Raw genomic sequence first — 57247 nt, 5'->3', positions numbered from 1 at the left:
GTGAAATAGATGGGGGGCTATGGCGTGGGCGAAAATTTGGTTTCAGGGATGGTCTGAAATAGTGAGCCGACGCGGTAACTGCCACGACAACGCGGTAACGGAGAGCAGCGCTATGCAGCTATCGCCGATGGAGTATGAAAAGCGTTATTTCCAAAGTTTGGAGAGTGTCTAGGGAGGCCGGGCGATTCATATTCCTTTTGGACCATTAGCTCAAGCCGCACGCTTCTAGGAAAAATTGCAGCGAAATCACTTGCTCACTGCCAGCCCCTGAAGATAAGACATCTCCTAAAGTAGCCGTACCAAACTCAAAGTCCAAAGCAACATCAAAACAGTTAAACTCAAAATTTCTTATAGCAACCTGCGCCTCTGGATTTATAGACTCTCTCACAGCGGCTGCAAACACCTCTCTTACGGAGTCGCTAAGCTCCTGCTCCAAAAAAGCACTAAGCAAATCATTTTTCATGGTGCATTCTCATTTGGGGAAGGCCGTCAAATCACCCGCTCACTTCTGTGTTTTTAGCCGCCGTAGGCCGGGCAAGCCGCCTTCACCCTTTGGGTAGTACGGCTCGATCAAGGCAATCAATCCCTTCCATGGCACCACCTGACCCATCTCGATCAGGAACAGTTCCTTGCGGGTCTGTTTGCGCTTGCCGGCGTACTCGGCATCGGAAAAGCTCATCTGCTTCATCGTGAAACTCGGGCAACAGGATCGGCGCATTTCACCAGATTCGGGAAGTCTTCTTCAGAGTTTCCCTCAGTTACACCACTCGCTGGGACATGATCGGCGAGCATCGAGGTAGCCAAATGCACGGTTGAGCGGTTGATGCGCCGGGCTGGATTGCAGGGCATCAGGCGCGGCCAGGTCGTGCGAACAACGGTGGCCGGCGAAAAGTCGCTCTGCCCGCTGGATCGCGTCCAGCGCCAGTTCCATGCCGACCGCCCAAATCAGCTGTGGGTGTTGGACTTCACGTATGTGTCGACCTGGCAAGGCTGGCTGTACGTGGCCTTCGTGATCGACGAGTTTGCGCGGCGGATCGTTGGCTGGCGAGTCAGTATCAGCATGAAGATCGACTTCGTGCTGGATGCTCTGGAACAAGCCCTGTATGCCCGCCAGCCGCATTGCACGAGTGTTCTGATCCATCACAGCGACCGTGGCAGCCAGTACGTCTCTATTCGCTACACCGAGCGGCTGGCAGAGGCCGGCATTGAGCCCTCAGTTGGCAGCAAGGGCGATAACTACGACAACGCCTTGGCCGAGACCATCAACGGGTTGTACAAGGCCGAGCTGATCTATCATCAGTCATGGAAGAGCCGCGAAGCTGTTGAGATGGCGACCTTGAAGTGGGTGCACTGGTACAACCACCAGCGCCTGTTGAGCTCAATCGGCTATATCCCGCCTGCGGAGGCTGAGGCAAACTTCCACCAGCAACAAGCAGGTCAGGCCATGGCGGCCTGACTTAAACGAAACGGCCTCCACAAAACACGGGACGATTCAGGCGTGGTTTGCCGCGCACTTGATCAAGGCCTGTCAGTAGTCCTTCTGCAGCACCCCTCTGGGGGCTTTGCTCGTCCAGCGCTCAGCTAAATTGATCAGCAAGACGATGACAAGGCAGATCAACGAAAGCAGCATCCAGAAGAAGTGTTCCTGTTGCACTGCCCATTGGTCGTAAATCCACCCGAACAGCAGCAGACCTGATGACAGCCCGAGCATTGCGCTTAAAGAAGAACATCCCAGGGCCGTGCCGGTCGGAGCGTCTCCTATCGAAGCAACTAAACGTAATTCGATAATGAACATCAGATAGACCTCAGCAAGGCTGAACAGAATAACACCGAAGAAAAATAATGTAAGGGACCACGACGCTGGACAGATTGAGGACAGGAAAAACACCAGTAAAGAGCAAAGCAAGAGACTGAAGCCGTACCCAATCGCAAGATCATGCTTGGTGATCACACGGGAAACCGGAAGCTGAAAAGCCACCACCACGATGGCATTGAGGGCAAACAAAACCCCAACATAGAAGGCGGGATATGACGCTTTGATGTGCAGGGGCAGTACCAGTTCAAACAGGGAAAAAATCCCAAAAAAACAGAAGTTGGCAAATAGCAGGAATCTCGCGCGGTGGGACTTCAAAGGCAGGAAGAGATCACGGTAGCGCCCATTCGGCAATGCTAGCGCACGCACTTTCATGCGCCTCAAAGAAATAGCCTCGGTAACCATGACCGCCATGTACAGGCTGCTGGTAATCATGCAGGTGGTGAAAAAGTCGTAGCGCGTCAACAGCAGTCCGACCAGAGGGCCAAGGGCGATACCGGCATTGATGGCCATGTTTCGCAAGGATAACGACAGCGCCTTGTCAGGGTCGAGCTCCAACAGCACTGTTTTCCCCGCCGCCTGAAAGGCGGCCGTGCCGCTGCCAGCTAGCGCGGCGGAAATTGCCAACAATGAAAATGAGTCGGCCATCCCCAAGGCGAAAAATGACAGCGCCCTGAAACCAAGCCCGGCAAGCAGAAACCAGCGTGCATCGACTTTGTCGATCGCCATGCCAACTGGCAATGTAAGCCCACGCTGCGCAATGGCAGTGATGATCAGGAGCGTGCCAACATCTGCCGCACTCAAGCCAAGGGACCCGACCAGATGAACCACGTAGAGAGGGGCGACTAGGTAGGTGCCCAGTGAAACGATGAACAGCCCAGCGACTATATGGTTCCGTGGCGAGCGAATGATTCTGCTAAGCGTATGCACTAGATGCATCCCTCGCAAAGCGATTCAACAGCTGAAAGTACCCGCGCTTGCATAAACGAAATACCTCGATTGCTATGGGCTGCGCCCCCTTGACGGCAGCGCTTGCAATCACATCAGGAATGAGCTGAAGCTTCCTGAACGTCCATGCCTCGTTGACCTTTGCATTGCTCGGATCGTCACATGAAAACACGGACTGCTGGTGCGGCCAGGGCGCGAACCCGACATTTTCGATCCCATACGAGAGGCCTTTTCCCAGCGCCTTTACATAAGCCTCCTTCAACGTATGGAGCTCAAAAAACAACGTGCGCCGCTGAGGCTCTAATAATGGGTTCATCATGGACTGCTCTTCCATGGTGAAAAACCGCCGAGCAATCGAGGTATAATTAAAATGCGGGTCTAGCCATTCCACATCTACGCCGATATCATGTGCCCTGCTAAGCGCAAGCACAAAACAATTTCGTGTGTAGCTGAGACTAAAATGAATGTCATGGCCGACGACTTCCGGCTTACCATATTCATTATTGCTGTACTGGAAACGGCGCGGATCAACATCCAAGTGCAGGCCGATGAGCATGCGTAACAAGCCATGTGCAAGCCTGTATTGCGACTTCGCCTGCACACTTGATAGTCCACGCACGACAGACTGTTCTTCTTCGCTCAGGGTGAGCGTCTCGTTCATCTGGAGTTCAATAGGCGGGCCTTGGTAATACCAGACATGTACCTCGTCCTTCAGTGTTTTCATGTTAGCTCCTAGGGGGTGTTCTCAATCAGGCTAGCCATATGACGATGGATACAAGGCTGAGCATCGACTGATAATTTCTTGCCAGTCGTTCGAACCGGGTTGCGATCCGACGGAATTGTTTCAGCTTCTGGAAGAAGCGCTCGACCAAGTTACGTTCCTGGTAGAGATGCAGATCCAAGTCGCGAGGCTCCAAACGGTCTCTTCTTGAAGGGATGACCGTCTTGGCGCCCAGGTTCTGGATGGCTTCAACGAAGGCATCCGAGTCATAGCCCTTGTCTGCCAATACCGCCTCAGGGCTAAAGCCATCGAGCAGCGCTTGGGCTTGACCGTATTCCGAGGCCTGCCCTGGCGTCAGCAGGAGGCGTACCGGATTTCCCAGTGCGTCTACGGCCGCATGGATCTTGGTACTCAATCCGCCTCGGGATTTGCCCATGGCCTCGGCATCCTGATCGGTTTTTTTGCCGCACCATGCTGATGAACCCGCACGATGCTGCCATCTACCATCAGGTGTTCAACGTCTGCGTCAGCCGCAAGCGACTCCATCACCTGTAGCCACACCCCCTTACGGGACCAGCGGCTATACCGCACATACACACGATGCCAATGACCATAGGCTTCTGGGAGATCGCGCCAAGGCGAGCCGGTTCGAGCAATCCAAAGCACCGCCTCGACGAACCTCTGGTTATCTCTGGCCGTCACGCCACGGTCACTGGATTTGCCAGGCAATAATTCCTTGATTCGCTGCCACTGATCATCACGCAGCCAATAGCGGCACATCCCTACTCCAAAAAGCGACGGGACTACCGGTCAGCACCTTCAACATCAAATGAGAACGCCGCCTAGTCAGGACAGGTTTTATTTCTCCACGGTCATGGCGTAGCTGGAGATCATCAGCTTTTGCATCTGCGAACTCCCCTCGATTATTTCCAGTGCCTTGGCATCGCGAAACAACCTCTCGACACTAAAATCACCGCTCAAGCCGTTTGCTCCGTGAACCTGTAACGCCTGCTCCGCGACCTTTACCGCTGTGCTGGCGGCAAGATACTTGGCAATTGTTGTTTCATAGACCGCATCGCACGAACGCGCCATCCGGTGTGATGCCGCACGTTCACACATGGCTTGAGCAGCATGCACCGCAGTCGCCCCATCGCCGATGAGACCTTGTATCAACTGAAAGTCCGCCAATCGGCTGCCAAATTGTTCACGCGACTCGGCATAGTCAATCATTTGCACCAGAGCCTCCTTAGCGAGCCCCACGGCCCCCCAGGCAACGCTGAACCTGCCGTGATCAAGGGCAGACATGAGCAGCAAGTCTCCCCCGCCCTCTGTTCCCAGTAATTGGTTCTTGTTGACAGCCACCTCATTAAAGGTGATCTGCGCCAAGTGTGAGGCCCGCTGCGACAGCAGGTTATCAATCGGTTCCACATGCACCCCCGTGGCCGCACGATCAACCAGGAACGCCGACATCTTCCCTTCGCACCTTGCGAACAACAGATAACAATCGGCAATGGCGCCAAAAGAGATCCATTTCTTTGTGCCGGAGATCACATAGTCCGATCCACATTTTCTATAGTGGGTTGCAATACCCTTGATATCAGAACCGTGCGCGGGTTCGCTGATGGCAAACGCGCAGATTGTCTCTGCACTGAGCAGGCCGGGTAGCCATTCACGTCTTTGCCATTGCGTCCCCCATCGGGCAATCGACTCGGCAACCAGCGAGCAATGTACGGTCAACAGAGTCCGCACGGAGGAACATGCTCTACCGAGCAGTGCCGTAAACTCTCCGTACTCCAGTGCGTTGCGCCCTGAACCGCCGTCTTCTTTTGGAATGTTGAGACCAAAATATCCCTGTCGTGCCATCGACTTCAGAAGGCTCCGGGGCATTATCCGTTTCTTGTCAAATGTACCCGCGTGCGGCCGGATATGCTCATCAATGAACATGCCTGCCTCGACCAAAAACGACAGTCCTTCGTCACTAATCCTCATGCACATTTCCTTGTGTAACTATCTGGGCAGGTTCAGCTGAACAGCCAATGCCAAGGTTCATAGGAGTAACCGTGGACATTATTCCGTGGAAAGGACAGCGTAAAATTAAAGTCAGATGCATGCCTCGACAACCACTTGAATGCACCTGACAATTCAAATTCAACCTCAAGATCAGTGTATCCTGGTGTACCAATATCAATTGCTCTTCCTGAATGATGTTCGCTGTAACCGGGCGGGGCGCTGACTTTCAGGATGTCTTTCATCTCCTGGCCAAGTTTCAACTTTCTTTTTATTATATCCGCTTGATAGCTAATACTACGATAGGTTGAGATTGCATAAAGCTGCACACCAGCCTTATTGGCTGCCTCCTGCATATCGAGCCAGGCCTGTGCAGCATTTGAGTCCAGCAGATAACACCTGCCAGCCTCCTTCCCCTTTATTTCCATTAGTTCGTCGGGCGGCAACCACAACGAAAGCTTTTTTTCTTCGATGATCGATCGGCTGATCCCCAACTGCTGAAAGTACCGCTCAATCTCTCCCTTATCATCCTTCATGCTCACTGTCTCTTTACCGGTTATACACGCAGCGCAACGATTCAGCATCATCCTGCGGGCTTGAGATAACCATCGTCAGCAACTGCTCGACTGCATGATCAATCGACACGACATCCGTACGAACTACCGACGCAGCGTACTTTGGAGGCTCATAAGGCGCGCAGATACCCGTAAAGTCGGGAATCAAGCCCGACCTGGCTTTGGCGTACAGGCCCTTGGGATCCCGCGCCTCACAAACTTCCAGGCTGGCACAGATATACAATTCACGAAAATGTGCTGCACCGATGATGGACTTTGCCAACCGACGATCGTCCGCCATCGGCGAGATCAATGCAGTAATGACTGTGACCCCGACGTTGTTGAAGATCTTCGCCACTTCAGCCACGCGCCTGATATTTTCTCTGCGATCAACAGCCGAAAATCCCAAGTCGCTGTTGAGACCCTGCCGCAAGTGATCACCATCGAGTATCACGCAGGTTCTGCCCTGATCAAGCAGGCGCGTGTGAAGGGCCTGTGCCAAGGTGCTTTTGCCAGCTCCGGACAGGCCAGTGAACCACAGCGTCATTGCCGGGGTCGGCGAGACGTTGTTTTTGATTCCCGCCACTGGTGCTTCTGGTTGCATGGTCCTTCTCCGGATCAAGTTGCGGTCATCACCCATACCCGAAAGTTTGTTAACTAAAAACCACGAGCATAAATAAGACACGCACGCAGTGGATTCAAATGCCTGTGGGCGTGGTGATTTTCAAGTGGCCAGGATAGTCAGGGACGCTATCCAGGTCGTTGACGAGCAAGAACGTATCGCCACGCTCACCTGACGTTTTGAAATTGGCCATGCCGTAGGTCACCTGCATGATCCTGTTTCGCCCGGTTGGTCTGTACTCGGCTATTAACTTCAATTTTCTGCTCTTTGCGTACTTCATCGCGTAGGTCAAGAGTATCGAACCAATACCCCGGCTCATTACCCGACAAGAGACGAGCAGCATCTTTATGAAGAGCGTGTCGTTGACATGCTCGAACAACAACAAGCCGATATTTCCATAGGAACCATAAATGTCTGTCAACTCGCAAACCAATAGTCGATGGTCGGGCGAATCACAAAAGTCGTTCAGTTCATCGTAGCTGTACGTAACACCAGTGGCATTTAACTGGTTGGTCCTGACCGTCAACTCTTCCGCCCGACGCAGATCCTGCTCAGTAGCCACCGAAACGACCACTTCCATATTCAACGATGCCAGGAACGCCTCGCTCGGCCCTTTAAAGTTTTGCTCGTCTCGGTCACGTCGCTGCTGCTCTTGATACCGCCTGCGGCGCAACGCGCTGTCCTCGGTGATGAACTCAGGCATCATTGCCGGCAGTGTAGGCAGTGCCAGATACTCCGCTGCATCGATACAGCGGACCATGGGATGGGCGATCTTCACTTCGTCTCGTTCATAGGCCTGATCATCGACAAACAGGAAGGTGTCGAGACTCAGGTTCAGCTGCTGGCTTAGGCGCTCCAGTGAATGCGCTTTGGAGCCCCAGTTGATGTGTGGAAACAGGAAATAGTCTGCCAGCCCATGACGCTCAATTGCTGCCATGGCTAACTCGGAATCATTTTTACTGGCTACCGACTGCAGAATTCCTCGGCGATCTAGTTCCTGAATGATCTTGAGGATCTGATCCTTCAGATGAATACCCCCGCCTTCCACCAGAACACCGTGCCAGAGGGTTTCGTCGAGGTCCCAGATGACGCACTTGATTTTCTTGAGTCCTGACAAGTCAGTTATCTCCTAGGTAGCGTTTGGCAAATGCTTCGAGTTGGCTGAACCTGAAGATGTCGGCGATCGACAACTTGATCCCAAAGTTTTTTTTCAGGCGGTGCAGCAACTGTATGGCCAACAGCGAGTTGCCACCCTGCTCAAAGAAATTTTTATCATGATCAATCGTTGATTTATCGACTCCCAGCACCTCAGCCCAAAGTGCGGCGAGCACCTCTATTTTTGCCGTGCTGCGCCGAGCTGAACGATGTCTCTCAGACGGCACCACCACCGGCGGATCGGGCAGTTCACGCTTGTTCAGTTTGCCCGAGGCTGCAATTGGAAAATTCTCGCAACCAATGAAGTACTCGGGTATCAGTGAAATCGGCAAGCAGCCCAGGCAATACTGTCTGATGTCCTCGGGCACACCCGGGCGAATCCACGAACACAATGCGGGTTTGCCTTTCACAGGACGCACATCGACCACCACGTCGTCGATATCCGGATGTGCCAGCAGTTTTTCAGCTATTTCAGCTGGTTGAATGCGTAGCCCGCGAACTTTGACTTGATCGTCGTAGCGCCCTAGGAAATATAGGTCGTCCCCTTGCCACCTGACCTGGTCGCCCGTCCTGTAGATTTTTGGAGAATTTGAAAAGAGTCGATAGGGATTGGTAATAAATGCCGCTTGAGTGGCTGACTCATCGCCCCAGTACCCCAGACCGACGCAAGCTCCGCCTAAGTACAACTCACCTGCCGTCCCCTGGGGAGAAAGGCGTTGCCGACGATCCAGTACAAACGCACTGACGTTGGGAATAGGTTTTCCGATCGGGTACGGTGGATCGACGTCGCGCAGTGTGCTGAAGATGCAGCCGATGGAGGCTTCCGTTGGACCATACAGGTTGAGCAGGGTTACTTCGGGATAGCGCTCGGCGAAGAGTTTGAGCGCTGCCCCTTGCAATGACTCTCCTCCGAGTATCAAGTGCTTGAGAGTACTGAGTGCCTGCAGCGGCTGACCACGCGCTATGAGTTGTTGAACAACCACATCAAATACCGAAGGCACGAAGTCAATGATGCTCACCTTGAACGTCGCGATATGACTCAACAATCGCTCGATATCAAACGCCAGGTTTTCAGTTGGTATCACAACTTGTCCACCGACCGTCAGTGGCCACAGCAACTGCCAGACTGCGCTGTCGTACACATGTGTCGTGGTTTGCAGGGTGATTGGCGCTTGACCTGCGCTAAGCTCTGCTGTCATCCAGTCAAAACGGTTGCTAATGCCTCGTTGCGGGACAATCGCCAACTTCGGAGCCGCGGTGGACCCAGATGTGAAAACCCCGTAGATCGCCGCCTCCGGATCGTAGCTCACAGCATCGATGGCGGTTGACTCCATCACTTGTTCCGGCTGGAGTGGCAATTGAATGACCAAGTATTGTTCCTGCAGCCGAGACTTAAGCTTGGCCGCTACGACTACCACGTCCGCCGCGCACCTGGCAGTCGCTTCAAGCACTCTTGATTCCGGCCATGTGGCTTCAATCGGGACAAACACCGCACTGATGCTGTTTATCGCTATCCACGCGGTGACCACATGCCTGCTGTCCGAGGCTATGACCGGAACCAGCCGCCCAGGACCGACCCCTGCCTCCTTGAGTAGGTGGGCAAGCGAGACCACTTCCGAATGGAGCTCCTTGTAGGTAATATTCCCTTCGGGAGACCAGATGGCCATCGCGCGGGGCTGGTTTTGCACGAAATCCGTAAACCTGTCATACAGCGACTGGTTTCCATATCCCGCAGCGGTTGAATGATCAGCCCGCCCCAGTAGGCGTCTGATTTCTGCTTCGCTCAGCATGGGTAGGGCGTCCACTTGGAGACTTTGACCTGACACAATGCCGCTGAGCAGTCGTTGGAAGTAGTCGGTATAGCGCTCGATGGTTTCCTGTCTAAACAGGTCTTTCGCGTACTCGAACTCGCATTCAACCTCAGCGCTACCTTCGTACAGTGTCAGGCAAAGGTCACTGACAATCGTCTGCTGGTTCAAACACAGGTCGGTGGCGCTCAACTGATCCGAACTCAGTCCCCACTCCGGCCGCTTCTGAACGGCGAGCATCACATTGAACAGACTGCTGGAAAAAGTCTGGCGGCTGTCCGAGCACGTCGCGGTCAGATGAGAAACAGGAAATTGCTGATGGTCGAGCGACGCCAGGACGGCCTGCTTGATGTGGGAAATGAACACTGATGGCGCCAAGTCTTCATCTACTCTAATTCGCACGAGAATCGGATTGACGAACGTCCCCACCACATCCACGTGCTCCATGGACAGACGTCCCGAAGCTGGGCTGGCAACGGCAAAGTCTTCCTGCCCTGAGCACCTGGCAAGCATCAGTGCAAATGCCGCGAGATAAAGCATGTACGGAGTCACGGCACACTCGGCGGCGACCTGCTTCAACTCTGCCTGCAGGTGGGCAGGGAGCTTGAATCGGTGAAGCGCAACTGAAAACGTCGGGATGGACGGCCTGGGAAAATCGGTTGGTAGGGCCAATGCCGGTAAACCGTCCAGATGTTCGAGCCACCATTGCTGATGTCTCTTGTAATCTTGGCTGTTCATCCACCGGCGTTGCGACCGGCAATAATCGAGGTAGCTTGACGGCTGAACCAAAGGTTCGATCTCGGCGCCTGCCAGCAGGTCGCGGTAGATCGACCCCAGGTCCTTGAACAGCGTATTGGCGGCGAGGCCGTCTGCCGCCAGATGATGAAGTGCGATGATCAGATAGTGTTCGGATGAGTGGTTTGATATCAAGCAGGCCTTTATCAGTGGGCCGTCGAGCTCGTGCTGAGGGGCAAAGGAGATAAGCGCTATTTCCTCCTTCAACCGCTGTGGGTGCAGCTCAGGTTCTGTATCGATGACTTTGAGTTCGAACGTAAGATCAGCGGCATCCCGGACACTCTGGAAAAGCATGCCCTCACAGACTTCGACGCTGCCCCGCAAGCTCTCGTGTCGTTGGACCAGCAGTGCAAAGGCCTGGGTCAGAAGCGTGATTTCAAGAGGGCCGTCGAGCTTCAGTCCGTAAAGGAGTGTGTATAAGCTTTTTTCGGTAGAGAACTGTTGGGAGATCCAGATCTGCTCTTGGGAGAATGAGAGAGGTGCCTTGCCTTGAGCGAACACGGGCGCCGACATTGATGCATCTACGTTGCTGGTAGACTCTTCCATCAGTGACGTCCATTGACGTAACGTCGGGGCGTCAAAAAACGCCGAGAGAGAACAGCTGGCGTTAACGCGCTTCCTGATCACCGACAGCAGTCTGCTGGCAAGTAGTGAGTCCCCTCCCACCGCAAAGAAATTACTGTCGATACCCACCCCAGCCCCTAATTCCTTTTGGCAGAAGTCAAGTACTTCCTGCTGCAAGGGTGTCAGATTGGCGCTGGCCACCTCAATCGAAGGAAGCTCATCAAGGGTGAGCTCCTCCAGCACTTGTCTGCGGTCAATCTTGCCGCTGAGGGTCAACGGCAGCATGTCCACGACCACAATATTGTGAGGCACCATGTAAGTGGGTAACACCTGCTTGAGTCGACAAATGATGGAAGTGGTTGAAACAGGTGCGTGCTCACCAGAAGTGACCACTGCTACCAGTGACTCGAGGCCACTGGCGAATCGATATTTGACGACAGCAACCTCCGCGACACACTCAAGGCGGCGTATGGCAGCTTCCACCTCTCCGGCCTCGATACGGTGTCCCCGCAGCTTGATCTGATTATCTTTACGTCCCAGGTGAAGGAAGGTCCCATCATTCAGTTTTCTGGCCATATCACCGGTGAAATAAAGGCGTTTGCCATCAGGATCATGTGTACTGACAAAAGCTTTTTCACTGCTTTCGGGATCATTCCAATAGCCCAGCGCCAATGCGTCACTGCACAGGACAAGCTCCCCCTCATGGGCAACGACCTTTCTGTTCGCATCCATCAGCAGGACGCTCATACCCGGCACTGGCGTACCGACACATAGCGTTCCCTCAGGGACTCTGTCCTGAGTGTGATAGAAAGCCTGCAATGCAATAGTCGATTCGGTTGGGCCCAGTCCGTTGATCAACATAGCGTCAGCCGTAAAGCGTCTGCTGAAATGACGAAAATCAGTTTCATAGGCCATTTCGCCACCGAGAACCACCACTCGAATGGTCGGAAAAACCATATCGGCGGGTGCGACAGTGCAGAGTCCCCTGAACAGCGTCGGGGTCGAGTGATAGACAGTGACTTCTCGATGGTTCAACCACGCGGGCAATGCTTCTATGCCCTGGGCATGAACATCAAAGAGGTGAAGCGCAGCACCTGATGTCAATGCACCAAAGATGTCCATCAACCCGGCATCGACACTGGTCGAAGGTAATAACGACACCCGGTCGTCACGGGTGATGTGGATAGACTGCTTGTAAGCGTCTATGTGCCGTAGCAAATTTTGATGACTCTGGAACACCCCTTTTGGCACGCCGGTCGATCCCGAAGTGTAAATGATATAGGCAATGTCATTGGCTGGTCTCGGCACTACCGAGCCCACTGGCAACTGGTCATGCAGCATTATTTTCACGCTGTCACCTGCCAGTGCCGCTGCACTTGAGTAGAGCGATGTGTCGGTGATGATCAGCTTGATTTCGGCGTGCGCGACGACGCGTTGAAGATGAGCGGCAGGGGCTTTGGCATCCAACGCGACCCAAGTGCGTCCTGCAAAGATCGTGGCTAGAATCCCCAGAACAGCCTGAGAACGCTGTTCAATGAATATCGCTACGTTACCTGAGGCACTGATCCCGGCTTCGCAAATGCAGGAGCCCAGCGCCTCGACACGCCGAAACAGCTCTTTATAGCTCCAGGCACAAGTGTCGCAGACCAGTGCCGGACTATGAGGATGAGTAGCGACGTACTGCTGAAACCGATCGAAGACAGTAGAAACATCATTGTTGCACCCTGGTACTTCCATTGTACACTCCTTGAACAATCGGCGTGACTGCCTTTTGCCTCACGTGCGGCAGAACTTCATGGTCTTGGCGGACTCAACACTGTTCAATACAATCCATGTCGCTCAGCAAATCTGTATATATGTTCTGACAAGCGCTCGGCATGTTCCGCATTCATGATGGAGTAATGGTCGCCCGGGCAGTCCACTACCTCCATGCCGTCAACAAAGCAGCGCCCCCACCCGCGATCGTGCGTAGTTGATACGTCTTCTTGATTCACCGCGCGAACCAGCAAGGCATACTCACCATGCCGCTCAGGCACCTGGTAGTTCACCATGGCCATTGAGTTAGCCCTGTAGACCTCATACAGGTGGTGCAGCAGTTCGATCGAGTCGATCGAACTGCCCTCAGCTGCCCACTGCAGCAGTGCTGCCAGTCTCTGGTTCTCCGGCAAGGCGCCCAGTTTTTCTTCGATTTCCGTCACCAGCGGCCTGCGCTTGTTGGAAAGTGTTTCGACAAACCCCGCCATGATGTTGAGCGGAACGATTTGCTTTGGTGATGTATCGCTAAACTTCTGCGAGTCAATGATTACTAACAGGGCCTGAATATCCAGCGCTCTTAACCGTGTAACAACTTCGTGTGCGATCAATGCTCCGAACGACCAACCAATGATTACGCAGGGGCGCGCCGCGAACGTCTCAATTATGCCTTGCGCATACTCCAGCCCCATCGCCGTGACGCTGCGCTCGGGCAAGACTTCTCCATCAATACCCTTCGCTTCTATGCCCCAGCACTCGTCTGCATCGCCCATGAAATCGGGAAGATTTCGATAGGGCTCGACAAAGCCACTCAGGGCATGAATACAGATCCATACTGGGCCACGGTCACCTGGCTTGAGATTAACCAAGCGGTCAAATTTTGAATGATGCATCATGACAGGGCTCGCCCGATAAAGTTCCAAAGGCTATCTGGAAGTCTTAAGTTCAATGAAACGGGAAGCGGCTTCGACACTCCTCAGGTTGTCGGGCGAGATGTCATGTCCTTCGACTGCGATACTGAACGTAGATTCCATCCACTGGATCAACGACAACGCCTTCAGCGAGGTCAAACGTCCGGATGAAAACAGTTCATCTGTTTTTCCTATCCGTTCGACACCCGCCAACTCACACACATAACACATGATTTTTTGCTCTATAGTATTCCTATCCATTTCTGGGTTTCCTGTGCTTAATATTTATAAAACCCTTGCTTGCTCTTGACGCCCAGCTCGCCGCGAGCCACTTTCTCCTTCAGCAGGCTCTTCGGCTCATATATGCCATTGTCAAAACGATTCCTCAGCACAATCAGACTATCGGCAATTACATCAAGACCAATCAAGTCAGCAGTGGCCAGCGGGCCCGTTTTGTGACCCAGGCATTTCTCGAACAGGTTGTCGACCTGCCTGCAATCGGCTACTTGCTCTTCAACAACCCCGATTGCTTCGTTAATTGCCAGCATCAACACGCGATTGATTACAAACCCCGGCGAGTCGTTGACTATTTCATGGTCCTTGCCAAGCGCTGCTAGCACCTTGGTCGCGATATTCAATGTCTGCTCGGAGGTGCTGCGCCCTTTTGTTATTTCAACAAAGGGGCGCAACGAGGCAGGGTTCATGAAATGAACACCAAGCACTTTACTCGGGCGATGGGTGAACTGCGCCAGTACATTAATTTCTATGCAGGATGTGTTTGAGGCAAATAGAGTATCCCTTGCGCAAATGCGATCAAGTTCCTCATACAATTCCTGCTTTTCCTGCAAGCTCTCCGAGATACACTCGAACACGACCATGGCCTGCGCGAGCCTATCGAGGGAGGACTCAATGGATATTCGTCGAAGAGCATCCTGCTGACTGTCGAGATGCTCGACCTTGCTCCTGTCGAGCAAAGCAGTCAATTGCAGTGCCGTGCGCAGCCTGCCTGGCGCAGCCTCAAACGCTTGCGTATCCTTTTCCACAAGGACGACTTCAAATCCTGCGAGTGCTGCATTGATTGCCACCCCGGTGCCCATGGTGCCTGCACCTACAACGCCAATAAGATCCATTTAGATAGACTCCGTCAGACTGCATAGCCCATTGTTTTTGCCAATGCCCTGACCTTATCGCTTAAGCGATAGTCAAGTCCGCCATCCTTCCACCGATAGCTCAGCGATTTATCGATCTGATCGTGTTCATGGAAGTTGGGATCACCCGCCCCGTCGACCATCCGCCCTCCTGAGTAAGGTTGAAGCAGCGCCGGATGAAAATCGACATTGAGGAAGTCTGCAAGTCGATGCATCGTCATTTCGGCTTGTTCGACTAGGTCTTCATACCTGACGACTACATAATTCCCGGCGAGTGAACCGACGAAGTTCATGATATTGCTGTAATAGCGGAACCAATGATCTTCCGCCTGCGCCACGGGATCACGCCAGCGCTGCGTTGCAATCGCACCGATTCGATTGCGCACATAGGATTCGATCACGGCGGCCGGGTGCCTTGTCAGCACGATGTACTTGCAGGACTCGAACATGTCCTGAGTGCTTCTGAGAATTTCAGGGTCGCCGGCATAGTCTGGAGACTTGTCTACGACAAGCCGCGGTGCGGCCAGTCTTTGCAGCAGAGCAAAGGTTTCAGCAATCGAAACATTGTTTTCGACCAGGCAGCGCACCTTTGAATCGGCCTCAGATGGACCGATACCGTACAACTCCATGATCGCTCGTTGCAGCCCTTTGCCAAAATGTTCCGACTTCAAATGTTCGTTACGTACTTTGACCGTTGGGTAGCCCAGCAAGTGAAGTTCTGGTGGACAGAACAATTTGGGATGCCCTGCGAGCATGACGCGTAACAGGGTGGACCCAGAGCGCGCCGATGACAGTATGAAGGCTGCCTGGGGATTCTTTGCCCCTCCCCCCCCCAGATTGAGCCCTGCAGCCGTTGTGCCTTGCCGGAGCGTTTGTGTCGCCGTCGTGCCGGTGGTTTCGGCGCCGTGCTCGTCACCTTCGTCAACCCCGATAACTGACTGCACCAATTTGCAAAGCTCAGCAACGGTATTTCGCGCTACCAGCTCGTGGGCATACACCGGACGGCCTAGGTCGTGCTTGAACACCCGAGTCAGGTCCGGTATCAACACAACATGATTTTCTATTTTGGCACCATCTGAAATGGCGCAGTCGGCCGCAAGGCTCCGCAGCGTTTCGACCACATAGTTTCTGATCACTGCAGCTCGATCCTGCTCGGGCGCGGCCAGAACCTCTGCTGCAATGTGCCCTTTCGCAAGGTGTTCGTCACGTTGCCGCTGATGCCGCAGCTCGACGAACCGAATAAACTCACCCAGTGTCGGATTCGCGCGCAGATCACCCACGTTCAGGTCAACACTCAACGACTCCCGAATGTAGTAAAGAAGCTGTACGGCGAGCAGCGAGTGACCGCCGATTTCGTAAAAGTCGCTCTGGCTGGAAAGATCGTCACGTCCAAAGGCTCGCGCCCAGATAGTGCGGACATGCGAGGAAACACTCGCTTCACTGTCTTTTTCATCGCGCATCGCCCTGACCTGAGCCTCGGTGTTTTCCACTGGAGACCACGAAACCTGGGCAAGGCGTTGATGACTGACAGTCTGACCTGAGGTGACGTTACTTGCTTCGATCAAGTGCCGCTTGCGGCTGTAGGGGTAGGTCGGCAGCGAGACTCGTCGCGCATCCGCACAACGCTCCATGCCCTGCCAATCGACGCTCGCTCCACTCCCCCACAGAGCCCCCAATGTGGCAAGCCATTGTCCGTAGACACCGTCCTGAACCGACTTGTCGAAAGTCGTCATGATGTGGCTGGCATTTGCCGGCGTTACCAACTTGGCCAGATCGGCCAGATACCCCGACGAGCCAAGCTCGATGCAGGCAAGATCCTTTTCACCAGCCAGGGTTCTCAGTGAGTCCAAGTACCGCACCGGCGATGTCAGGTGCTTTGCCCAATAATGGACACTGCGGGCCTGCTCATCATCGATCCAGTCACCTGTAACATTCGAAACAAACGGTATCTGCACTTGGTGCCTGTTGACGCTGGCCACCAAGCGCTCCAGCTCAAAAGCGGCAGGTGACATCCAGGGCGTGTGAAATGCGTGCTCGGCCTGGATGACGCTGAAGAACACACGATGCTGTCTAAGCTGTTCCAACACTTCACCGACGGCCAATTCACTACCAGCGATAACGTTCAGGCTGCTCGCGTTCTCGGCGGCAATCGACACTCCTTCGATGCAGTAATCAAGCAACTGAGCGTAGGGCAACGCCACAGCCACCATCATGCCATTAGGTTGCTGATCGATCAGGCGAGCTCTTTTGCCTACCAGGGTCAGTGCATCCTCCCGCGAAAAGACCCCGGACAATGTGGCGGCCACGTATTCGCCCAGGCTGTAGCCAACAATGTAATCCGGCACAATGCCTACAGAAGCCCACAGGTCTGCCAGCCCAAGCTGAATGCAGAATATCAGCGGGTGAGCATAAGTGACATTCAGTACCTGACTAGGTTTCTGCTCATTGCCCCATGCCAGTGACTGCGCACCCTGCGTGGCAGCAACATCATTCAGCACATCCATTAGGTCTATACCCAATTGGACATCGAGGATTCTGAAACTACCTTCCAGGCTCTCGCGGAAGACACTGGATGTGTTCAGTAATGCCCGCGCGAGCGCAAAATCATTGACGCCAAGCCCCGGGCACAGGAACGCTATCTTGTCCCGTCGAGCGTTTTCATCGAAAGACTTCACTGCGGGGCTCTCCCGTTGGGTGAGTTTCATCAGTACGTCGTCCAGCGAGACAGCAACGATCCTGCGCCGATACCTGAAATCCTCACGGCCCATCTGTAAGGTTTTGGCGATATCGGCTACATTCAATGGTGCTGTGTTGCGCAGGTGCGTCGCCAGCGCCTCTGTGAGCCTTTCAAGCTCCACCGCAGACCTCGCCGATAAAACCAACAGCTCGGAGGGGAGCGGGGACGATACAACCTGGGGCTGCGGTAGCACGGCTTCCAAGATACAGTGGACATTGGTCCCCCCCATTCCTGTCGAGTGCACGGCAGCCTTGTGCTTTGCATGCCAGGTTCGCCGCTGGGTATTCACCGTAAATGGGATATCTGGCAAGTCGATCAACGGATTGGCATTGTGGTAATTGATAGTAGGAACGAGCGTCCTGTGATACAGGCAAAGCGCTGTCTTTACCAAACCCGCCAAGCCAGCGGACGTATCTGTGTGGCCGATATTCGACTTCAGCGAACCAATAGGTATTTTTTCGTCACTCGCCGTGACATAGGCTTCAGCCAATGCTGCCAGTTCGATAGGATCACCGACAAGCGTCGCCGAACCGTGTGTTTCGATGTAACCGACGTCATCAGGAGTGCATCCCGCCTTCCTCAATGCCTCGCAGGCCACATCCCTCTGCCCCTCAACGCTGGGTGCCGTGAAGCTGCTCTTTCGATTTCCATCGTTGTTGGCGGCCGTTGCACTAATGACCGCGTAGACTCTGTCGCCATCGCGCTGTGCCAGATCCAGGCGCTTGAGCAATATGGCAATAACGGCATCGCTACTGACCGTGCCGTTCGCTTCCGAGTCAAAAGGCCGGCATAGGCCATCCCGGGAAATGACACCTCCCGAGACAGCCATACGCCCTGACCGCGTTGGCCAGGAAATCGCCGAGGAGCAGACCAACGCCATCGGTGCCTCTGCGCCAAGAACTTCCTGGCAAGCCAGATGTACAGCCAGAAGCGAGCTTGAACAAGCAGACTTGACCAGCACGCTCTGCCCTTCCAGCCCCAACCGGTTGGCAATTCGCAAAGGGACGAAGTCAGGAAGGGTTCCGTCCAGCGTATAGGGTGCCGCTAGCATCTCGGCTGGCAGCGTCTTGAGCAGATGATGCTCATACTCGGAACGACTGACCGATACGTAGGTGGAGGTGACAGTTCGGTAAGCCGGATCAGCATACCCGGCATCCTCGAGAGCGCCATAAGCGCATTCAAGTGCATGCCGTGCCTGAGGATCCATCAAGTCCGCTTCCAACGCGGCAAAGCCGAAGAATGAGGAGTCGAAATATTCTTCGTTACCGATAACACCTCGGACAGGTACATAACGCTCATCACTCAAAAGTGCGCCGGCAACACCCTGCTGTTTCAACTCATCAGACGAGAAGCGGCGAGTACCGTTTCTTCCTTCCAATAACATGTGCCACAGCTCATGGATATTTTCAGCCCCAGGGAGTCGACCAAACATTCCTATGATTGCTACTTTTTCGTGCCCCACAAGCCACCCCGCATAACTACGCCACAATTAGTAGGCGATAGGGATTCACGCATTAAATGCGCACCAGAGTCTGCAAAAATAAAGTTGACTACGCCATGCCGGCGACTAGATCCACAATACCGATACCGGCGGCTCGCAGCATCTTTGGATATAGGCTATTTTTCATGAGGCCGGGGATGGAGTTGGCCTCAAGGAAGTAGATTTTGCCATCGGCTCTTACAATAAAATCGAAGCGGCACATACTGGAGAAACCCACAGTAGCAAAAAGAGTCCTAGCGATTACCTGCAACTCCTCAGCCAAGACATCATCATCATTAACCAACTCCTTGACTACCGAGCCCACCGTATTTTTTTCGAGGTATCCAAAAAATCCAGTTTCTGACGTGATGCGCACAACGGGCAGCGCCCGGATCTCACCGTTCGCGGTCTTTATGCAGCCGACACTATATTCAACACCTTCGATGTACTGCTGGATGAGGGCATCGTCGCCGTCGGCGCGCATCCGCTCCAACTGGATGTCCATCAGGGCCTCATGGCCAATGGCACTTGGATAGCGCTCGGTGTTGATAGAGCTTCCAGAGGCATTGGGCTTGATCACAATGCTTCGCTCAGGATCGATACCATCCCGCAAGGCTTGGGTCAACGATACCCCACCTTTCAGCAGGGCAGAGGGTGGAATCTGCAGGGAGGGGCAGACGCCTCTTGCATAGTGCCCCATGTGAAACTTACTCATCGACAGACTCGACGCCAGTACCGAACCAAAACTTCCCTGTAACCCCAGAAGCGACGCAGCACCCTGTAAGTTTCCATCTTCACCATGACGCCCATGGAGAAGATTCAATATGTATGTTTTTTCTTCCTTCCAGCAAGCCAACGCCTCGATATAAGTCATTGCCGCTTGTGGCCGCATGTAGTCCGAGGTCGATAGGTGCTTGTCGTAGGCGTGCCGATGCACGCGACCGTGCATATCGAAAAAATAAACGTTATTTATGGATACCCTACTTTCCCTCAGGCATTCATAAACATAGGAGAAGGAGTCGATTGAGGCATCGTGCTCTGGTGAGTGACCACCAAATGCAATAGACACAACGAAGACAGCATCCGAGTTATTATTCATCAGGCATTCCTTGCCATAAAACTGAGCACCCCGAACCTAGCAAATGATTTTTCCGCTGTAAAGCTTTCAAGCCTTTTTCTCAGGGGGGGGAAGCGGCCTTGATCTTCATGAAGAAGAATTCGCTGTCCTAGTAGCAATAGGCCATGCACTTGATCACCTTGGAAAATCCTGAAGAAGACTTCCCGAATCTGGTGAAATACGCCGATCCTGTTGCCCGAGTTTCACGATGAAGCAGATGAACTTTTCCGATGCCGAGTACGCCGGCAAGCGCAAACAGACCCGCAAGGAACTGTTCCTGATCGAGATGGATCAGGTGGTGCCATGGAAGGGATTGATTGCCTTGATCGAGCCGCACTACCCAAAGGGTGAAGGCGGCCGCCCGGCCTACCCGCTGATGGCGATGCTGCGTATGCACCTGATGCAGAACTGGTTCGGCTACAGCGATCCGGGGATGGAAGAGGCGCTGTACGAGACGACCATCCTGCGTCAGTTCGCCGGGCTAAGCCTGGAGCGCATTCCCGACGAAACCACCATCCTCAACTTCCGCCGTCTGCTGGAGAAACATGAGTTGGCGGCCGGCATCCTTGGCGTGATCAATGGCTACCTGGGAGATCGTGGCCCGTTGCTGCGCCAGGGCACCATCGTCGACGCCACGCTGATCCATGCTCCCAGTTCGACGAAGAACAAGGACAGCAAGCGCGACCCGGAAATGCACCAGACGAAGAAAGGAAACCAGTATTACTTTGGCATGAAGGCCCATATCGGCGTGGATGCCGAGTCCGGTTTGGTGCATAGCGTGGTAGGCACAGCGGCCAACGTGGCGGACGTCACTCAAGTCGACCGGCTGCTGCATGGCGAAGAGAAGGCGGTGCATGCCGATGCTGGCTATACCGGGGTGGAAAAACGGCCCGAGCACGAAGGAAGCCAAGTCATCTGGCAGATTGCGGCGCGCCGCAGCACCTACAAGCAGCACGGAAAATGCAGCCTGTTGTACCGAATGAAGCGCAAGATCGAGAGAGCCAAGGCGCAGACGCGCGCCAAAGTCGAGCATCCGTTTCGCGTGATCAAGCGCCAGTTCGGCTACACCAAGGTTCGCTTCCGTGGCCTAGCAAAAAACACTGCTCAGTTGGTCACGCTATTCGCTCTTTCAAATCTGTGGATGGCGCGCCGGCACTTGCTGACGAACACGGGAGAGATGTGCCTGTAATGCAGAGGATGGCCGCCGAGAGGTGTCCACGGCGGCTAAAAACACAGAAGTGAGCGGGTGATTTGGTCGTTTTTTGATCGAGCCCCTGCTTTCAAAAACAGCAGGTACTGAAGTCGGCCAAAAATATCGGACTACTTCAGACCATCCTTAAGAACTCAAGCCACATAGTCTGACTTGCATTTGGTGACCCGCAAAATCCCTCACCACTAAGCTCGAAAACTCACTCCCCAACAAAGTCCCGCCCAATGCGTACCCACAAAAAACTCAGCCAGCGCATAGCGCTGGCTGAGTCGAGGTTTTACCAGAACGTGCCGCCAAGCATCACTCGCGCTGCAGCACTTTGCGCTCCAGTGCCGGGTCAGCATCGATATCGCTGTCGCTGAAGGGCAGCGGCTGCCAGGGGTTATCGGCGAACAGGGTGATCTGGTCGGCGTAATGGGGCGAGCCGGGGTCGCTGGACTGGGAGAAGGCCAGCAGGCCTCGGGCGCGGGGGCCGTTGGCGTCGAAGGTGACCAGTTGCAGGTAGCTGGTGCCGCTGACCACTTCCAGGCGGTCGCCCTGGTGTTCGCTCTGCATGGCGTTGTAGACGCCCAGGTGGCCGTCGGCGCCGGGCATGGGGAAGGTTCGGGCGCCGCGGGTGACCTGGTGCAGGTCGCCCCAGCGGGCATCGGCGGGGGCGCCCGAGGCGGCCAGGGCCTCGTTGGCGGCCACCAGGGCCTGGCGCAGCGGTTCGCGGGCGGCCGGTGCGATGCCGGTGGGGGTGTCCAGCGGGCGCGCGGGGTCGAAGGGGTGCTGCCAGCCGTCGTCCAGTTCGAGAAAGGCCTGGGCCGCCTGCTGGAACACCAGCATGCCCAGGCCGCTGTCTACCCGCGCCTTGCCATCCCAGTCGGCCAGGGCGCCGCAGGCACGGCTCAGGTCCGCTTCGCCGGCGTGTGCCTTGCACAGCGCCAGCAGTTCCGGCAGCAGCTCGCCGGCCAGGCCCACCTGGTTGTCGGTGACCATTGCCGCCAGGTCGTCCGCCCGCAGCGGCTGCTGGCCTTGCAAGCGCCCCAGGGCGAAGCGGGCACGGGGAGAGATCGGCGTTTCCCGGCTCACCAGGGGCGAGTAGCCCACCAGGGGGCTCGCCGGGTTGGTCAGCCAGGCGCTGTCGTTGGAGTTCTGCACGAAGTCCTCGCGCAGCAGCACGGGCAACTGCACGGCCGGGGTGATGCCGGCCTGGGCGGCCCCGGCTTCCCGCTGCCATTCGCAGGCGCTGCGATTGCCCTGCAGGGCAGGCAGGCCCTGCTCCGCCAGTTGCGGGATGACGCACTCGGCGAGCTGCCGGGGCTGCAGGTGGGGCACCACGGATTGGTTCATGTACAGCGCGCGGCCCCGGTCATCCACCGCCAGGGTGTTGACCCAGGGAATGCCCTGCAGGCGCTCGACACTGGCGCGCAGGGCGTTCACGTCGCGGGCCTGGTTCATCGCGTACCACTGCTGCAACACGCGGGTGTTGCCGAGGTTGGCGTCACGCAGAGCCCAGGCTTCGCCGGCCGACCAGTCCAGCTTGCCGGGCCAGTTCAGCAGCGGGCCGAAACGGGATTCGTAGAGGTCGTGGGACTGGGTGACCAGCTCACCGGACGGCTGCCGCACCCGGATCTGCAGGCGCGTGCGGATCATGGGCTCGTAGCGGCCGTCGACGCGGTAACGGGTCGGGTTCTTCGGGTCCAGCTCCAGGCGGTACAGCGTGAAGTGCGCGGAGGTGTCCACGGTGTGGGTCCAGGCCAGGTGCTGGCCGAAGCCGATGTTGACCACCGGCAGGCCGGGCAGCGCGGCGCCCATCACGTCGAGCTTGCCGGGGATGGTCAGGTGCAGCTGCCAGAAACGCAGCGCCCCGCTCCAGGGAAAGTGCGGGTTGGCCAGCAGCATGGCCGGGCCATCGGCGCTGCGCTGGCGGCCCACGGCCACGGCGTTGCTGCCCCGGTCCAGGCGGAAGCCTTCCACCCGCGCGAGGGTGTGGCCGCTGTCCCGATCAGCCTGTTGCCGCCCGGGCGGTGCGGCGCCCACTACGGCTTCGGCGAACTGGCCGACACCGCCCTCCACCAGCAGGCGCCGGGTCAGGCGGACCAGATCATCCGCTTCGATGGGGCGCAGCCAGGCCTGGCCGAGGCAGTGGGTGCGGCCGGCGTCGGCTTCGCCCAGGTAGCGGTTGAAGCCCTCGGCATAGCCGACCAGCAGCTCAGTCACCTCGTCGGTCTGGGCACGACGGAAGCTGGAGACCCGCTCGGGGGCGTTCAGCCAGGTGAAGAAGAGGTCGGACGGGACGTTGGCCAGGCCGGCGGAGGACTGCCCGTCCGCGCCGAACCATCGGGCCCGCTCGCCTCGCGCCGTGATGATCTCTTCGGCTAGCAGGCAGGCATTGTCGCGGGCGTAGGCATAGCCGATGCCGCGCCCGAGGCCACGCTCGTCCGCCGCGCGGATATGCGGCACGCCGTGGGCGGTCCAGCGGATCAGGGTGTCGCCACCGGCATCGGCGGCATGGGACAGGCACGGCGCCAGCAGCAAGGCTGCGGCCCCGGCGACAAGGGTGCGCATGGGCATCGGGGGTTCTCGCGGAGAAAGGGAACGCGCCGGACGAAGCCGGCGCGGGGGTGGTCAGCCGGCGATGGCGTAGCTCGGCGCGGTACGCCCGGCAGCACCGGCGGGCTCCAGGTGCTGGTGCAGGGAGGCGGCGATCTCGTCGGCACGGATCGGCAGCACCGACAGCAGGGTATCGCTGAGGCCGTGGCTGGCCTGGCAGAAGCCCTGCATGTACAGCGCGGGGCGGAAGGTGTCGTCGGTGCGCAGGCGGTAGTCGCGGGCCACCTCGAAATCGCCCAGCCAGGGCGCCAGGGGTTCCAGCAGCTCGCGGTGGGCCTGGCGCTCGTACCCGGTGGCCAGCACCACCGCGTCGTAGCGGTGGCTGCTCTGCTCGCCGGTGGCGATGTGGCGCAGCACCAGTTCGATGCCATCGGTGGTGGCAGTAGCCCGCTCCACGGCGCTGAGGTTGCGGAAGGCATGGCGGCGCGAGCCGGAGACCTTCTGCCGGTAGAAGATGCCGTAGATGCGCTCGATCAGGTCCAGATCCACCACCGAGTAGTTGGTGTTGTGGTACTCGCGGATCAGCCGCTCACGCTCGGCGGTGGGCTGGCTGAAGATCAGGTCGGTGAACTCGGGGGAGAACACCTCGTTGACGAAGGGGCTGTCATCCGCCGGCTTGAGGGCGGAGCCCCGCAGGATCACGTCCACCTGCACGTTCGGGTAGCTGTCGTTGAGGTCGATGAAGGCCTCCGCAGCGCTCTGCCCGCCGCCGACGATGGCGATGCGCATCGGCTGGCCGCTGGCGCACGGCTGCTGCTGGATCCGCTCCAGGTACTGGGCGTGATGGAACACCCGCGCATCGCCCTTGAGGTGGCGGAAGGCCTGGGGCACGCGCGGGGTGCCGCCGGCACTGAGCACCACCGCGCGGGTGGTGCGTACCTGGGACTGGCCGTTGGCATCGCGGGAGACCACCCGCAGCGCCTGCACCTGGTTGCCCTCCAGCAGCGGCTCCACCGCCTGGACCTCCTCGCCATAGCGGCACTGGTCGGCGAACTGGCCGGCGACCCAGCGCAGGTAGTCGTTGTACTCCATGCGGCAGGGGTAGAAGGTGCCGAGGTTGATGAAGTCCACCAGGCGGTCGTGCTGGCGCAGGTAGTTGACGAAGGAGTACGGGCTGGTGGGGTTGCGCAGGGTCACCAGGTCCTTGAGGAAGGAAATCTGCAGCTCGCTCTGGTTCACCAGGGTGTTGCCGTGCCAGCGGTAGTCGGCCTGCTTGTCCAGGTACAGCGCGTCCAGGGCGCCCTGCCCGCTGGCGGCACGCTCCTGCAGGGCGATGGCCAGGGCCAGGTTGGAAGGGCCGAAGCCGATGCCGATCAGGTCGTGGATGGCGGTGTTGAGGGGCTGGGTCATGTCCTGTGTCCTCTGCTGGCGGGCCGTCGCGGACCGCGGCTGTCATGGGGGGACGGCCCGGTGGCCGCCTGCTGACAAGGAACGAGGACTGGGCGGGGAAATTTACCGGCGGCTCAACCGGCCTCCCACTCGCGCATGCGCAGCCGGCAGTGCTTCATCGCATTGACGATGTGCTTCTCCACCAGGCTGCGGGAAATCGCCAGGCGCTCGGCGATCTCCCCGTGGGACAGGCCTTCCAGCTTGCGCAGCAGGAAGGCATCGCGGCAGGCCTGGGGCAGTTCGTCCAGGGCCCGCGCGAGCATCGACAGGCGCTGATCACGGGCCAGCAGGCGCTGCGGCGACGGCGCGTGGAAGCGCTCCTCCTCGTCCAGCACCTCCAGCGGCTCGTTGCGGCGGATGACGCTGCGCCGGTGTTCATCCACCACCAGGTTGAGTGCCGTGCGGTAGAGAAAGGCCCGTGGCGACTCGATGCGCTCTTGACTCGCACGCTCCATCACCCGCAAATACGCGTCATGGGCGACATCCGCTGCTGCCTGGCGGTCTCCGAGCCTGGACTGGAGGAAACGCAGCAGCTCCCGATAGTAGTTTTCCAAGGCGTCCCCCGGCCGCGTTCCACGCGGCCACACCAGTTGAGCGAGATCAACGCCCATCGTCCTACGATGCTGGCAGTCTGAAATGAACTAAATTTATAATAATTCTCATCAAGATTTAAGCCTCAACGACGGATCGCCTTCAGATCACCATGGAACCCAGGTCAAACCGGTAAGCCCGATGAATAAAGCCACCTCCCCCGCCCCCAGCGATCCCCTGGTCGAAGTCGCCGCCCACTGGTGCATGCGACTGCACGCCGAGGATTGCACCGCCGAGGAGCGCGCCGGGTTCCAGGCCTGGATCGACAGCGACCCGGCCAACGCCCTGGAATACGCGGAAATGCTGGAGATCTGGGAGCTCAGCGCCCACCTGCCGCCCAGCACCGCACCTCTCGGCAAGGCTGCACGCCCGACGCCAGCCCGGCCCGCCCCGGCCCCGCAGCAGCGCCCAGCCACGCCCGTGCGGCGGCGCGGCTTCCTTGCCCGCCACGCCCGCGCCCTGGCCTTGGCGGTGGTCGGCCTGCCCCTGGCGGCCTACAGCGGCTGGCTGGCCGGCTGGGTGCCGGACAGCTACCACCGCTACAGCGCCGACGCGAGCATCCAGCGCTTCACCCTGGACGACGGCAGCGAAGTGGAGCTGAACCTCGGCAGCCGCCTGAGCTACGCCAGCTTCATCGACCAGCGCCGGGTGGACCTGTCCCGTGGCGAAGCCTACTTCCACGTCAGCCGCGACCCGCAGCACCCCTTCGTGGTAAATGCCGGGGCCGGCTCGATCACCGTCACCGGCACCCGCTTCAACGTCTGGACCTACCAGGACAACGTGGTGGTCACCGTCACCGAAGGCTCGGTCAAGGTGCGCAGCGCCCGCCACGGCAACGACAGCAACCTCTCCCCCGGCATGCAGGCCGCCTTCCGCCCCGGCGACCTGCAGCCCCGCGTCGGCGCGGCAGACCCCGGCAAGGCCCTGGCCTGGCGCGACGGCAAGCTGGTGCTGGACGACCTGCCCCTGGCCGACGCCCTGCCGCTGATCAACCGCTACCTCGACCACCCCCTGGTGCTCGGCGATGCCAGCGTCGGCGAGCAGCGCATCGGCGGCATCTACAGCACCCAGGACATCGGCAACCTGGTCAAGGCCCTGCCCAAGGTGCTGCCGATCCGCCTGGCCACCCAGGACGACGGCCGCGTGGTGATCCACGCCCGCTGAGCCGGCACTCCTGGCCATCCCTCCGGACTAAATCCCCCGGGCCTCCATCCGTTTCCCAGGCAGCCCTCCGTGGTCGTCGCACCGGCGGTCGCGGGTCGTCAGCCAGCCCGGAAGCCCCGCATGCCCACACCTCGACAGCTGCTCGCCGCGCCCCTGCTCGCCCTCCCCCTGCTGGCCCTGGTGGCCTGGACCCAAGCCCCACGGTCGGCCCACCCGGACAGCGTCGCCGTCACCCTGGCGGACCTGGAGAGCAGCGTCAGCGCCCTCGGCACCCTGCAGCCCCGGCACTACGTCGATGTCGGCGCCCAGGCCTCCGGGCAGATCCTCAAGCTCCACGTGGAGCCCGGCGACAGCGTGCGCCAGGGCGACCTGCTGGTGGAGATCGACCCGTCCACCCAGCAGGCCAAGGTGGATGCCGGGCGCTACTCCATCCAGACCCTCGAAGCCCAGCTCGCCGAGCAGCGCGCCCAGCACGACCTGGCCAACCAGCAGCACGCCCGCCAGCGCACCCTGCTCGCCGGCGGCGCCGGCCGTGAAGAAGACCTGCAGGTGGCCCAGGCCCAGGTCCGCGCCACCCGCGCCCGCATCGACATGATCCGCGCCCAGATCGACCAGGCCCGCGCCACCCTGCGCAGCGACGAAGCCGAGCTGGGCTACACGCGCATCTACGCGCCCCTCTCCGGCACCGTGGTGGCCCTGGACGCGCGGGTCGGCCAGACCCTCAACGCCCAGCAGCAGACCCCGCTCATCCTGCGAATCGCCCAGCTCTCGCCCATGACCCTCTGGGCCCAGGTGTCCGAAGCCGACATCGGCCGCATCCAGGCCGGCATGCCCGCCTGGTTCAGCACCCTGGGCGGCGGCGGACGGCGCTGGGACGCGAAGGTGCGGCAGATCCTGCCGCTGCCGCCACGGCCCCTGGAGCAGCTCAGCCAGGGCGGCGGCAGCCCCACCGCCGGTGGCGGCCGCGTGGTGCTCTACACCGTACTGCTGGACGTGGACAACCCCGACGGCGCCCTGATGACCGACATGACCGCCCAGGTGCAGTTCGTCGAAGGCCATGCCCGCAACGCCCTGACCATCCCCCTGGCGGCGCTGCGCGACGGCGACCGGGTGCGCGTGGTGAACGAGCGCGGCGCCGTCGAGGAACGCCAGCTGCGCATCGGCCTGCGGGACCGCATGCGCGTCCAGGTGCTCACCGGCCTGGCCGAAGGCGAGCGGCTGCTGGTAGGCGACGAGGCCCACGAAGGATGAACGGCGAACCGCCCCTGCTGGAGCTGCAGGACGTCCGCAAGCGCTACGGCGGCAACGGCGCCCCCGAGGTGGAGGTGCTGCGCGGCGTCTCCCTGCGCATCCAGGCCGGCGAATACGTCGCCATCGTCGGCGCCTCCGGCTCCGGCAAATCCACCCTGATGAACATCCTCGGCTGCCTGGACCGCCCCAGTGACGGGCACTACCGCTTCGCCGGGCGCGACGTGGCGCAGCTCGACGCCGACGCCCTGGCCTGGCTGCGCCGCGAAGCCTTCGGCTTCGTCTTCCAGGGCTACCACCTGATCCCCGCCGCCTCCGCCCGCGAAAACGTCGAAGTGCCCGCCCTCTACGCCGGCACCCCCGCCCCGCAACGCGCCGCCCGCGCCCGCGACCTGCTGCAGCGCCTGGGCCTGGGCAGCCGCAGCGACAACCGCCCGCACCAGCTCTCCGGGGGCCAGCAGCAGCGAGTCTCGATCGCCCGTGCGCTGATGAACGGCGGCCACGTGATCCTCGCCGACGAACCCACCGGAGCACTGGACAGCCAGAGCGGCGAAGACGTCATGCACCTGCTCGACGCCCTGTCCGCCGAAGGCCACACCCTGCTGCTGATCACCCACGACCGCCAGGTGGCGGCACGGGCCCGCCGGGTGATCGAGGTGCGCGACGGGCAGATCATCAGCGACAGCGGCACCGACCCCGCTATCAGCCCCCGGGCACGGCCCGCCAGCCAGCTGCGCGAACGCCTGGAGCAGCCCGGCCTCGCCCCCGCCGGCGCCTGGGCCGGCGAATTGCTCGATGCCCTGCGCGCCGCCTGGCGGATGATGGGCGTCAACCGCTTCCGCACCGCACTGACCCTGCTCGGCATCGTCATCGGCGTCGCCTCGGTGGTGGTCATGCTGGCCATCGGCGAGGGCAGCAAGCGCCAGGTCATGGCGCAGATGGGCGCCTTCGGCTCCAACATCATCTACCTCTCCGGCTACCCCCCAGCGCCTCGGCTGCCCGAGGGGGTCATCACCCTCGACGACATCGCCGCGCTGTCCACCCTGCCCCAGGTGCGGCGGATCATGCCGGTGATCGGCGGCGAACTGCTGGTGCGCTACGGCAACCGCGACATCACCCCCTACGTGCGCGGCAACGGCGTGGACTTCCCCGAGATCCTCAACTGGCCGGTGGCCAGCGGGCGCTACTTCGACGCCCGGGAAGAAGCCGAAGCGGCGCCGGTGGCGGTGATCGGGCAGAAGGTGCGCGACACCCTGTTCCCCGGCCTCGACCCGGTGGGCCGTGACCTGCTCATCGGCCAGGTGCCATTCCGCGTCATCGGCACCCTGGTGGCCAAGGGCGCCAGCTCCGGCGACGAAGATGCCGACAACCAGGTGGTGGTGCCCTACTCCGCCGCCAGCATCCGCCTGTTCGGCAAGCCCGACCCGGCATTCGTCGTGGTCGCCGCTGCCGATGCCAGCCGGGTGCAGGCCACCGAAGCGGCGCTGGACCGCCTGCTGCTGCGCCTGCACCGGGGCGTACGGGACTTCGAGCTGACCAACAACGCCGCCCTGATCCAGGCCGAGGCCAGCACCCGCAACAGCCTCTCGCTGATGCTCGCCGCCATCGCCGCCATCTCCCTGCTGGTGGGTGGCATCGGCGTGATGAACGTGATGCTCATGACCGTGCGCGAACGCACCCGCGAGATCGGCATCCGCATCGCCACCGGCGCCCGCCAGCGCGACATCCTCCGCCAGTTCCTCACCGAGGCCTCGCTGCTCTCCGTCACCGGCGGCGGGCTCGGCCTGCTGCTGGCCGGCCTGGTGGGCGGCCTGCTGCTGCTCACCGACGTGGCCCTGGGCTTCTCCCTGCTCGCCGCCCTCGGCGCCTTCGGCTGCGCCCTGGCCACCGGCGTCCTGTTCGGCTACATGCCGGCCCGCAAGGCCGCGCGCCTCGACCCGGTAACCGCACTCACCCAACCATGACCGACGCCAAGCCCCTCCTCGCCCTGCTGTGCCTGACCCTGGCCGCCTGCACCCCCCAGGCGCCGGTCGAACCCGCTGCCCTCACCCCGCCACCCCGGTGGCAGGCAGCCGCCCCGGATGCGGCCGTCAGCGTCCGCGACTGGTGGCGTCACTTCAACGACCCGGCCCTGGAGCGCCTGGTCCAGACGGCACGCGCCGGCAGCCACGACCTGGCCGCCGGCCGCGCCCGCCTGCGCCACGCCCGGGCCGCCGTCACCCAGGCCCGCGCACCGCTGTTGCCCGAACTCAAGGCCGACCTCAGCGCCAACCAGCAACGCCTGCTGCGCGGCCCGGGTTACAGCCAGCTGGATGCCAGCCGCGAGCAGCCGCGCTACCACAGCTTCGGCGGCCTGCTGAACGCCAGCTACGAACTCGACCTGTGGGGTGGCAAGGCCGCCGCCCTGGCCAGCGCCGAACAGGGCTACGCCGCCAGCCGCTTCGACCAGGCCGCCCTGGAGCTGACCCTGGAAAGCGCCGTGGCCAGCGCCTACCTCACGCTGCAGGCCCTGGCGGAGCAGCAGCGGATCGCCCGGCAGCACCGCGACAACGCCCGCCAGGTCCTGGATCTGGTGCAGACCCGGCATGCCGCCGGCGCTGCCGGCACCGTGGAGCTGGCCCAGCAGCAGGGCCTGCTGGCCGCCCGCGAACGCGAGCACGCACGCCTACGGCAACAGCAGCAGGAGGCCCGGGTCGCCCTCGCCGCCCTGCTCGGCCAGCCCGTGCAGCAGCTGCAGGTCAGCGACCAGGGCTTCGAACGCCTCGCCAACCCAACCCTCGACCCCGGCCTGCCCAGCGCGCTGCTGGCCCGGCGCCCCGACATCGCCGCCGCCGAAGCCCGCCTGGCCGCCGCCGAGGCCGATATCACCGTGGCCCGCGCCGCCCTGCTGCCGAGCCTCAGCCTCACCGCCGCCCTGGGCAGCGGCGCCGACCAGTTCCCCGACCTGCTGCGCAACCCCTACACCAACCTGGGCGTGGCCCTCAGCGCGCCGATCTTCAACGCCGGCCGCCTGGACGCCGTGCACCAGCAACGCCAGGCGCGCCAGGCGGAGCTGCTGGCCACCTACCAGGGCGCCATCGTCAACGCCTTCGCCGACGTCGAACGCGCCCTGCTGGCCCTGGAAGGCAGCGCCCACCAGCAACGCTGGCAAGCCGAAGAACGCGACCGCGCCCGGCAGGCGTTCGAACTGGCAGAACGCCGCTACCGGGCGGGAGCGGAGACCTGGCTGACGGTGCTGGAGACCCAGCGCAGCCTGTTCCAGGCCGAAGACGCCGCCGTGCAGGTGCGCCTCGCGCAACTGCAGGCCAGCGTCAGCCTCTACAAGGCCCTCGGCGGCGGCTGGCAGCCGCCCGAGGGCTGAGGCGGGATCAGGTGGCGTCGGCGTGGCTGACCAGGCCCTTCACCAGCACGGCGGCGGTGGCCAGGGCGGCCGGCAGTACCAGGGCGGTGAGCACCTGCTCGAAGTTCCAGCCCAGGCCCAGCAGGGTGGCGCCGATCCAGGCACCGAGGATGGCGCCGAAGCGGCCGATGCCGAGCATCCAGGACACGCCGGTGGCGCGGCCCTGGGTCGGGTAGAAGCGTGCCGCGAGGGACGGCATGGCCGACTGCGCGCCGTTGATGCACATGCCCGCCACCAGCACCAGGGTGGCCAGCAGGGTCATCTGGCCCAGGCTCTGGCCGACGAGCCAGGCGAAGACCCCGGCCAGCAGGTAGAACACGCCGATCACCCGGTGCGGGTCGAAACGGTCCATCGCCCAGCCCACGCCCACCGCACTGAGCACCCCGCCCAGCTGGAACAGCGCCCCGATGGAGGCGGCCTGCTCCAGGCTGGCGCCACTGTCGCGCAGCAGGGTCGGCAGCCAGCTGGTGAGCAGGTAGACGATCACCAGCCCCATGAAATAGGTCAGCCACAGCAGCAGGGTGCCGGCGCTGTAGGTGCCGGAGAAGATCACCCGGAACACGTTGCGGCTCTGCACCGTCTGCTGCTCCGGCACGCTGAAGCCGCTGGCCACGGCCACTTCGCTCGGGGCGATGGGCGCCAGCACGCGGCGAACGCGCTCATCGCCCTTGTTGCGCACCACCAGGTAGCGCGCCGACTCGGGCAGCCACAGCAGCAGCACCAGGGTCAGCAGCAGCGGCAGCAGGCCGCCGATCAGCAGCAGGCTATGCCAGCCGAACGCCGGGATCAGCTTGGCGGAGACGAAACCGCCGCCCGCCATGCCCAGGTTGAAGCCGCAGAACATGCTGGTCACCAGCAGCGACTTGAGGCGCTCGGGGGTGTACTCGGAGAGCAGCGTGGTGGCGTTGGGCATCGCCGCCCCCAGCCCCAGGCCGGTGAGAAAGCGCAGCACCAGCAACTGGTCGACGTTGGCGCTGAAGGCGGAGAACAGGCTGAACAGCCCGAACAGGAACACCGCCCCCACCAGCACCAGCTTGCGCCCGAAGCGGTCGGCCAGCGGGCCGGAACCGAGGGCGCCGAAGACCATGCCGATCAGCGCGGCGCTCATCACCGGGCCGAGGCTGGCGCGGTCGATGCCCCATTCCTGGGTCAGGGCCGGGGCGATGAAGCCCATGGCGGCGGTGTCGAGGCCGTCGAGGAAGACGATGAGGAAGCACAGCAGGACGACGCGCCACTGGTAGGCGGACAACGGCTGGGCATTGATGAAGTGCTGGACATCGAGGGTGCCCGCAACGGGCACGTGGGCTTGGCTGGTCATGCAAGGATTCCTGCTGGGGCCTGGCACCCGCGACCTCTTGCAAGGTGACGACCGGGACCGGCTCGGACTGGACAGGAATGAGGGCGTGCACGGCCGCTCGGTGGCGGCAGGAACGGTCTCTCATTGTTCTTATGGGCCCGATCGCCAGGCGGCGGGCTGTGCAGACGTTACGGAGAGCGCCCCAGGGGTTCAATTCGATAATCGGCAAAGCGTTCGATAGTCGAACAGGTTCAGCCGGGTGGGCGCGGTCTCCCCGGCCGCGCCCCTTCACCTCAGTGGAACAGGCGGGTACTGAGTTCCTTGCTGGCTTCCAGCAGCACCGGCAGGAAGCGGTTCTCCAGCTCCTGGCGGGACACCCGGCCGGCGTGGGTGCCCACGTTCAGCGCGGCCAGCACCTGGCCGGCGGAGTCCTTCAGCGGCACCGCGACGGAGCGCAGGCCCATTTCCAGCTCCTGGTCGATGATCACCCAGCCCTGGCGGCGGATCTCCTCGACGCTGGCGCGCAGGCCGTCGGGGGTGCAGACGGTGCGGCTGGTCTTCACCTGCAGGTCGGCGTGCTCCAGGTAGTCATCCAGGGCCGCGTCGTCCAGGGCGGCCAGCAGGATGCGGCCCATGGAGGTGCAGTAGGCCGGCAGGCGGCTGCCGACGCTGAGGTCCACCGAGATGAGCCGCTGGGGCGTGGCCGAACGGGCGATGTAGAGGATCTCGTCGCCCTCCAGGGTGGCCATGGAGCAGGCCTCGTGCAGCTGCTCGCTGAGGCGGTCGAGGATCGGCTGGGCCGTCACCGCCAAGGGCGTCGAGGACAGGTAGGCGTGGCCCAGGGTCAGCACCTTGGGCAGCAGCGAATAGGTGCGCCCGTCAGTGGTGACGTAGCCCAGCTTCATCAGCGTGTGCAGGCACCGGCGCACGGCGGCGCGGGGAATCTCGGTGCGGTGGCTGATCTGGGCGATGGTCAGGTGGCGCTTGCGCTCCTGGAAGGCGTGGATCACCGCCAGGCCACGCGCCAGGGAGGTCATGAAGTTGGGGTCCCCGGTGAAGGCCTCGATGCGCTTGGCCGGCGAGGCGACGATGGGCGGCGCCAGGGGGGTCAGGGGTGCACGCGTTTCTTCGGTCATTGTTGTTGTCCTGTGTGGAGTCGCAGCAGGCGGTCGATTATCGAACCGAAGTTCGATAATCGCAATTGACCCCCGGCGCGGCCGTCCGTACGTTCTGCGCCGCCGGGGAGCGCGCGGTTCGGTCAGGTGCCGCGCCCTTCCGGGCAGGGCCCTGCCCACAAGGCAGTGCCCACCTCCCCCCGCAGACGCCACCACCCCGGCGCGCCACCCGCGCGCCCGGGGCTGGCACTGCGCAGCGCTCAGTGCATCAGGCCGATGAACAGGCTGATGCTGCCGAAGGCCAGCACGGTGCAGGCCACCAGCGCCGCTGCGCAGCGCCCTTCCTGGCCGAAGCGCTGGCCGAGGATGGGGTAGATGCTCATCATCGGCGCGCTGGCGAAGAGCACCCCGGCCACCTTCAGCATCGGGTCCGTCGGCGGCAGCAGCTGGAAGCACAGCAGCACCACCAGCGGGTGCAGCACCAGCTTGCCGAGGCTCAGTTGCGCCACGTCCGCCAGCAGGCCGCCGGCACGCAGGCCGAGCAGGCTGGCGCCGATGACGAACAGCGCCACCGGGGCGGAAGCCGAGGCCAGCATGTCCACCACCCGCGCCGGCACCGCGGGCAGCCGCACCTCCAGCAGCGCCAGCAGCAGGCCGACGCTGATGCCGATGATCACCGGGTTGCGCAACAGCCGCAGGAAGGTGTCACGCAGCGCATCACGCAGGCGGCTGCCGCCCTGCTGGCCCATCTCGGCCAGGCCCAGGGCCAGGGGGATCATCAGCAGGTTCTCCACCAGCATGTTCAGCGCCAGGGCCACCCCCGCCGTGGGGCCGACCACCAGGGCGACGATGGGGTAGCCGATGAAACCGCTGTTGGACACCGACATCCCCAGCGCGGTGATGGCCGATGCGCTCAGCGGCTCGCCCCGCACCAGCCGGGTGAACAGCAGGCCGCCCCAGAACACCAGTTGCGAGCCCAGCCCGTAGGCCAGCAGGTAGCCCAGGTCGAGGACCTCGCCCAGGGGCCGCTGCAGCAGCGCGTGGACCACCAGCGCCGGCAGCGCGAAAGTGATGACGAAGCGGCCCATGCCCTGGGCCTGGACCTGGGTCACCAGGCCGAAGCGTGCGGAGAGAAAGCCCAGGCCGATGAGGATGAAGATCGGCGCGGTGATGGCAAGTATCTGCAGCATGTTCAATCCGGAAAGTCGGGGTGCAGCGGGCGCAGCTGCCCGAGCCGGCTGCGGGTTCGTGAGAAGTCCATGTGCGGCTTGCCCCGGCAGAGGGCGTCGAGGTCCGCCTCGCTGGTCAGCAGCAGGCGCGTGCCGGCGTCGTAGGCGATGTCCACCAGGTTGACGAAGCGCTGCTGGACGTCGATGGCCTCCTCGCCCAGGCACGGCACCTCGCTGATGGCGAGGTGGCGGAACTGCCGGCACAGCCAGAGGAAGTCAGCACTGGAGCGCGGGTCCCGGCAGAGCCTGTCGAAGGCGATCCAGGCCCGGTCAGCGCCTGCAGCCCGGACCGGCAGCGGGCGGTGGTTGACCGTCAGCACCTGGCCATCCGCCGCCTCCAGCCCCAGGCGGGCGGTGATCCAGCCCTCGCCAAAGGCCGACTGCGGCCAGGCGTACTCGCCCCAGGCCTCCCGCTCGCCGCCACGCTGGCGGTAGTCCTCGCCGCCGTCCAGGTGGATCACCTCGAAGCGTTTCTCGATCAGGGCGATGGCGGGTTTGAAGCGCTCCCGGTACAGCGGGTTCGGGCACAGGCCGTCCGGGTGGTAGTTGGAGGTGCACACCAGGCCGACGCCCTCCTCCACCAGCATCTTGAGCAGGCGCCCGAGCAGCACCGCATCGCCGATGTCATGGACGTGGAACTCGTCGAAGCACAGCAGCGGCGCCTCCCCGGCCAGCGCACGGGCCGCCAGGGCCAGCGGGTCCGGCTGGCCGGCGAAGGCGGCGATGCGCCCCTGCAGCTCCTGCAGGAAGGCGTGGAAATGCACCCGCCGCTTGCCCGGCACCGGGGCCGCGTCGAAGAAGGCGTCCATCACGAAGCTCTTGCCGCGCCCCACGCCGCCCCAGAGGTAGAGGCCGGCCGGCAGCCGCCGCAGCCAGCCGCTGCGCCCCGCCACAAACGCCTCCAGCCATTGGCCGAGACGGGCAATGGCGGTGCGTTGCGCGGGGTCGGCCCGGTAGCCCCGGGCCTCCAGCGCCGACTCGAAGTGCCGCTGGATGCGCTGGCCGATGGGTTCGGTCAGCGCATCGGGCACGGGGGCCGGTTCCCTAGAAGTCAAAGAACACCGTTTCCCCTTCACCCTGGATGCGGATGTCGAAGCGGTAGGCCAGGCGCCCCTCCACCTCGCAGCGGCGCGCCACCAGCGTCTCGCGGCGTTGCGGCTGCTCGATCAGGTTGAGCACCGGGTCCGCCGCGTTGGCCTGGGCCTCGTCCTCGAAGTACAGGCGGGTCTGCAGGTGGATGTTGATGCCCCGGGCGAACAGCGACACGTTGATGTGCGGCGCCATGGGCACCCCGGCGGCGTTCTTCACCACGCCGGGCTTGATGGTGTGCAGGGTCCACTCGCCGGCGTCGAAGGTGGTGGCGGTGCGGCCGAAGCTGTTGAACGGCTTCTCCAGGTCGAAGGCGGTGTCGTACACGCCCTCGTGGTTGGCCTGCCAGAACTCCAGGAAGGAGTCGCGCACCAGGTGGCCGTTGCCGTCGTAGACGCGGCCGATCAGCACGATGTGTTCACCCGGCGCGCCGGGCTTGGCCATGCGGTTCCAGATTTCCTGGTCGCGGGTCGGGTTGCCGGCGGCTTCGAGGGCCAGGCCGATGTGCACGTAGGGGCCAGCGGTCTGGGAAGGGGTTTCCGGCAGCAGTTCGATGGGCATGCGGGTGTCTCCTCAGCGGTTCTCGAAGTGGGTCTTGCGCTGGCCGCGCAGCACGATGTCGAAGCGGTAGGCCAGGCAGTCCATGGGGTTGGCGTTGCCCATGTCCAGCTTGGCGATCAGCGTCTGCACGGCATCGGGGTTGGCGATGCTCTTGACGATGGGGCACAGCGGGATGAGCGGGTCGCCTTCGAAATACAGCTGGGTGATCAGCCGTGTGGAGATGGACGGGCCGCTGATGGAGAAGTGGATGTGCGCGGGGCGCCAGTCGTTCGGGCCGTTGCGCCAGGGGTACGGGCCCGGCTTGACGGTGCGGAAGATGTAGCGGCCCTCGCTGTCGGTCAGGGCACGGCCGACACCGCCGAAGTTGGGGTCCAGGGGCGCCAGGTAGCGGTCGTTCTTGTGGCGGTAGCGGCCGCCGGCGTTGGCCTGCCACATCTCCACCAGGGTGTGGGGGATCGGCTTGCCGTACTGGTCCATGACCCGGCCGGAGACGACGATGCGCTCACCGATGGGCAGGCCGCCGTGGTTGAAGTTCAGCAGCAGGTCGTTGTCGTGCTCGCCCATCTTCAGGTGGGAGAAGTCCGGGCCGGTGGTTTCCGACAGCGATTGCGGGATGCTCACCAGCGCCTGGCGCGGAGAGCGCGGCACGGAGGTCTTGTAGTCGGGGGTAAGGGCCTTGGGGTGCCAATTACGGTCGCGGATGACAAAGCGGCTTTCCGAGGGAAGATCGGCCATGTCGGTCTCCTGTTGTTCGAGTTGTGGAGGCTGCCAGGCAGCGGGCGGTTGGCAGTCTCGCCGCTGGGACACGGCCCGTGAACTGAAAAGAACACCGCCAGGCATAACCGCTGGGTTATGGGTGAATCAGGCACCGCCCGACTCCGGGTACTGGCCGTCCCGGTAGTCCTGCCCCAGCTCCCGCAGCACCTCCACGCACCAGTGGGCGGCCAGGGGCAGCGGCAGCGCGGCGTTGCTGCAGATGCCCACCGAGCCGCCGGGCTCGCGGATGCCCAGGTCCAGCTCCACCAGCTCGCCGCGCCGCAGGTCCAGCTGCACCGCGTCGTAGGGGGCGATCCAGATCGCCTCGCCGGTCTGCACGTAGCGCCGGCTCAGGGCCACCGACAGGGTCTCCAGGCGCTGGCGCGGCTGCGCCACACCGCACTGCACGAAGAAGGCATCGGCGTACTTGCGGATGGTGGTCCCGGCCAGCGGCAGCACCAGCGGGAAGCCCTGCAGGGCCTCGCGCACCCCGGGCGCCGCCAGCAGCGGGTGGCCGGGGCGCACCACCAGGGTCATCGACTCGCTGTACAGGTGCTCGAACACCAGCCCCTGGATCTGCGGGCTGTCGGTCATGCGCCCCACCACCAGGTCCAGCTCGCCCAGGTGCAGCTGCGACAGCAGCCAGGCACTGGGGCCGGTGATCACGCTGGCCACCAGGGACGGGTGGCGCGCATGCAGGCGGCGCACCGCTTCGGGCACCAGCAGGCTCTCCACGGTGGACAGCACCCCCAGGCGCAGCGTGGCCGACTCGTGCTCGCCGCTGCGCAGGCTGTTCACCCCGTCCCGCAGGGCCTGCACGCAGGGCCCGGCATAACGCATGAAGGCCACCCCCGCCTCGCTCAGGGTGACCCCGCCATGGCCACGCACGAACAGGCTGGCGCCCAGCAGGTCCTCCAGCTCGCGCAGGGTCTTGGAGATGGCCGGCTGGCTGACCGCCAGCTTGTCCGCCGCGCGCGCCAGGGTGCCCTGGCGTGCCACTTCGAGGAAGCACACCAGGTGACGGAACTTGATGCGGGTGTCGATGTTCACGGGCAGGTCCAGGCAGGGCAATGCGCGCAAGCCTAGCGCCAGATGGGTCTCAGGCCAACCAATTGGTTATGGCCAAGCCGTTCAACACCAGACAGGCCAGCACCCCATGTCACGACCTGCTATCAGCCTCAGTTCGCGGCCTGGGCGTGCCAGGCGCGGATCTGTTCCAGGCTGGCGGTCACCCCGCCGCAGACCACCACCAGCACGTCGTCGAGATCTTCCAGCGCCGGGCATTCCCCGTAGAGCGCGGCCAGCGCTGCGCCGCAGGCCGGTTCCACCAGCAGGCGGTGATCGTCGAGGAAGCGCTCGCAGGCCTGCAGTGCCTCGCGGTCGCTGACCTGATGGCTGCGCACCGGGTGCAGCCGGGCCAGTTCGACGGCACGGTCGCACACGCGGCGCGCCGCCAGGGAGCCGGCGCAGGTGGCCAGCGTGTCCAGGGTCACCGCCGTGCCGGCCTCCCGCGCGGCGGCGAAGGACGCGGCGCCCCGGGTTTCCACCGCCACCACCGGCACATCGTCCCAGCCGTTGCGGCGCAGGCCCTCCACCACGCCGCTGAACAGGCCGCCACCGCCCACCGAGAGCACCACGGCGCCGGGCCGGGGGCCCTGGCGCACGGCCTCGTCCACCAGGCTGGCGTGGCCGCTCCAGAGCAGCGGGTCATCGAAGGGGTGGATGAAGGCGTCTTCCGGGCCCACCAGGGACAGCGCCAGTTCATTGGCCTCGTGCCAGGCGGCGCCGTGCACCCGCAGGTCCGCGCATTCGCGGCGCAGGGCTTCGCGGGCGCGCTCCGGCGTGTTCTCCGGCACCACCACCGTCACCGGGACGCCCAGCTGGCGCCCGGCAAAGGCCATCGCCAGCCCGGCATTGCCGCCGGAGGAGCAGATGAAACGCCGCTTGCCCGCCCGCGCGTGCACCTCGCAGGCGGCACCGACGCCGCGGATCTTGAACGAACCGGGCGGCTGCAGCGCCTCCAGCTTGAGCCGGACGCGCCGTCCGGCGGCTGCGGAGAGCGGGTGGGAGTGGATCAACGGGGTTTCGATGTGCAAGGCCATGGCAACGCTCGGGCAGGAGGGACTCGCCGAAGGTGCCGCCCGCCAGCGGGCCGGTCTTGTACGTTATTGCGCTCAGGCCCGGCGACGCAGGTTGCCGAAGCACAGGCGCGCGCCCACGGCGCCTTCGAACTCCTCCGCCAGGGCCCGGCTGAGGGCCCGCACCGCCGGGGCGCCATCCAGCTCGCGGGCCGGTACGCAGAGGGTGAACACGTCGCCCAGGGCGCGGTGGGTGAATTGCAGGGCCAGCTCCGCCACGCCGTGGCGGGAGACCTCGCAGCGGTAGTCCGGCAAATGGAGGGTGAACAAGCGGGCTATGTCGTCCTTGGCCAGTTTCATCGGTTCGCTCCCTGCGATCGTTTCAAGAGCCGACCCGGCGGGTCGGGATACAGAAGCCTAGGCCAGCCGGTAGCGGAATGTTGTCGGCTGGTTCAAGGAAATCCGCTGGCACTGGTCCGCCAGTCAGACGGGGGTCACCCGGGGCCGGCCCACCAGGACGAAGGCCAGCAGCGCCAGCGCCGGCAGCCCCGCGCCAAGCCCGGCGACCAGCAACCAGCCGCCCTGTTCGTAGGCCAGGCTGGCCACCGCCGAGCCCAGGGCGCCGCCGATGAAGATGCTGGTCATGTACAGCGCGTTGAGGCGTCCGCGGCTGCTGGCGTCCAGGGCGTAGACCTCGCGCTGGCCGAGCACCATGTTCATCTGCACGGCGAAGTCCAGCAGCACCCCGGTCAACGCCAGCCCCACCACGCCCAGGGGCAGGCCCGGCAAGCCGGGGATGAAGCTCAGCACCGCCAGCCCCATCGCCAGGAACGACAGGCGCTGGGTGTGCCCGGCGTCCGCCAGGCGCCCGGCGATGGGGGCCGCGATGGCGCCGATGGCCCCCACCAGGGCGAACAGGGCGATCTGCGACTGCGACAGGCCGTGGACCCGCGCCAGTTCCACGGGCGCCGTGGTCCAGAACAGGCTGAACGCGGCGAACAGCAACGCCTGGTACAACGCCCGGCGGCGCAGCACCGGCTCGCGCTGGAGCAGGTGCCAGAGGGAGGCCAGCAACTGACCGTAGCTGGCCTTGTGGGCCGGGCGATGGTCGGGCAGCGCCACGCGCACCACTCCGGCGATCAGCAGCATCAGGCCCGCCGCGGCGAAAAACACCGTGCGCCAGCCGAAGTGGTCCGCCACCAGGCTGGACAGCGGCCGCGCCAGCAGGATGCCCAGCAGCAGGCCGCCCATGATGCCGCCCACCACCCGGCCACGACTGGCCTCGGGTGCCAGGTGCGCCGCCAGGGGGATCAGCATCTGCACCGACACCGAGCTGAAGCCGATCAGCGCCGAGGCCAGCAGCAGCCCGCCCGGCCGCTCGGTGAAGCCCACCGCCAGCAGGCTGAAGAAGGTCACCGCCAGGGTCGCCAGCACCAGCCGGCGGTTCTCCAGCAGGTCCGCCAGGGGCACCAGGAAGAACAGCCCCAGGGCATAGCCGACCTGGGTGAGGGAAACGATCAGGCTGGCGCCGTGGCTGGACAGCCCCACATCCGGGGCGATCAGCTCGATGATCGGCTGGGCGTAGTAGATGTTCGCCACGATGGCGCCGCAGCACAGCGCGAAGAGCATCACCAATCCGCGCCCCAGGGCATGGGCAACGGGTGGGTGGGCAAGGGTCTGGGTGTTCATCGCAATCCTCGGGTTGGCAGGGAACCTGGCGCCAAGGTTATGCGCCCTGCCCCAGCGACTGAATCCGCCCCCGCCGCAACATGGCGTTGCGTGCGGCGCAACGGAGTTTCACACCTGCTCCGCCACGAACGCCATGAACGCGGCGATGCGCCGCGAGCCCCGGTGATTGGGCAGGTACAGGGCGGTCACCTGGGGCTGCGAGTCGTCCGGGTTGACCGACCAGCCGGGCAGCAGTTCGCACAGGCGCCCGTCCGCCAGCTCCGCCTCGGCGAGCCAGTCGGGCAGCAGCGCCAGGCCGGCGCCGGCCAGGGCCGCGTCACGCAACACGTCGATGTTGTTGCTGCGCAGACGGCCGTGCACCGGCACCTGCAGGCGCGTCCCGGCGGCGTCGTGGAAGGTCCAGCACTGCCGGGCGCGGCCGAAGTCGAAGCGCAGGCAGTCATGCCCGGCCAGCTCCCGGGGGTGCTCCGGCGTGCCGCGCTGGGCCAGGTAGCCGGGGCTGGCCACCACGCGGCGACGGAACTGCCCGAGGGGCCGCGCCACCACGCCGTCCATGGGCGCCGGCGCGCCGAGGCGGATGGACACGTCGACACGCTCCCCCAGCAGGTCGACGATCTCGTCGGTCAGTGCCAGGTCCAGCTCCAGGCGCGGGTACTGCTGCAGCCAGGCGCCCAGGCGCGGCGACAGCCGGTGGCGGCCGAAGGACACCGGCGCGGAGACCCGCAGCGGCCCGCTGGGCTCGTCCCCGCCATCGCTCACGGCGGCATCGGCCTCGGCCAGCTGTTCGAGGATCTGCCGCGCGCTGAGGTAATAGCTGGTGCCCGCCTCGGTCACCGTGACCTGGCGCGGCGAACGGTTCAGCAGCACCGCGCCCAGCTCGCGCTCCAGCCCGTCCACCGCGCGGGTCACCGAGGAGGTGGCCAGCCCCAGCTGGCGGGCGGCGGCGGAAAAGCCCCGGCAATCGACGGTGGCGACGAACAGCTTGAGGGCCAGCAACTTGTCCATCTCAGGCTCCTTGGGACGGGGTCAGGGGGAAGCAGGCCTCGATGGCCTCGCGGACCAGCGCCACGGCGCGGTCCTCCAGGGCGCGGGGTCGCCAGCCCAGCTCGATGGGGTAGCGCCGCAGCGCCAGCGGGCAGGCCAGCACCCGCAGGCCGCTGACGCGGGCCACCGCTTCGGCGGCATGGGCCGGCACCGTGGCCAGGGCCGGCGTGCCCTTGAGCAGATAGGGCAAGGCGGCGAAGTGGGTGGTGGAGGCCAGCACCCGGCGGCTGCGCCCGAGGGCGGCCAGGGCCTCGTCGACGATGCCGATGAAGCCGCCGGAGGAAATCAGCAGGTGCGGGCTGGCGACGAAGCGTTCCAGGTCCAGCGCCCCGGCATCGCCGAACCCCTCGGGGTCGACCACGCAGGCGTAGCCGCCCTCCCCCAGCAAGGCGCGGCTCAGGCCCTGGCTGGTGATGCCGCCGGAGGTGATCGCCAGGTCCACCTGGCGCTCCATCAGCGCGGCGTTGACGATCTGGCTGTGGGTCTGGCGGAAGATCAGCCGCAGCTGCGGCGCCCGCCGCGCCACCTGGGCCAGCAGCCGGGGTGCGAGGGCGATCTCGAAGTCGTCGGAGAGCCCCACCGTCACCGAGCGTCCGCTGAAGTCGCCGCCCTCCGGGGCCACCAGGTCCAGGCTCTGGCGCACCCGGTCCAGGGCCTCGCTGATCACCGGCTTGAGCTGATCCGCCAGCAGGGTCGGCGCCAGGCCGCGCCCGGTGCGCTGGAACAGCGCATCGCCGTAGAGCAGGCGCAGGCGCCCGAGGGCCGCGCTGACCGCCGACTGGGTCAGCCCCAGGCGCACCGAGGCGCGGCTGGCGCTGCCTTCTTCGTGGAGGGCCTCGAAGACCTTGAGCAGGTTCAGGTCGGCCTGTTCGATATTCATGCGCTTCATATCGATTAGCAGCGAATCGCCATTCATTGCGGGAAGCGGGGCTTATAGCATCCCCGTCATCCCTCACCAAGCAAGGACCCACGCCATGCCCCGCCGCACCGTCGCCGCCCTGCAGATCGGCTCCCTGCCGGAAGGCAAGCAGGCCACCCTGGACCTCATCCTCTCCTACGAACAAGCCATCCGCGACGCCGGCGCCGCCCTGGTGGTGATGCCCGAGGCGCTGCTGGGCGGCTACCCCAAGGGCGAGATCTTCGGCACCCGCCTGGGCTATCGCCTGCCGGAGGGGCGCGAGGCCTTCGCCCGCTACCACGCCAACGCCATCGACGTGCCGGGGGCCGAGACCGAGGCCCTGGCCGGCCTCTCCGCCCGCACCGGCGCCAGCCTGGTGCTGGGGGTGATCGAGCGCGCGGGCAGCTCGCTGTACTGCACGGCGCTGTTCTTCGAGCCCGGCGAAGGCCTGGTGGCACGGCACCGCAAGCTGATGCCCACGGGCACCGAGCGGCTGATCTGGGCCAAGGGCGACGGCTCCACCCTGCCGGTGGTGGACAGCGCCGCCGGCCGCCTGGGCGCCGCCATCTGCTGGGAGAACCACATGCCGCTGCTGCGCACCGCCATGTACGCCAAGGGCGTGGAACTGTGGTGCGCACCGACGGTGGACGAGCGCGAGGTGTGGCAATGCTCCATGCGCCACATCGCCCATGAGGGCCGCTGCTTCGTGATCAGCGCCTGCCAGGTGCAGCCCTCGCCCCGCGAGCTGGGCATCGAGGTGCCGGGCTGGGATGACGACCGCCCGCTGATCCAGGGCGGCAGCGTGATCGTCGACCCGCTGGGCGAGGTGCTCGCCGGCCCGCTGCGCAACGCCACCGGCCTGCTCTGCGCCGAGGTGGACACCGACCAGCTGACCCGCGCCCGCTACGACTTCGACGTGGTCGGCCACTACGCCCGCCCCGACGTCTTCGAGCTGCGGGTGGACGAACGCGCCAAGCCCGGCGTGCGTTTCGAACGGGACCAGTGAGACGCAGGAGGCGTGCTTGACTCTGTAGCCACTCCAGGCTTGATGATGCCGCCTCCCCCACCTCGCAAGGACAGCCCCATGACCCAGACCCCCACCGCGCTCCCCCGTGCCCGCTGGCTGGAACGACGCATCCCGCCGCCGCTGGTGGGGCTGACCTGTGCCGCGCTGATGTACGGCCTGGCCCAGGTCACGCCGGGCCTGCCCTTCGCCCTGCCCCCGGCGCTGCGGCTGCTGCTCGCGCTGCTGGTGCTGGCCGCCGGCGTGGCGGTCTGCCTGGCCGGTGCCCTGGCCTTCCGCCAGGCCCGCACCACGGTCAACCCGATCCACCCCGAGCGCACCTCGGCCCTGGTCATCCGCGGCATCTACCACCGCACCCGCAACCCCATGTACCTGGGCTTCGCCCTGATGCTGCTGGGCTGGGGCCTGTGGCTCGCCGCGCCCTTCGCCCTGGCGGGCGTGGTGCTGTTCATGCTGTACATCGAGCGCTACCAGATCCCGCCGGAGGAACGCATGCTCGAACAGCTCTTCGGCGCCGACTACCTGGCCTACCGCGAGCAGGTCCGACGCTGGCTGTAGCCCCTTGAAAGGCGCTCGCGAGGCGATGGACGGCATCGCGGGCGCCCCCTAAACTGGCCGCTCGCCATCACTCCCCGCGCGGCCCATGACCCGACTCGAACCCTTCGAATCCCCTGCCCGGCCGCGTACGCGCCACATCCCGCCCGGCCAGATGCCGGCCTTCCGCCGCTACGTGCTCGAACGCCACGGGCGCTTCCTGCTGGCGATCAATTTCATCGCGATGATCGCCTACGACTCCTACGTCCTGGCCGACGCGCTGCTGATCCCGGACATGGCCTGGAACTCGCTGCTGCTGCGCGGCGGCCTGAGCCTGATCGGGCTGCTCAACATCTTCCTGGTGTTCCGCTACTGCCGGAGCGTGCTGGTGCGGGACATGCTGATGCCGTTCCACGACATCGTCTCCACCGTCGCCTGGTTCGAGCTGCTCAAGGCCAGCAGCTCGCCGGACGTGCCCACCTTCCTCTACGCCTCGGTGGTGTTCATCGTCCTCGGCAACCTGGGGGTGCGCTATTCGTTCCGGGGCATCCTCACCTGCTCGATGATCATCACCGGGGTGATCTTCTGGAACGTGTGGCTGCTCCACCCGGGGAACCCCAAGGCGGTGATGATCTTCGCCCTGGTGTTCGTGCCGGTGCTGATCTTCAGCCTGGCCATCAGCTGGACCAACATCGCCGGAGTGCGCCAGGCCTTCCTGTCCGAGCAGGAGGAGCGCCGCCAGCGCGAGGAGCTGGCGCTGCTCAACCAGCGCCTGCAGGAGATGGCCAGCACCGACGCCCTCACCCGGGTCGGCAACCGCCGCGCCTTCGACCAGCACCTGGACGAGCACTGGCAGCAGATGGGCCGCAACGGCCGCCCCTTCGCCCTGCTGATGGCGGACATCGACTACTTCAAGCCCTACAACGACCACTACGGCCACCCGGCCGGGGACCAGTGCCTGCGCCAGGTGGCGGAGGCCATGGGCAGTGCGCTGCGCAGTGGTCAGGCGGAGATCTTCCGCTACGGCGGCGAGGAGTTCGTGGTGCTGCTGCAGGTCAGCGACGCGCAGGAGCTGCTGGCCATCGCCGAGCGCCTGCGCCGCGAGGTGGCGGACCTGGGGATCGACCATGCCCACCGTCCGGACGGTCTGGACCACCTCACCATCAGCCTCGGCGGCGGCCTCTCCAGCGCGCCAGGGCTGGCCCATCGCCAGGACCTGCTGGCGCGCTGCGACCAGCTGCTCTACCAGGCCAAGCAGGCCGGTCGAAACCAGGCCCGCCTCGCCTCCCACGCATGAAGCATCCAGCGCCTCAGGTGTGCGACCAGCGCTGGTAGAGCCCCCGCGCGGCGGCATCCAGGGCAAAGCCCAGCACGCCGATCAGCAGCACCATGGCCATCAGCTCCGAGTAGGCCAGGCGGTCGCGGGTATCGAGGATGTAGTAGCCGAGCCCGGCACTGACCCCGAGCATTTCGCAGGGCACCAGCACGATCCAGAGGATGCCGATGGCCAGGCGCACGCCGGTCAGCACGTGGCCGAGCACGCCGGGCACGATCACCTTCAGCAGCATTTCCCGGCGGGTGGCGCTCAGGCTGCGGGCCAGCTGCAGCCAGCGCGGGTCCAGCTGGCGCACCCCGGCTGCGGTGTTGAGCAGGATCGGCCAGACGGCGGCGAAGGCCAGCAGGAAGTAGATGGGCTGGTCGCCCACCCCCATCAGCATCACCGCGATGGGCATCCAGGACAGCGGCGAGATCATCCGCAGGAACTGGAAAGCCGGCGTGGTGGCGGCCTCCAGGTTGCGCGAGCTGCCCACCAGCAGCCCCAGGGGCACGCCCACCAGCAGCGCCAGGGACAGCCCGACGAGGATGCGCTTGAGGCTCACCCACACGTGCTCGTACAGCTCGCCACGGTGCAGCAGCTCCTGCAGGCTGGCCAGGGTCTGCTGGGGCGAGAAGCGTGCGGCCAGGCCGTCGTCCCCGCCCCCGGCCGCCACGCCGAGCCACCACAGCAGGCCCAGGGCGGCCAGGCCGCCGAGGCCGAGGAACAGGCGGTTCAGGTTCAAACGGCGATCTCCTCGGTGCGCTCGAAGCCGCCGCCCAGGCCGAACGCCTCCAGCCCGCCGACGCCGGCCAGGGCCGCCCGCACGAAGCGGTCGTCCACCAGGTCGGCGGCGGTGGCCTTGGGGTCGAGCCCGGCGAGGAAGGACTTGTCGCCCTGGATCAGGGTGTCCTTCAGGCGGCTGACCAGCTCCTCGGTGTAGCTGGGGAAGGGATAGGGCTGGAAGTCGATGCGCTGCTCGTCCCACGCGGCATGGCGGATGGCACCGCTCTTCACGTAGCCGTCGCGCTCGCCGGCCGCCGGGGCCAGCACCTTGCCCAGCACCTCGGGGGCGTGGGGGGTGTAGCGGTTGGCGCCGTCCTTGGACAGCAGCTTCGCCGCCTCGGCACGGTTCTCGCGGGTCCAGAGCTGCGCCTTGACGATGGCGTTGACCACCTTCTGCGACCACTCGGGGCGGTTGTTCAGGTCGTGCTCGTGCATGAACACCACGCAGCAGGCGTGGTTGCGCCAGACGTCCCCGGTGAAGCGCTGCACCCGGCCGACCTTGAGGTTCTCCGCCAGGGCGTTGAACGGCTCGGCGACGATGTAGCCGTCGATGCGCTTGCTGGCCAGGGCCGGCGGCATGTCCGAGGGCGGCAGCACCACCAGGTTGACCTCGTTGGCGGCCAGGGCCGCGCCCACCGGCTTGCTCACCGGCACCAGGCCGCTGTCGCGCAGCAGCTGCTGCACCACCACGTTGTGGATGGAGTACCAGAAGGGAATCGCCACGGTGCGCCCGCCCAGTTGGGCCACCTGCTCGATGCCCGGCGCCACGGTGAGGCCGGAGCCGCCGACGTGGTTCCAGGCCACCACCTTGGCCGGCACCTTGCTGCCGTAGCGGGCCCAGACGGTCATCGGCGACAGCAGGTGGATGACGTTCACCTGGCCGGAGATGAAGGCCTCGATCACCTGCGCCCAGCTGCGCAGCAGCACCGGGCGCTCGGCCTTGATGCCCTCGGCCTCGAACAGGCCGTTGGCGTGGGCCACCAGCAGCGGCGTGGCGTCGGTGATCGGCAGGTAGCCGATGCGCACCGGCGCGTCGGGCTCGGCGGCCGCGCGGGCCTGCAGGCTGGTGAGCAGCGGCAGCGCGCCGGCGGCGGTCAGCAGCGCGCCGAGCTTGAGGATGTCACGTCGGGAATGAGAGGGATCGTCCAGGCACATCGTGGGCCTCCGTATCAGGGGTTGGGGTTCCGTTTCCGCGGCTGGCCCGCCGTAGGGTCTTGAGGATGTCGACGCGCAAGGCCCCCAGTTCCTCCACCCGCTCCGCCCGTGGCTGGGGCAGGTCCGGGGTCCACTCGCCGAGGATCCGCGCCGGGGTGTCGCCCAGTAGCAGGATGCGGTCGGAGAGCAGCAGGGCCTCGTCGATGTCATGGGTGATCAGCACGGCGGCGGTGCGCTGCTCGTGGATCAGTCGCAGCAGCAGTTGCTGCATGTCGGCGCGGGTCACCTCGTCCAGCGCGCCGAAGGGTTCGTCCAGCAGCAGTACCTCGGGGCGCCGTGCCAGGCAGCGGGCCAGCGCAGTGCGCTGGGCCATGCCGCCGGAGAGCTGCGCGGGGAAGTGGCCACGGGCGTGGGCCAGGCCCACGGCGGCGATGGCCTGCTCCACCCGCGCCTCGCGTTCGGCGGCAGCCAGCTTGGGCTGGCGGGCGAAATCCAGGCCGAAGGCCACGTTCTTCTCCAGGTTCAGCCAGGGCAGCAGGCTCGGGTCCTGGAAGGCCACCGCCACGCGCGGGTGGGGGCCGTCCAGCGGCTCGCCGTGGAGCCGCACCTGCCCACCGCAGGGCTGCTGCAGGCCCGCCAGCACCCGCAGCAGGCTGGATTTGCCGACGCCGCTGGGGCCGAGGATGGACACCACCTCCCCCGGCGCCAGCTGCAGGTCGAAGCGCGCCAGCACCTCCTGGCGCTGGTTGCCGCGCAGGTAGCCGAGGCGGATGCCCTCGGCCGTCAGCAACCCGTCGCTCACGCCACCACCTCGCGGGCCTGGCGGTTCAGTTCGGTACGCAGCTGCACCAGGCTGGGGGTGACGATGGGCACGAAGGCCGACTCCCGCCAGCGCCGCGCGAAGCCCGCACCGTGCTCACTCAGGTAGGCCTTGCCGCCGCTGGCCTGCAGCTCCAGCTGGATGGCGTCGGCGACGCTCTCCGCCAGGCCGATGCGCAGGCGGAACTGCGCAGCCGGCTGGGCGAGGAAGCGGCCTTCGTCCAGCCCCTGGTGCAGTTCGCGGGCCAGGGCCTCCAGGCGGGTGCGCTGCGCGCCCAGCTCGGCCTCCAGCAGGGCCCGGCCACCGCCGTCGCCGAGGTGCGCCTGCACCTCGTCCAGGCAGCGCCGCGCCAGCCCGAGGGCCATGCCGCACTGCAGGCCGAGGAAGGCCGGGCGCACCCCCGGGAGGAAACGCCGGGCGTCTTCGTGCAGCAGCCAGGCGCGGTCGAGCTCCACCCCGGCCAGGTCGAGGGCGGCGGTGTTGCTGCCCTGCAGGCCGAGCAGGTCGAGGTCGGCGGAGCGCGCCAGGCCCGCCAGCCCGTCGGGGATCGCCAGCACCAGCGGCGGCTGGCCCTCCCCGGCTTCCACGGCGGCGGCCACCAGGAAGCCCTGGCGGCGCAGGTTGGTCACCCAGGGCAGGCGCCCGTCCAGGCGCCAGCCGCTCTCGGTGGCCTGGCTGCGCACCTGCAGCGCCTCGACGCCGCTGAGGAACTTCATGGCGTTGGACAGGCCCGTGGCACCGGCCACGCGGCCGGCCAGCAGGTCGCCCAGCAGGCGCTCGCGCAGGGCCTCGTTGGGGGTGTGCAGCACGTACTCGATGAAGGCGCGCTGCCCCCACAGCACGAAGGCGGCGGTGAGCGAGTGGCCAGCCACGGCGGCGACCGTCTCGATGGCGTCGTGCAGGGTGCCGCCATCGCCGCCCAGGGCGCGATCCACGCCGACCTTGGGTAGGCCGGCCTGGCTGAGCGCGTGCAGCAGGGTGTCGGGGTCGCAGGCGCCGGTGTCGAGCGCCTCGGCCTGGCTGTCGAGCCAGTGGCTCAGGTTGGGGTCCAGCATGTCGATCTCCTGATCATCGGCGTCCGGGGCTCAGGCCCCCGGACGTTGCCAGCGGTACCTGGCCAGCTCGTCATTGAGCGGCGTACGGGCGAAGACGTTGGCGAAGTTGCAAAGCGTAGCCAGGCTCACGCCAAGGATCACCTCCAGGGCGTTGCCGTCGGTGAAGCCGGCTGCGCGGAAGGCGGCGAAGTCAGCGTCGCTGACATCGCCGCGAGTGGCGATCACGGCCTGGGTGAAGGCCGCCAGGGCCTCCAGGCGCGCCTCGGGCAGGGGCGCCATTTCCCGCAGGGCACTGACCACCTCGGCCGGCAGTTTGGCCTTGTTGGTAGCGACGGCAGTGTGCCCGGCTACGCAGAAATCGCAGCCGTGGCGAGTTGCCGCAACCAGTTGCACCACTTCCCTTTCGGCCAGGTTCAGCTCAGCCTTGCCGTTCAGCGCCGAGACGGTGACGTAGGTTTCCAGGGCCGCCGGCGCATTGGCCAGCACCCCCAGCAGGTTGGGGATGAAACCGGAGTTCTTCAGGGCGTTTTCGAGGAGCGGGCGCGCCGCTTCGGGGGCGCTGTCGAGGGTCTGTACGGGCACACGGGACATGGAGTCTTCTCCTGGGTCGGTTCGGGTGCCGAAAAGTCTGTTGGTAATAAGAAACCCGTTCAATATTCTAAAGTCGCTATCACTTGCTCCTGAGTCTTTCCCTTAGATGAATTCATCCAGCCCCCTGGTCGATTGGTTATTAGAGAACCTCGAACTCGACACCAGCCTCTTCCACGTCGGCCGTTACTGCGGCGGCTGGCACGCCAGCACCCAGGGCCTGGCCCGCGCCAGCTTCCACCTGGTGGTGCAGGGGCATTGCTGGCTGCATCTGGACGACGGCAGCGAGGCCCTGCGCCTGGAGAGCGGCGACGCGGTGTTCCTGCTGCGCGACCTGGCCTACCGGCTTTCCGGCGAGGCGACGGCGGAGGCCGCCCGCGCCCAGCCGAAGGGCACCATGCAGGCCCTGGAGCCGGCCGCCGGGGATGGCGTGGGGCTGGTGTGCGGGTTCTTCCACTTCCGCCAGGGCTTGTCGGCGCTGATCGTCGAGTCGCTGCCACCGTGGATCGTGCTGCGCAGGGGCGACCCCTCCCTGGCCGCTGCGCGCAGCCTGTTCGAGCTGATCCTGCAGGAGTGCGCGCGCCTTCCGGCGCCCTCGCCGGCCCTGCTGGAGCGCCTCAGCCACCTGCTGTTCCTCTACGTGCTGCGCCAGCAGGTGACGGACAACACCCGCCTCGGCGGGCTCGCCGCGCTGGCGCGCCAGCCGGCCTTCGCCGGGCTGCTGGAACAGCTGATCGCCCAGCCCGGCCGGGCCTGGAGCCTGGAGGAGATGGCGGCCTGCACCGGGCTGTCGCGCTCGGCGTTCTTCAAGCGCTTCCAGGAGCTGGCGGGGGAGTCACCAGGCCACGTGCTGCTGGCATTGCGCATGCGCCAGGCGTGTCGCCTGCTGGACAACGGGCGGATGGTGGCCGAGGTGGCGGATGCCGTCGGCTACCAGTCGGTGGCGGCCTTCACCCGCGCCTTTCACAAGGTCACCGGGGTGCAGCCGGGGGCGTACCGCAAGTCGTCGGGGCAGCGCGGCTAGGCGACCACCCGGCGGCCGGCTGAAACCCCGCGCCGGCCCGGCGGCTCTACCGTTCGGACCCGCCACGCCGAGAGGAGCCGCCCCATGGATCAGCCCCCGCACGACCTGCATGCCCTCCTGCAACAGATCGCCCGCCCGCTGTTCGAAGACGCCGCACGCCACGCCCGCCAGGCAGGGCTGGAAGCGGTGGTGCGCTACGAAGCCAACAGCGTGGGGCCCGCCCTGTGCCTGGAGGTGGCACGCCCCGGCGAGCGGCCCAGCCGCTACCGCCTGCTGGGCGACACGGCAGCTGCACGGGTACGCCATGAGTGCTTCTTCGCCGACGCGGGGGAAACCCGGCGCCTGGAAGCGGCGCCGGCCTCGGTCAACGAGACGGTGCTGGATACCCGCCTGGCGGCCTTCTTCCGCGAAGCCTTCGGGCTGTCCCTGGACTACACGGCCGAGCGGCGCCAGGCGGGCTTCTGGTAACACCCGCAGGAATCAATCCCGCCGGGTCGGCACCTGCCAGATGTCCGCTGCGTACTCACCGATGGTGCGATCGGAGGAGAACCACCCGGCCCGCGCGGTGTTCAGCACCGCCGAGCGCCACCAGCGGTCCGGGTCCTGCCAGGCGGCGTCGACCCGGCGCTGGGCGTGCCAGTAGGCGCTGAAGTCTGCGCAGAGCATGAAGCGGTCGTGGTGCACCAGGCCGTCCACCAGGCCCTGGTAGCGGCTCGGGTCGTCCGGTGAGAAGACCCCGCTGCGGATCGCCTCCAGGGCGGCGGCGAGGCGGTCGTCGGCGGCGACCACGGCCTGCATTTCCAGGTCGCCCGCGCGCACCCGCTGCTCCACCTGGCTGGCGGTCAGGCCGAAGATGAACATGTGCTCGGCGCCGATCAGCTGGCTCATCTCCACGTTGGCGCCGTCCAGGGTGCCGATGGTGAGCGCGCCGTTGAGGGCGAACTTCATGTTGCTGGTGCCGGAGGCTTCCAGCCCGGCGGTGGAGATCTGCTCCGACAGGTCGGCGGCGGGGATGATGGTCTCCGCCAGGCTGACGTTGTAGTTGGGCAGGAACACCACCTTCAGCAGGCCACGCACCGTGGGGTCGGCGTTGACCGTGCGGGCGATGTCGTTGGCCAGCTTGATGATCAGCTTGGCCTGCTGGTAGCTGGCGGCGGCCTTGCCGGCGAACACCTTGACCCGGGGCACCCAGTCGGTGGCCGGCTCGTTGCGGATGGCCTGGTACAGGGCCACGGTGTGCAGCAGGTTGAGCAGCTGGCGCTTGTACTCGTGGATGCGCTTGACCTGCACGTCGAACAGCGCGGTGGTGTCCAGGGTGATGCCCAGGCGCTCCTGCACCAGGGCCGCCAGCGCGGCCTTGCTCTGCTGCCGCTGGGCGGCGAAGCGCTTGCGCAGGCCCGGCTTGGCGGCCCAGGGCTCGAGGTTGCGCAGCTGGTGCTCGGGCTGGTCCAGCAGGGATTCGCCGAGGGTTTCCACCAGCAGCGCGGTGAGCCCGGGGTTCACCTGGTAGAGCCAGCGGCGGAAGGTGATGCCGTTGGTCTTGTTGCTGATGCGCTCGGGGTAGAGCCGGTGCAGGTCGCGGAACACCGTCTCGCGCATGAGGTCGGTGTGCAGCGCCGAAACGCCGTTGACGCTGTGGGAGCCGAGGAACGCCAGGTTGCCCATGCGCACCCGCCGACCGTGCTCCTCGTCGATCAGCGACACCGCGCGCAGCAGCGCGAAGTCATGCTCGCCGGCGGCGCGCAGGGCGTCGATGTGGAAGGCGTTGACCAGGTAGATGATCTGCATGTGGCGCGGCAGCAGCCGCTCCATCAGCGACACGGGCCAGGTTTCCAGCGCTTCGGGCAGCAAGGTGTGGTTGGTGTAGGACAACGTCGCCACCGTCATGCCCCAGGCCTCGTTCCAGGGCAGGCGGTGCTCGTCCACCAGTTGGCGCATCAGCTCGGCCACGGCGATGGCCGGGTGGGTGTCGTTGAGCTGGATCGCCGCCTTCTGCGGCAGGCTGCGGATCTCACCGTGGGCCTGCATGTGGCGGTGCAGCAGGTCCTGCAGGGAGGCGGAGACGAAGAAGAACTCCTGGCGCAGGCGCAGCTCCTGGCCGGCCTCGGTGCTGTCGGCCGGGTACAGCACCCGCGAGATGCTCTCGGCGCGCACCACGTCGGCCACGGCGCCGAAGTGGTCGCCGGCATTGAACCGCTCCAGTTGCAGGTCCTCCATGGCCCGGGCCCGCCACAGGCGCAGGGTGTTGACGCTGGCGCCGCGCCAGCCCACCACGGGGGTGTCGTAGGCGATGGCACGCAGGGTCTCGGCGGGCTGCCAGACCTGGCGGGTGGTGCCGCCCTCCTCTTCGAGGGTCGTCACGCTGCCGCCGAAGCCGATGCCGTAGCTCACCTCGGGCCGTTCGAACTCCCAGGGGTTGCCGAAGTCCAGCCAGGTCTCGGTCTGCTCCTGCTGCCAGCCGTCGGTGATGACCTGGCGGAACAGCCCGTGCTCGTAGCGGATGCCGTAGCCGTGGGCGGCCAGGCCGAGGGTGGCCATGCTCTCCATGAAGCACGCGGCCAGCCGGCCGAGGCCGCCGTTGCCCAGCGCGGCGTCGGGCTCCACCTGGCGCACTTCGTCAAAAGACACGCCGAGCCCGTCGAGGGCTTCGCGGGCGGTCTGCAGCAGGCCGAGGTTGCTCAGGCAGTCCACCAGCAGGCGGCCGATGAGGAACTCCAGGGAGAGGTAGTAGACGCGCTTGTGATCCCGGCGCGCCTGCCCGGTGCCGGCTTCCTCCCAGTTGTCCACCAGGTGGTCGCGGGCGGCCAGGGCCAGGGCCTCGAACCAGTCGTGGCGGTAGGCGCTGCCGGGGTCCTTACCCACGGCGTAGCGCAGCTTGTCGAGGATGCGCTGGCGAAAGGCGTCCACCTCCGGGCGGGTGGCCGGGGCGTCCTGTTCTGCACTCATGGGGGCTCTCCCGGGTCAGTCGATGCGGGCGTCGGCGTGGGCCACGCGCAGGCGGCGGGCCTCGGGGATACGGGGCGGCAAGCCCTGGGCCAGCAGGCCGTCGAGGGTGATGGCGCCTTCGCGGGCCAGCAGGTCGGCCTTGCGCGCCGCCCAGGTGGCGTCGTCACCCAGGCGGTCGAGCAGGTCGTGCCCGGCCAGGGTCAGGCCGGTGGCGATCATCACCGGCTCGCCATTCCAGGGGTGGTGCGTGGCGCATACCACCAGCCCGCCCTGGGCCAGCAGGTGCAGGTGATGGGCCACCTGCGCGGCCGAGTGCCCGTCCCAGGCGCGCGGCGCGAAGTGCCGCCCGCCCTCCAGTGTCTCGACGGCCATCAGCAGGCTGCGGATGAGGTCCCAGTCTCGTTTCATGGTGAAGTTCCTTCTGCCGAATCACGGGGTTTCGCGGCTCCCTTGGGTGAGTCCCCCTGCAGCGCCGGAAGGTTCAACCTGCTTTCAGGGCGGCGGGACCATCGGTCGAGCGGCGCCGCAGATCACCGGAACTCGCCCGCAGCGCCACCGCTCCCACCCTGTAGCGGGCCTCGCCCCGGAGGCCCGGAAACAGGAGGAGACCGCCATGCCACGCGGCAGCAAAGACGCCTACACCGACAAGCAGAAGCGCAAGGCCGAGCACATCGAGCAGAGCTACGAGGACAAGGGCGTGGCGCCCAGGGAAGCCGAGGCCCGCGCCTGGGCCACGGTGAACAAGCAGTCCGGCGGCGGCGAGAAGTCCGGCTCCGGCACCCGCAAGCCGGCCACGGCCAAGCGCGCTGCGCGGCAATCCTCGGCCCGCCAGGCGGCCGCCACCCGCCAGGGCGCGCCGCGTCCGGGCCAGTCCCTGGAAGACAGCACCCGCGCGGACCTGATGATGCGCGCCCGGGACCTGGGCATCGCCGGGCGCTCGCGCATGCGCAAGGCTGAGCTGATCCAGGCGATCCGCCATGCGGCCTGAGCCGCGCCGTCCATCACCGGCTGGCCGCCTGGCGCTGTGCGGCGCCGGTGGCTGGCTGCTGGTGCGCGGCGCCCTGCGTGGCGGCCCGCTGGGGCTGCTGCAGGCCGTGCTGGGCGCCGCCGCGCTCTACCGGGCGGCCACCCCGCCAACCCGGCCGGCCCGGCCAGCGGGCGACCACCCCGTGCTGGACCCGCGCCAGGGCATCCGTACCCCGTTCCAGAGCCGCCCACAGCCGGTGCGGCTCCCAGGCCTGCTGAAGGAGGCTCACATGAGCATCAGCTACGACGTCGACGCCGGTACCTGTTCCATCGAACTCAACGGCAACCATTGCGAACTGCCGATCCGCGACGTGGTGGTCACCACCGACGAGGGGCTGCGCGCCTCGGTGATCCACTGCACGGCGGGCACCGCCCTGCTCACCGAAGACCAGGCCCAGGCGCTGATCGGCGCCGGGGCCCGGGACGAACGCTTCAACCTGCTGGCGGACTGACCCACCCTGCCCCCGCCGGCACGCCGCCCGGGCGACGTGCCGGCAGGCTCAGGCCGGCTTGAGCACCAGGCTGCCCAGGGGTGGCAGGTCCAGCACCAGCGCATGGGCCTGGCCGTGGCTGCCGCCCTCCACGGTGGCGGCTTCGGCCAGGGTGCCGGCATGGGAGCCGGCGAAGGCATCCGCATCGCTGTTGAGCAGCACCCGCCAGCGCCCGCCCACGGGCACGCCGACCCGGTAGCCCGGGCGCGGCACCGGGGTGAAGTTGTGCACCACCAGCAGCGGGCCACCCTCGCGGTCGCGGCGCAGCCAGGCGTACACGCTGTTGACCGAGTCGTCGCCGATCAGCCACTGGAAGCCTTCGGCCTGGCCGTCCAACTGGTGCAGGGCCGGTTCCTCGCGGTGCAGGCGGTTGAGTGCGGCCACAAGGTCGCGCACGCCCTGGTGCTCGGCATAGCGCAGCAGGTACCAGTCCAGCTCGCCGTCATGGCTCCATTCCCGCCACTGGCCGAACTCGCAGCCCATGAACAGCAGCTTCTTGCCCGGGTGGGTCCACATGAAGCTGAGGTACAGCCGCAGGTTGGCGAACTTCTGCCAGCGGTCGCCGGGCATCTTGTCCAGCAGCGAGCGTTTGCCGTGGACCACCTCGTCGTGGGAGATGGGCAGGATGAACTGCTCGGAGAAGGCGTAGAGCAGGCCGAAGGTGAGCTGGTGGTGATGGTGGCTGCGGTGCAGCGGGTCTTCGGCGATGTAGCGCAGGCTGTCGTGCATCCAGCCCATGTTCCACTTGTAGGTGAACCCCAGGCCGCCTTCGCGCACCGGGCGGCTCACGCCCGGCCAGGCGGTGGACTCCTCGGCGATGACCAGCGCACCGGGCGCCTCGGAGGCGACCACGTCGTTGAGGTGGCGGAGGAAGTCGATGGCCTCCAGGTTCTCCCGCCCGCCGTGGCGGTTGGGGATCCATTCGCCCTGCTTGCGCGAGTAGTCGCGGTAGAGCATGGAGGCCACCGCATCCACCCGCAGGCCGTCGATGTGGT

The 57247-nt window shown here is 64.6% G+C and carries 49 protein-coding genes and 2 pseudogenes (1 of these 51 running past the window's edge); 13 read left to right on the top strand and 38 right to left on the bottom strand.

The features are described 5' to 3' along the window. Nucleotides 1-205: 205 nt before the first annotated feature. Both BM198_RS21140 and BM198_RS21135 read right to left on the bottom strand, forming a co-directional pair. The gene (locus tag BM198_RS21140) at nucleotides 206-463 is read right to left on the bottom strand and encodes a hypothetical protein (protein WP_074972136.1); all 258 of its coding nucleotides are present in this window, start codon (nucleotides 461-463) and stop codon (nucleotides 206-208) included. Between the two features lie 69 nt (nucleotides 464-532). Then, nucleotides 533-688 (bottom strand): annotated as a pseudogene (locus BM198_RS21135) (IS5/IS1182 family transposase); the annotation flags it as partial. Nucleotides 689-790: 102 nt separating this feature from the next. On the opposite strand from BM198_RS21135, the pseudogene BM198_RS21130 reads away from it, so the two are divergent. Continuing rightward, a pseudogene (locus BM198_RS21130) lies at nucleotides 791-1456 on the top strand (IS3 family transposase); the annotation flags it as partial. Nucleotides 1457-1528: 72 nt separating this feature from the next. On the opposite strand, the gene BM198_RS21125 reads toward BM198_RS21130, so the two are convergent. The 13 genes from BM198_RS21125 to BM198_RS21060 all read right to left on the bottom strand — a co-directional run bounded on the left by BM198_RS21125 (nucleotide 1529) and on the right by BM198_RS21060 (nucleotide 20114). After that, a complete protein-coding gene (locus tag BM198_RS21125; RefSeq protein WP_083422439.1) occupies nucleotides 1529-2752 on the bottom strand; it encodes an MFS transporter in 1224 nt (407 codons plus the stop codon). Further along, entirely contained in the window at nucleotides 2730-3485 is a 756-nt protein-coding gene (locus BM198_RS21120; protein WP_074972130.1) for a 4'-phosphopantetheinyl transferase family protein, read from the bottom strand. Before BM198_RS21120 ends, BM198_RS21125 begins: the two co-directional genes overlap by 23 nt. Before the next feature lie 25 nt (nucleotides 3486-3510). After that, a protein-coding gene (locus BM198_RS29395; protein WP_394328349.1) for an IS5 family transposase occupies nucleotides 3511-4262 on the bottom strand; the annotation gives its coding sequence in 2 pieces (ribosomal slippage) (nucleotides 3511-3936 and nucleotides 3939-4262; 750 coding nt in all). Between the two features lie 78 nt (nucleotides 4263-4340). Continuing rightward, entirely contained in the window at nucleotides 4341-5471 is a 1131-nt protein-coding gene (locus tag BM198_RS21105; protein WP_074972125.1) for an acyl-CoA dehydrogenase family protein, read from the bottom strand. A gap of 32 nt (nucleotides 5472-5503) precedes the next feature. After that, nucleotides 5504-6025 (bottom strand): M15 family metallopeptidase, encoded by a 522-nt coding sequence (locus BM198_RS21100; RefSeq protein ID WP_074972123.1) that lies wholly within the window; start codon nucleotides 6023-6025, stop codon nucleotides 5504-5506. 13 nt (nucleotides 6026-6038) lie between these two features. Further along, on the bottom strand, nucleotides 6039-6647 hold the full coding sequence (gene cysC, locus BM198_RS21095; protein ID WP_244165725.1) for an adenylyl-sulfate kinase: 609 nt from the start codon (nucleotides 6645-6647) through the stop codon (nucleotides 6039-6041). Nucleotides 6648-6741: 94 nt separating this feature from the next. After that, the gene (locus BM198_RS21090; protein ID WP_139233676.1) at nucleotides 6742-7782 is read right to left on the bottom strand and encodes an HAD-IIIC family phosphatase; all 1041 of its coding nucleotides are present in this window, start codon (nucleotides 7780-7782) and stop codon (nucleotides 6742-6744) included. A 1-nt stretch (nucleotide 7783) separates the two neighbouring features. Further along, complete coding sequence (locus BM198_RS21085) at nucleotides 7784-12724, bottom strand: non-ribosomal peptide synthetase (protein WP_074972116.1); 4941 nt, start codon at nucleotides 12722-12724, stop codon at nucleotides 7784-7786. Between the two features lie 83 nt (nucleotides 12725-12807). After that, complete coding sequence (locus BM198_RS21080; protein ID WP_074972114.1) at nucleotides 12808-13635, bottom strand: thioesterase domain-containing protein; 828 nt, start codon at nucleotides 13633-13635, stop codon at nucleotides 12808-12810. 30 nt (nucleotides 13636-13665) lie between these two features. Beyond that, nucleotides 13666-13881, bottom strand: coding sequence for a phosphopantetheine-binding protein (locus BM198_RS30795; protein WP_394328351.1), 216 nt, complete (start codon nucleotides 13879-13881; stop codon nucleotides 13666-13668). 47 nt (nucleotides 13882-13928) lie between these two features. Further along, nucleotides 13929-14780 carry a 3-hydroxyacyl-CoA dehydrogenase family protein gene (locus BM198_RS21070; protein WP_074972109.1) on the bottom strand — a complete coding sequence of 284 codons (852 nt, stop codon included), beginning with the start codon at nucleotides 14778-14780 and terminating at the stop codon, nucleotides 13929-13931. A 14-nt stretch (nucleotides 14781-14794) separates the two neighbouring features. Continuing rightward, on the bottom strand, nucleotides 14795-18997 hold the full coding sequence (locus tag BM198_RS21065) for a type I polyketide synthase (RefSeq protein WP_279626048.1): 4203 nt from the start codon (nucleotides 18995-18997) through the stop codon (nucleotides 14795-14797). An 88-nt stretch (nucleotides 18998-19085) separates the two neighbouring features. Further along, complete coding sequence (locus BM198_RS21060) at nucleotides 19086-20114, bottom strand: D-alanine--D-alanine ligase family protein (RefSeq protein ID WP_074972105.1); 1029 nt, start codon at nucleotides 20112-20114, stop codon at nucleotides 19086-19088. A gap of 226 nt (nucleotides 20115-20340) precedes the next feature. Between BM198_RS21060 and BM198_RS21055 the strand changes: the two genes are divergently transcribed. Then, the gene (locus tag BM198_RS21055) at nucleotides 20341-21321 is read left to right on the top strand and encodes an IS5 family transposase (RefSeq protein ID WP_074972103.1); all 981 of its coding nucleotides are present in this window, start codon (nucleotides 20341-20343) and stop codon (nucleotides 21319-21321) included. A gap of 321 nt (nucleotides 21322-21642) precedes the next feature. On the opposite strand, the gene pvdQ is transcribed toward BM198_RS21055, so the two are convergent. From pvdQ to BM198_RS21040, 3 genes are all read right to left on the bottom strand, one after another. Then, nucleotides 21643-23901 (bottom strand): bifunctional acylase PvdQ, encoded by a 2259-nt coding sequence (gene pvdQ / locus BM198_RS21050; RefSeq protein WP_083422435.1) that lies wholly within the window; start codon nucleotides 23899-23901, stop codon nucleotides 21643-21645. 54 nt (nucleotides 23902-23955) lie between these two features. After that, nucleotides 23956-25290 (bottom strand): lysine N(6)-hydroxylase/L-ornithine N(5)-oxygenase family protein, encoded by a 1335-nt coding sequence (locus BM198_RS21045; protein ID WP_074972101.1) that lies wholly within the window; start codon nucleotides 25288-25290, stop codon nucleotides 23956-23958. A gap of 113 nt (nucleotides 25291-25403) precedes the next feature. Continuing rightward, the gene (locus BM198_RS21040; RefSeq protein ID WP_074972100.1) at nucleotides 25404-25883 is read right to left on the bottom strand and encodes a sigma-70 family RNA polymerase sigma factor; all 480 of its coding nucleotides are present in this window, start codon (nucleotides 25881-25883) and stop codon (nucleotides 25404-25406) included. A gap of 178 nt (nucleotides 25884-26061) precedes the next feature. Between BM198_RS21040 and BM198_RS21035 the strand changes: the two genes are divergently transcribed. The 4 genes from BM198_RS21035 to BM198_RS21020 all read left to right on the top strand — a co-directional run bounded on the left by BM198_RS21035 (nucleotide 26062) and on the right by BM198_RS21020 (nucleotide 31693). Continuing rightward, complete coding sequence (locus tag BM198_RS21035; RefSeq protein WP_074972098.1) at nucleotides 26062-27084, top strand: FecR family protein; 1023 nt, start codon at nucleotides 26062-26064, stop codon at nucleotides 27082-27084. A gap of 120 nt (nucleotides 27085-27204) precedes the next feature. Beyond that, the gene (locus BM198_RS21030; protein ID WP_074972096.1) at nucleotides 27205-28335 is read left to right on the top strand and encodes an efflux RND transporter periplasmic adaptor subunit; all 1131 of its coding nucleotides are present in this window, start codon (nucleotides 27205-27207) and stop codon (nucleotides 28333-28335) included. Then, entirely contained in the window at nucleotides 28332-30296 is a 1965-nt protein-coding gene (locus BM198_RS21025; RefSeq protein ID WP_074972093.1) for a MacB family efflux pump subunit, read from the top strand. The genes BM198_RS21030 and BM198_RS21025 overlap by 4 nt, the downstream gene beginning before the upstream one ends. Then, nucleotides 30293-31693 carry an efflux transporter outer membrane subunit gene (locus BM198_RS21020; RefSeq protein ID WP_074972091.1) on the top strand — a complete coding sequence of 467 codons (1401 nt, stop codon included), beginning with the start codon at nucleotides 30293-30295 and terminating at the stop codon, nucleotides 31691-31693. The genes BM198_RS21025 and BM198_RS21020 overlap by 4 nt, the downstream gene beginning before the upstream one ends. Before the next feature lie 7 nt (nucleotides 31694-31700). Here BM198_RS21020 and BM198_RS21015 read toward each other — a convergent pair whose 3' ends face one another. From BM198_RS21015 to BM198_RS20960, 12 genes are all read right to left on the bottom strand, one after another. After that, nucleotides 31701-33050: a 4-hydroxybenzoate transporter PcaK gene (locus BM198_RS21015; RefSeq protein ID WP_074972089.1), complete on the bottom strand. Its 1350-nt coding sequence runs from the start codon at nucleotides 33048-33050 to the stop codon at nucleotides 31701-31703. A 272-nt stretch (nucleotides 33051-33322) separates the two neighbouring features. Then, nucleotides 33323-34165 (bottom strand): IclR family transcriptional regulator domain-containing protein, encoded by an 843-nt coding sequence (locus BM198_RS21010; RefSeq protein WP_044399529.1) that lies wholly within the window; start codon nucleotides 34163-34165, stop codon nucleotides 33323-33325. A 239-nt stretch (nucleotides 34166-34404) separates the two neighbouring features. Further along, nucleotides 34405-35334: an AEC family transporter gene (locus BM198_RS21005; RefSeq protein WP_074972087.1), complete on the bottom strand. Its 930-nt coding sequence runs from the start codon at nucleotides 35332-35334 to the stop codon at nucleotides 34405-34407. Nucleotides 35335-35336: 2 nt separating this feature from the next. Beyond that, nucleotides 35337-36404 (bottom strand): cell division protein ZapE, encoded by a 1068-nt coding sequence (gene zapE / locus BM198_RS21000; protein ID WP_244165724.1) that lies wholly within the window; start codon nucleotides 36402-36404, stop codon nucleotides 35337-35339. Between the two features lie 13 nt (nucleotides 36405-36417). Next, complete coding sequence (gene pcaG, locus BM198_RS20995; RefSeq protein ID WP_074972083.1) at nucleotides 36418-37023, bottom strand: protocatechuate 3,4-dioxygenase subunit alpha; 606 nt, start codon at nucleotides 37021-37023, stop codon at nucleotides 36418-36420. Between the two features lie 12 nt (nucleotides 37024-37035). After that, nucleotides 37036-37758 carry a protocatechuate 3,4-dioxygenase subunit beta gene (gene pcaH / locus BM198_RS20990; protein WP_044399542.1) on the bottom strand — a complete coding sequence of 241 codons (723 nt, stop codon included), beginning with the start codon at nucleotides 37756-37758 and terminating at the stop codon, nucleotides 37036-37038. A 126-nt stretch (nucleotides 37759-37884) separates the two neighbouring features. After that, nucleotides 37885-38829, bottom strand: coding sequence for a pca operon transcription factor PcaQ (gene pcaQ, locus BM198_RS20985; RefSeq protein WP_074972229.1), 945 nt, complete (start codon nucleotides 38827-38829; stop codon nucleotides 37885-37887). A gap of 128 nt (nucleotides 38830-38957) precedes the next feature. Then, entirely contained in the window at nucleotides 38958-39881 is a 924-nt protein-coding gene (locus BM198_RS20980) for a pyridoxal-phosphate dependent enzyme (protein WP_074972081.1), read from the bottom strand. A 72-nt stretch (nucleotides 39882-39953) separates the two neighbouring features. Then, entirely contained in the window at nucleotides 39954-40217 is a 264-nt protein-coding gene (locus tag BM198_RS20975) for a hypothetical protein (RefSeq protein WP_074972079.1), read from the bottom strand. A 123-nt stretch (nucleotides 40218-40340) separates the two neighbouring features. Further along, entirely contained in the window at nucleotides 40341-41546 is a 1206-nt protein-coding gene (locus tag BM198_RS20970) for an MFS transporter (RefSeq protein ID WP_074972077.1), read from the bottom strand. Nucleotides 41547-41654: 108 nt separating this feature from the next. Beyond that, a complete protein-coding gene (locus BM198_RS20965; RefSeq protein ID WP_074972076.1) occupies nucleotides 41655-42551 on the bottom strand; it encodes a LysR family transcriptional regulator in 897 nt (298 codons plus the stop codon). Nucleotide 42552: 1 nt separating this feature from the next. Next, entirely contained in the window at nucleotides 42553-43479 is a 927-nt protein-coding gene (locus BM198_RS20960) for a LysR family transcriptional regulator (RefSeq protein ID WP_074972074.1), read from the bottom strand. An 85-nt stretch (nucleotides 43480-43564) separates the two neighbouring features. Between BM198_RS20960 and BM198_RS20955 the strand changes: the two genes are divergently transcribed. The 3 genes from BM198_RS20955 (at nucleotide 43565) to BM198_RS20945 (ending at nucleotide 46343) form a co-directional block, all read left to right on the top strand. After that, entirely contained in the window at nucleotides 43565-44494 is a 930-nt protein-coding gene (locus tag BM198_RS20955) for a carbon-nitrogen hydrolase family protein (RefSeq protein ID WP_044399570.1), read from the top strand. 78 nt (nucleotides 44495-44572) lie between these two features. Further along, complete coding sequence (locus BM198_RS20950) at nucleotides 44573-45070, top strand: methyltransferase family protein (RefSeq protein WP_074972072.1); 498 nt, start codon at nucleotides 44573-44575, stop codon at nucleotides 45068-45070. Between the two features lie 85 nt (nucleotides 45071-45155). Beyond that, the gene (locus tag BM198_RS20945; protein ID WP_074972070.1) at nucleotides 45156-46343 is read left to right on the top strand and encodes a GGDEF domain-containing protein; all 1188 of its coding nucleotides are present in this window, start codon (nucleotides 45156-45158) and stop codon (nucleotides 46341-46343) included. A gap of 13 nt (nucleotides 46344-46356) precedes the next feature. On the opposite strand, the gene BM198_RS20940 is transcribed toward BM198_RS20945, so the two are convergent. The 5 genes from BM198_RS20940 to BM198_RS20920 are packed head-to-tail and all read right to left on the bottom strand — an operon-like array spanning nucleotide 46357 to nucleotide 50768. Continuing rightward, nucleotides 46357-47106: an ABC transporter permease gene (locus BM198_RS20940; RefSeq protein WP_044399579.1), complete on the bottom strand. Its 750-nt coding sequence runs from the start codon at nucleotides 47104-47106 to the stop codon at nucleotides 46357-46359. Beyond that, nucleotides 47103-48302 (bottom strand): ABC transporter substrate-binding protein, encoded by a 1200-nt coding sequence (locus tag BM198_RS20935; RefSeq protein ID WP_044399583.1) that lies wholly within the window; start codon nucleotides 48300-48302, stop codon nucleotides 47103-47105. Before BM198_RS20935 ends, BM198_RS20940 begins: the two co-directional genes overlap by 4 nt. After that, a complete protein-coding gene (locus tag BM198_RS20930; protein WP_074972068.1) occupies nucleotides 48268-49104 on the bottom strand; it encodes an ABC transporter ATP-binding protein in 837 nt (278 codons plus the stop codon). The genes BM198_RS20935 and BM198_RS20930 overlap by 35 nt, the downstream gene beginning before the upstream one ends. Further along, nucleotides 49101-50177 carry an acyl-CoA dehydrogenase family protein gene (locus BM198_RS20925; RefSeq protein ID WP_074972066.1) on the bottom strand — a complete coding sequence of 359 codons (1077 nt, stop codon included), beginning with the start codon at nucleotides 50175-50177 and terminating at the stop codon, nucleotides 49101-49103. The genes BM198_RS20930 and BM198_RS20925 overlap by 4 nt, the downstream gene beginning before the upstream one ends. Before the next feature lie 30 nt (nucleotides 50178-50207). Continuing rightward, entirely contained in the window at nucleotides 50208-50768 is a 561-nt protein-coding gene (locus BM198_RS20920; RefSeq protein WP_074972064.1) for a carboxymuconolactone decarboxylase family protein, read from the bottom strand. A gap of 106 nt (nucleotides 50769-50874) precedes the next feature. Here BM198_RS20920 and BM198_RS20915 point away from each other — a divergent pair, with 106 nt between their 5' ends. Both BM198_RS20915 and BM198_RS20910 read left to right on the top strand, forming a co-directional pair. Beyond that, on the top strand, nucleotides 50875-51789 hold the full coding sequence (locus BM198_RS20915; RefSeq protein WP_074972062.1) for an AraC family transcriptional regulator: 915 nt from the start codon (nucleotides 50875-50877) through the stop codon (nucleotides 51787-51789). Between the two features lie 84 nt (nucleotides 51790-51873). Continuing rightward, entirely contained in the window at nucleotides 51874-52257 is a 384-nt protein-coding gene (locus BM198_RS20910; RefSeq protein WP_074972059.1) for a hypothetical protein, read from the top strand. 12 nt (nucleotides 52258-52269) lie between these two features. Here BM198_RS20910 and BM198_RS20905 read toward each other — a convergent pair whose 3' ends face one another. Continuing rightward, on the bottom strand, nucleotides 52270-54735 hold the full coding sequence (locus BM198_RS20905; RefSeq protein ID WP_074972057.1) for a glycogen/starch/alpha-glucan phosphorylase: 2466 nt from the start codon (nucleotides 54733-54735) through the stop codon (nucleotides 52270-52272). 15 nt (nucleotides 54736-54750) lie between these two features. Further along, nucleotides 54751-55143 carry a DUF2513 domain-containing protein gene (locus BM198_RS20900; protein ID WP_074972055.1) on the bottom strand — a complete coding sequence of 131 codons (393 nt, stop codon included), beginning with the start codon at nucleotides 55141-55143 and terminating at the stop codon, nucleotides 54751-54753. A 205-nt stretch (nucleotides 55144-55348) separates the two neighbouring features. Between BM198_RS20900 and BM198_RS20895 the strand changes: the two genes are divergently transcribed. Both BM198_RS20895 and BM198_RS29390 read left to right on the top strand, forming a co-directional pair. Next, entirely contained in the window at nucleotides 55349-55723 is a 375-nt protein-coding gene (locus BM198_RS20895) for a Rho termination factor N-terminal domain-containing protein (RefSeq protein WP_074972053.1), read from the top strand. Continuing rightward, nucleotides 55713-56213, top strand: a complete 501-nt coding sequence (locus tag BM198_RS29390) for a DUF3203 family protein (protein ID WP_083422434.1) — start codon at nucleotides 55713-55715, stop codon at nucleotides 56211-56213. The genes BM198_RS20895 and BM198_RS29390 overlap by 11 nt, the downstream gene beginning before the upstream one ends. 48 nt (nucleotides 56214-56261) lie before the next feature. Here BM198_RS29390 and glgB read toward each other — a convergent pair whose 3' ends face one another. Then, nucleotides 56262-57247, bottom strand: partial view of a 1,4-alpha-glucan branching protein GlgB gene (glgB, locus tag BM198_RS20885; RefSeq protein WP_074972051.1) — the final stretch only. 1201 nt of this gene lie beyond the right edge of the window; 986 of the gene's 2187 nt are visible here — the last part of the coding sequence; the start codon falls outside the window, past its right edge; its stop codon occupies nucleotides 56262-56264.

The organism is Metapseudomonas otitidis (assembly GCF_900111835.1).
Classification (GTDB): Bacteria; Pseudomonadota; Gammaproteobacteria; order Pseudomonadales; family Pseudomonadaceae; genus Metapseudomonas; species Metapseudomonas otitidis.
This window is presented reverse-complemented; position numbering and strand designations above follow the sequence as displayed.

Excerpts from the sequence above, each read along its gene's own strand:
- BM198_RS21140 (WP_074972136.1), bottom strand. The coding sequence starts at position 463 with ATGAAAAATGATTTGCTTAGTGCTTTTTTGGAGCAGGAGCTTAGCGAC.
- BM198_RS21125 (WP_083422439.1), bottom strand. The coding sequence starts at position 2,752 with ATGCATCTAGTGCATACGCTTAGCAGAATCATTCGCTCGCCACGGAAC.
- BM198_RS21120 (WP_074972130.1), bottom strand. The coding sequence starts at position 3,485 with ATGAAAACACTGAAGGACGAGGTACATGTCTGGTATTACCAAGGCCCG.
- BM198_RS21105 (WP_074972125.1), bottom strand. The coding sequence starts at position 5,471 with ATGAGGATTAGTGACGAAGGACTGTCGTTTTTGGTCGAGGCAGGCATG.
- BM198_RS21100 (WP_074972123.1), bottom strand. The coding sequence starts at position 6,025 with ATGAAGGATGATAAGGGAGAGATTGAGCGGTACTTTCAGCAGTTGGGG.
- cysC (WP_244165725.1), bottom strand. The coding sequence starts at position 6,647 with ATGCAACCAGAAGCACCAGTGGCGGGAATCAAAAACAACGTCTCGCCG.
- BM198_RS21085 (WP_074972116.1), bottom strand. The coding sequence starts at position 12,724 with ATGGAAGTACCAGGGTGCAACAATGATGTTTCTACTGTCTTCGATCGG.
- BM198_RS21080 (WP_074972114.1), bottom strand. The coding sequence starts at position 13,635 with ATGATGCATCATTCAAAATTTGACCGCTTGGTTAATCTCAAGCCAGGT.
- BM198_RS30795 (WP_394328351.1), bottom strand. The coding sequence starts at position 13,881 with ATGTGTTATGTGTGTGAGTTGGCGGGTGTCGAACGGATAGGAAAAACA.
- BM198_RS21070 (WP_074972109.1), bottom strand. The coding sequence starts at position 14,780 with ATGGATCTTATTGGCGTTGTAGGTGCAGGCACCATGGGCACCGGGGTG.
- BM198_RS21060 (WP_074972105.1), bottom strand. The coding sequence starts at position 20,114 with ATGAATAATAACTCGGATGCTGTCTTCGTTGTGTCTATTGCATTTGGT.
- BM198_RS21055 (WP_074972103.1), top strand. The coding sequence starts at position 20,341 with ATGAAGCAGATGAACTTTTCCGATGCCGAGTACGCCGGCAAGCGCAAA.
- pvdQ (WP_083422435.1), bottom strand. The coding sequence starts at position 23,901 with ATGCCCATGCGCACCCTTGTCGCCGGGGCCGCAGCCTTGCTGCTGGCG.
- BM198_RS21045 (WP_074972101.1), bottom strand. The coding sequence starts at position 25,290 with ATGACCCAGCCCCTCAACACCGCCATCCACGACCTGATCGGCATCGGC.
- BM198_RS21035 (WP_074972098.1), top strand. The coding sequence starts at position 26,062 with ATGAATAAAGCCACCTCCCCCGCCCCCAGCGATCCCCTGGTCGAAGTC.
- BM198_RS21030 (WP_074972096.1), top strand. The coding sequence starts at position 27,205 with ATGCCCACACCTCGACAGCTGCTCGCCGCGCCCCTGCTCGCCCTCCCC.
- BM198_RS21025 (WP_074972093.1), top strand. The coding sequence starts at position 28,332 with ATGAACGGCGAACCGCCCCTGCTGGAGCTGCAGGACGTCCGCAAGCGC.
- BM198_RS21020 (WP_074972091.1), top strand. The coding sequence starts at position 30,293 with ATGACCGACGCCAAGCCCCTCCTCGCCCTGCTGTGCCTGACCCTGGCC.
- BM198_RS21015 (WP_074972089.1), bottom strand. The coding sequence starts at position 33,050 with ATGACCAGCCAAGCCCACGTGCCCGTTGCGGGCACCCTCGATGTCCAG.
- BM198_RS21010 (WP_044399529.1), bottom strand. The coding sequence starts at position 34,165 with ATGACCGAAGAAACGCGTGCACCCCTGACCCCCCTGGCGCCGCCCATC.
- BM198_RS21005 (WP_074972087.1), bottom strand. The coding sequence starts at position 35,334 with ATGCTGCAGATACTTGCCATCACCGCGCCGATCTTCATCCTCATCGGC.
- pcaG (WP_074972083.1), bottom strand. The coding sequence starts at position 37,023 with ATGCCCATCGAACTGCTGCCGGAAACCCCTTCCCAGACCGCTGGCCCC.
- pcaH (WP_044399542.1), bottom strand. The coding sequence starts at position 37,758 with ATGGCCGATCTTCCCTCGGAAAGCCGCTTTGTCATCCGCGACCGTAAT.
- BM198_RS20980 (WP_074972081.1), bottom strand. The coding sequence starts at position 39,881 with ATGGCCTTGCACATCGAAACCCCGTTGATCCACTCCCACCCGCTCTCC.
- BM198_RS20975 (WP_074972079.1), bottom strand. The coding sequence starts at position 40,217 with ATGAAACTGGCCAAGGACGACATAGCCCGCTTGTTCACCCTCCATTTG.
- BM198_RS20970 (WP_074972077.1), bottom strand. The coding sequence starts at position 41,546 with ATGAACACCCAGACCCTTGCCCACCCACCCGTTGCCCATGCCCTGGGG.
- BM198_RS20965 (WP_074972076.1), bottom strand. The coding sequence starts at position 42,551 with ATGGACAAGTTGCTGGCCCTCAAGCTGTTCGTCGCCACCGTCGATTGC.
- BM198_RS20960 (WP_074972074.1), bottom strand. The coding sequence starts at position 43,479 with ATGAAGCGCATGAATATCGAACAGGCCGACCTGAACCTGCTCAAGGTC.
- BM198_RS20955 (WP_044399570.1), top strand. The coding sequence starts at position 43,565 with ATGCCCCGCCGCACCGTCGCCGCCCTGCAGATCGGCTCCCTGCCGGAA.
- BM198_RS20950 (WP_074972072.1), top strand. The coding sequence starts at position 44,573 with ATGACCCAGACCCCCACCGCGCTCCCCCGTGCCCGCTGGCTGGAACGA.
- BM198_RS20945 (WP_074972070.1), top strand. The coding sequence starts at position 45,156 with ATGACCCGACTCGAACCCTTCGAATCCCCTGCCCGGCCGCGTACGCGC.
- BM198_RS20935 (WP_044399583.1), bottom strand. The coding sequence starts at position 48,302 with ATGTGCCTGGACGATCCCTCTCATTCCCGACGTGACATCCTCAAGCTC.
- BM198_RS20925 (WP_074972066.1), bottom strand. The coding sequence starts at position 50,177 with ATGCTGGACCCCAACCTGAGCCACTGGCTCGACAGCCAGGCCGAGGCG.
- BM198_RS20920 (WP_074972064.1), bottom strand. The coding sequence starts at position 50,768 with ATGTCCCGTGTGCCCGTACAGACCCTCGACAGCGCCCCCGAAGCGGCG.
- BM198_RS20915 (WP_074972062.1), top strand. The coding sequence starts at position 50,875 with ATGAATTCATCCAGCCCCCTGGTCGATTGGTTATTAGAGAACCTCGAA.
- BM198_RS20910 (WP_074972059.1), top strand. The coding sequence starts at position 51,874 with ATGGATCAGCCCCCGCACGACCTGCATGCCCTCCTGCAACAGATCGCC.
- BM198_RS20905 (WP_074972057.1), bottom strand. The coding sequence starts at position 54,735 with ATGAGTGCAGAACAGGACGCCCCGGCCACCCGCCCGGAGGTGGACGCC.
- BM198_RS20900 (WP_074972055.1), bottom strand. The coding sequence starts at position 55,143 with ATGAAACGAGACTGGGACCTCATCCGCAGCCTGCTGATGGCCGTCGAG.
- BM198_RS20895 (WP_074972053.1), top strand. The coding sequence starts at position 55,349 with ATGCCACGCGGCAGCAAAGACGCCTACACCGACAAGCAGAAGCGCAAG.
- BM198_RS29390 (WP_083422434.1), top strand. The coding sequence starts at position 55,713 with ATGCGGCCTGAGCCGCGCCGTCCATCACCGGCTGGCCGCCTGGCGCTG.